The organism is Arthrobacter sp. Y3221087 (genome assembly GCF_059089905.1).
Window position 1 is genome coordinate 1922724 of sequence record NZ_JBNHFE010000001.1, and the last position, 57671, is coordinate 1980394.

A 57671-nucleotide genomic window follows, 5' to 3' on the forward strand; every position below is an offset into this window, starting at 1 on the left:
CTCCGGCAGCCCTTCTACCTCATGCTCGATGGTCACGAGCTTGCGAACGACGGCGGCAGTGGCGTCAGAGAGAAAGCCAGGCCCGCCGACGTCGATCGAGCGCGGCTCGACAACAAGCCTCCCGGCCTCCACTTCAACAGTGCCGGTGGCTGTGACGCGCAGTTCCCGGCCGAACGCCTCGACCCTGCGGACCACCCTGGCCTCGCCGCCACCGGCTGCCCCGACCACTGCCCCGTTTCCGAGTTCGCCGGCGACGACGTCGAACGGCACGGTGGCATCAACGGCAAGGCGTGCAGCAGCCAGCCCGTCCGGGCCCGAGACAACGTCCTGTCCACTGGCCCGGACGTCGCGGAGCAGTGAGCCTCCCGCAGCAACCGACCCCGCATCAAGCACCACGTCGGAAAGCCACACCTCACCGTCAGGCAGCTCTTCGGGAGGGGCCGTGCCTACCGGGCTTTCAGCGCCAGGGACCGGTGACGGCCCCTGCCCAGGCCTTCCGGCCGGGTCACTGACAGCCCACCAGAAAACCGCGGCTGCGATACCCAGGACAACCAGCATCCCGGCCGCACCGATCAGCCACTCCCTTATCCGCGTCCACCCCATGAAGCCATTGTGGCAGTTGGACAAGTCCCTCAGCCTCCGCTCCCCCGTTTAGTAGGGCACCTACAAAATGGCCCCGGTTCCGTCCCGGTAGCGTCGGCAGTACATTAGATTCCGCTTGTACAACCCCGACAGGACCCCCAATGAGCAACACCAAAACCACCGCCACAAACACCCAACGGGCAGGCCGCCGCCGCTGGAACGCCACGGACCTCGGCCTGATCGCCGTCTTCGCCGCCCTGGTGGCCGCCTCGGCGCTGGTCCCCGGCCTTGCCGTCAACGGCTTCGGCGTCCCCATCACCTTCCAGACGCTCGCCGTCATGCTGACCGGCCTGGTGCTCGGACCCGGACGGGGCTTCGCCGCCGTCGGACTCTATGTCCTCCTGGGCCTCGCCGGCCTGCCGATCTTCAGCCAGGGCCGCAGCGGCCTGGGCATCCTCGCCGGGCCGTCCGCCGGCTACATCATCGCCTTTCCCATCGCCGCGGGCGTCGTGGGATGGCTGGCCACGGTGGTCATCCGCCGGACCATCAAGGCCCGGGCACTGTGGCTGTTCCTCTCCGCAACGGTCACCAGCGTGGTGGTTGTGCACTCGCTGGGCATCGCCGGCATCGTGCTGAACACCAAGGCAACCTGGGGCCAGGCCTTCCTGGGCGACGTCGTGTTCTACCCCGGCGACATCATCAAAAACGTCCTGGCTGCGCTCATCGCCGTCGCCCTGCACCGTGCCTTCCCGGACATCCTGCTGCGCCGGGTCAAGCGGACCGTGCCGCAGCCCGCCCAAGCTTAGGACCCTGCTTTATGCCCAACGTGACCTTTGACCAGGCGGCCGTAACCGTTCCGGTGGACCACCTCCCGGAACCCAAGGTCCTCCTGGAGGGCGTGAGCCTGCAGGTGACGGAGCGGCGGGTGGGCGTCATCGGGGCCAACGGTTCCGGGAAGTCCACCCTCCTGCGCCTGGTCAACGGGCTCGTCCAGCCCAGTTCCGGCCACGTGCTGGTGGACGGCGCGGACACGGTCCGGTCCGTCCGAGCCGTGCGCCGCACCGTCGGGTTCGTCTTCACCGATCCCCTCTCCCAGCTGGTCATGCCCACCGGCAGGGAGGACGTGGAGCTGTCCCTGCGCCGGTCCGTGAAGAACGGCGCTGAACGGCGCAGGCTGGCGGAAAACGCCCTGGACCGGCTGGGCCTGCTGCACCTGGCGGACCAGAGCATCTACGAACTGTCCGGCGGCGAGCGGCAGCTGATGGCCCTCGCCGCCGTCCTCGCCGTCGAGCCCGCCGTGCTGGTCCTGGACGAACCGTCCACGCTGCTGGACCTTCGGAACCGCGAACTGCTCCGCCGGACCCTGGCCGGCCTGGACCAGCAGGTCATCATGTCCACCCATGACCTGGACATGGCCCTGGACATGGACCGCGTCCTGGTCATCGACCAGGGCAAGGTAGTGTTCGACGGCGCCGCCGCCCCCGCCGTGGCCGCCTACCGGGCGCTCTGCCTGGCAAGCCTGGACGCGCGGGAAGCGCAGCCGTGAGGGGGCACGGCTTCCTGCTCGCCAATTATGTCCCGGGGCACTCCCTGGTTCACCGGGCGCCGCTGGTCTTGAAGTTCCTCCTGGTGTTCGCCTGCGGCCTGGCATCGTTCGTGACAGTGGACTGGCGGATGTCGCTGGCGATGCTCGGCGCACTCTCCGGCCTCTTCCTGCTGACCGGTGCGGGCCTGAAGCGGCTGTGGGCTGCCATCCGCCCGCTCGCTGCCGTACTGCTGGTCATCGGCCTGTTCCAGTGGTGGCAGCTGGGCGCCCCGACCGCAGGCAGGATCGTCCTGAACATCCTTGTGTGCGTGGTGGCCGCATCCCTGCTCACCGCCACCACCCCCGTCCACAAACTCCTGGACGGCGTGGTCAAGGCGGCAGGCCCCTTCAAAAGGTTCGGAGCCGATCCGGAACGCTTCGCCCTGACCATCGGGATCATGCTGCGGAGCATCCCCTACATTGCCGGGACCTTCGCCGACGTCCGGGATTCCGCCCGGGCCCGGGGCCTGGAACGGAACCCGCGCGCCCTGGTCCTGCCCGTGTTCATCACCTCGGTGGCCTTCGCGCGCCAGACGGGCGAGGCTCTCGCCGCCCGCGGACTGGGCGAAGCCGACGACGAGACCGACGACTGAGGCGTCCGCCCAGGTCTCCGGGGGTTAGCCGTCCTGGAACTGGCGGTACTCCAACAGGGCAGCCGTGCCCATCCCGCCGGCACTGCTGATCATTGCCAAGGCCAGGCTGGCCGGAGCGTCCGCCCGGCGTGCCTGCGCCAGGAGGCGTGTCACCAGCACGGCGCCGGACGCCCCGTAGGCATGGCCCAACGCCAGCGCGCCGCCGTCGATGTTAGCCCGTTCCGATGCGATGCCCAGCTGGTCCAGGCAGGCGAGGGTCTGGGAAGCAAAGGCCTCGTTGAATTCCACGAAGTCCAGCTCATCGGCGGCACAGCCGGCCCCGGCCAGGGCATCGCGGGCCGCCGTGGCCGCCCCCACGCCCAGGATTTCGGGATGCACGCCGGCGGTGCCGGTGCCGAGCACCACAAGGCCGTCGGCGGCCCCCATTGCCCGTGCCCGTTCAAGGGACGTGATCACGACGGCGGACGCGGCGTCGGCGTCGAAGCAGGAGTTTCCGGCGGTGACGGTTCCGCCGTCGACAAAGACGGCCGGGAACCGCGCCATGACAGCGGGAGTCAGGCCGCGGCGGGGGCCATCGTCTGCCGACACAGTCCCGGAGCCGGTCTCCAGGGCAACCAGTTCGCCGTCGAAATGCCCTGCATCCGCGGCTAAAAGGGCCCGGCGGTGGCTTGCCAGCGCGAAGGTGTCCTGGCGCTCCCGGCTGATCCCGAACCGTTGGGCCACTGTCTCGGCGGCGGGGCCCATGTCCGGATCGCCGAAGTCGGCCGGCACAAACTGGGCGCGCCGGTAGAAGTCCGCGCCGCCGTCGTCCGTCCGGTGGGCACGCAGGGGCGCCGTACTCGTGCTTTCCGCTCCCCCGGCAAGGAAAAGGGGGCTGCCGCCGGCTGCCACCAGCCGGGCAGCAAGGACGATGGCGTCCAGGCCCGAACCGCATTGGCGGTCAACGGTGATGCCCGGAACACTGACCGGGAGTCCCGCCTCCAGCAGTGCCAGGCGTGCCACGTTCCCGCCGCCGCCCACCGCGTTTCCGATGACCACATCGTCAACGGCTGCCGGTTCCGCACGGGTTTCGGCCAGCAGTTCCCGGAGCACGGGTGCCAGCAGTTGGTGTGCCCGCAGCCTGCCCAGCGCCCCGTTGGTGCGGCATACCGGGGTCCGCCTGGCGGCGATGATTACCGGCTGCCGGTCCGCCGGCAACAGCTCAGCCGCCAAGGTTCCGCACCCGCCGGTCGTTCGTGTGGATCCAGTCCAGCAGCATGTTGCGGCTGATCTTACCGGCGCCGGTCACGGGAAGTTCCGAGAGGACGAAGTACTGCAGCGGCCGCTTGTCCCGGGGCAGGATCCCCTCCAGGCCCGCGCGCAGCTGCGCCGCCGTGATCCCGCCGGCGGACGGAACGATGCCCGCCACCACGCGCTGGCCGCGGAGATCGTCCGGCATGCCAGCAGCCACCGCCGCGGCCACCCCGGGCACGGCCGCGAGTGCCAGCTCCACCTCGTGCGGATAGACGTTCTTGCCGGAGGTGAGGATCATGTCCGCGCGGCGGCCCAGGATGTGCAGTTCCCCTGCCTCCAGGTAGCCCTGGTCCCCCACGGTGAACCAGTTGCCGAAGGACCGCAGGGCCTGCCCGTCGTCCCCCCACAGGTAGCCGTTGCTCACCATCCCGCTCCGCACGCAGATGTTGCCGGATGCGCCGCCGGGCACAGGCTTCCCGGCGTCGTCGAGGATGGCAACCTCCACGCCCGGGAACGGCTGGCCGATGCCGGTTCCGCCGACGGCCGCAGGCTCGCCGGCAAGCAGCCCGGCACCGGAGACGAAGCTCAATTCCGAGGCGCCGTAGTACTCAAAGATGGTGGCATGCGGCGCCCAACGCCGGGCAGCCTCAAGGGTCCGTGCGTCCAGCTTTGAACCGGCGCAGATGATGGTGCGCACCCCGGAGGCGTCCACGCAGCCGGTAAGGCCGCGTTCGCTGAGCATCCGCAGCATAGTGGGCACCAGGACCAGCCGGGTGACGCGGTCGTGGGTGATCGCTGAGTGGACGTCCCCGACGTCGAAATGCTCGAGCGTCTGGAATTCCGACCCGGCGTAGAGGCACTCGCTCAACGCGTACAGGTTCAGGCTTGCGGCCAGCGGACCGGGGGCCAGCGTGACGTCATCCTGCCGCAGGCCGAAAAACTCGATGGAGGCGTCAAAGGACTGCTGCCAGGAGCGCCGGGACCTGGTGAACGCCTTGGGTACGGACGTGGTGCCGGACGTCAGCCCAATCAGGAAGGTGCTCTCCGCCGGCCCGTCGCGAAGTTCGTCGTCCGGCGAGACCGCCGCAGGTAAGGCCGAGGCCTCGATGCGGCGGATGATGTCTTCCTGCAGGTGCGGGTGCCATGCGGGATCCAGGACGGCGCACTGGCGCAGGCCCGCCACGGCGGCCGTGAAGTTGACGGCGAAACCGACGGAATTGGCCTCGCACAGAGCGGTGACCGCCTTCGTTTCCGCAACCTGGGCGGCCGCGGCGTCCCGGAGTTCGGCCCAGGAAAGGCGGCGGCCCGCGACCACGACGGCGGTGTCGTGGGGCCGTTCGCCGGCCCATCGCTGGATTCTGTTGAGGAAAGGCATCGGATCAACTTTACCGGCCTGCACGGATTGACCTCCGGGCCCGAGGGTAATGTGACTTCATGAGTTTCAACGACAATGTGCAGCTGGACCCCTCGCAGGTCCAGGACCGGCGCGGCATGGGCCGCGGAGCGAAAGTGGGCGGCGGCATCGGCGGCGGTCTGCTGCTGCTGATCGCCGCTCTCCTGGGTGTCAACCCCCAGCTCCTGGAGGGCCTGGCGGGCGGCGCTGCTCCCGCCCCGCAAAGCCAGGGCACCGCCCCGGCCTGCGAAACCGGTGCCGACGCCGACGCGCGCGTGGACTGCCGCATCACCGGCACCGTCAACAGCCTCAACGCGTTCTGGCCCGCCTACCTGGAGCAGTACAGCGTCCAGTACCCCCAGCCCGAGACCGTGATCTTCGACGAAGCCGTGAGCACCGGCTGCGGAACGGCCTCCAGCGCCGTGGGCCCGTTCTACTGCCCCACGGACACCACCGCCTACTTTGATCCCGGATTCTTCACGGAACTCGTAAACCGGTTCGGTTCCTCCGGTGGGCCGCTGGCCCAGGAGTACGTGGTGGCGCACGAGTTCGGCCACCACATCCAGAATGTCCTGGGCTATCTGGACCGCGCGCAGCAGGATCCGCAGGGCCCTGAGTCCGGCGCCGTCCGGGTTGAACTTCAGGCCGACTGCTACGCCGGGCTGTGGGCCAAGCACGCCTCCACCCAGCCCGGCCCGGACGGCCAGCCGTTCCTGGAAGCCCTCACCCAGCAGGACCTGAATGACGCGCTGTCCGCGGCTTCCGCGGTGGGCGATGACCGCATCCAGGAAGCGGCCACCGGACGGGTCACGCCCGAGGCCTGGACGCACGGCTCCAGCGAGCAGCGCCAGCGCTGGTTCTACCGGGGCTACGAAACCGGCGACATCAACCAGTGCGACACGTTCTCCGCCCCGAGCCTGTAGGGGCCTCCCGCCCTTAAACCCCGACGGCCCGGCCACCTTCGCACAGAAGGTGGCCGGGCCGTCGTCGTACTTTATTTAGATGTTGAAGCCGAGGGCCCGCATCTGGTCCTTGCCGTCGTCGGTGATCCGTTCCGGACCCCATGGCGGCATCCACACCCAGTTCAGGCGCCAGTCGTCAACAACACCGTCCAGTGCCTTGCCCACCTGCTCCTCGAGCACGTCGGTGAGGGGGCAGGCGGCGGTGGTGAGCGTCATGTCGATCAGCAGCGCGCCGTCGTCATCGGAGTACTTCAGCCCGTAGAGCAGGCCAAGGTCCACCACGTTGACCCCGAGCTCGGGGTCAATGACGTCCTTCAGCGCCTCTTCGACATCCTCCAGGGCCGTGCGGCCCGGCGTGATTTCGGTCATGGCAGAGTCCTAACTAGGCCTGTACTGCTGCGGGAGCGGCGACGGCGGGGCCGGCGCCCTTGGCGTAGCGGTCGTAGCCTTCTTCTTCCAGGCGGTCGGCCAGCTCGGGGCCGCCCTCCTCGACAACCTGGCCGTCCACGAACACGTGCACGAAGTCCGGCTTGATGTAGCGCAGGATGCGGGTGTAGTGCGTGATGAGCAGGGTGCCCATGTTGCCGTGTGCGTGGGCGCGGTTGACGCCCTCGGAAACAACCTTGAGCGCGTCAACGTCCAGGCCGGAGTCGGTCTCGTCCAGGACGGCGAACTTCGGCTTGAAGAGTTCCAGCTGCAGGATCTCGACGCGCTTCTTCTCACCGCCGGAGAAGCCTTCATTGACGTTGCGCTGGGCAAAGTCGGCGTCGATGCGGAGCTGTTCCATGGCCGCCTTGACGTCCTTGGTCCAGGTGCGCAGGGCCGGAGCCTGGCCGTCGATGGCCGTCTTGGCGGTGCGCAGGAAGTTGGTCATGGTGACGCCGGGAACCTCCACCGGGTACTGCATGGCCAGGAACACGCCGGCACGGGCACGCTCATCAACGCTCATCTCCAGGACGTCTTCGCCGTCGAGGGTGATGGAGCCGCTGGTGACGTTGTAGCGGGGGTGGCCTGCGATGGTGGAGGCCAGCGTGGACTTGCCGGAGCCGTTGGGGCCCATGATGGCGTGGGTTTCGCCGGTCCGGATGGTCAGGCTGACGCCCTTCAGGATCTCCTTGGTGCCCTGCTCCGTGTCAATGCTGACGTGCAGGTCCTTGATCTCAAGAGTTGACATGCTCTTCTTTCTTGTTCGTTCGTAAGTCTTGTGCTGCAGGGCGCTCAGTAGTTGTCTACTGCCGCGCCGTTCAAAACGTTGGTGACATCCACGTAGACGTCGTCGCCGTCGAGCTCAACGGCGAACACGGGAACGGGATCGTAGGCGGGGAGCTGGAGGGGCTGGCCGCTGCGCAGGTCGAACTGCGAGCCGTGCCCCCAGCACTCGATGGCGCAGCCTTCCACATCCCCTTCCGAGAGCGAGATGTCGGCGTGCGAGCAGGTGTCCCCGATGGCGTGGATATCACCCATGGAATCCCGCACCACGGCTACCGGGTAGTCGTCGATCAGGATGCGCAGCGCCTGCTTGACCTGGATGTCGTTGGCGCTGCAAACCAGCTCGCCCTTGGGCTTCCCACTCATGCGTCCCTGCCTGTCCCTCGTCAGTTTTCTGTTGCCGTGAGTTCGCGTTCCACAGCCTCGGTCAGGCGCTCTTCGAGGGCCGGGACCTTGATCTGCTGGATGATCTCATTGAGGAACCCGCGGACCACCAGGCGGCGGGCAACGTCTTCCGGAATGCCGCGGGCCATGAGGTAGAACAGGTGCTCGTCATCAAAGCGGCCGGTGGCGCTGGCGTGGCCCGCGCCTTCGATCAGGCCGGTCTCGATCTCGAGGTTCGGCACGGAGTCCGCGCGGCAGCCGTCGGTCAGGACCAGGTTCTGGTTCTTCTCGTAGGAGTCGGTGCCTTCGGCCTGCTTCTGGATGAGGACGTCGCCAACCCAGACGGTGTGCGCACCCTTGCCCTGCAGCGCGCCCTTGTACAGGACGTTGGACTTGCAGTTGGGCATGTTGTGGTCCACGAACGAACGGTGCTCCAGGTGCTGCCCGGCGTCGGCAAAGTACAGGCCGAGGAGTTCCGCCTCGGCCCCTTCGCCGGAGAACCGGACGTTGGAGTTCAGGCGGACGATCTTGCCGCCAAGGGTGACGGCGATGTGCTTGTAGACGGCGTCCTTGGCCACCTCGGCGTCGTGCTGGGCCAGGTGCTTCGCGTCGTCTTCCCACAGCTGGACGGAAACCACCGTCAGCTGGGCGCCGCCGCGGACGAAGACCTCAACGTTACCGTTGTGGTCGGCTGCGCCGTCGTGCTCCAGGATGACCACGGCGCGGCTGTTTTCGCCGGCCTCGATCACGTGGTGGGAGTTGGAGCGGCGGCCTGCACCGTTGCCTGTCAGGACGACGCGGACGGGCTCGTCCAGTTCGGCGTTTGCCGGGATCTGGATGTGCAGCGCGTCGTCAGTGTTGGCGGAAGCCACGACGGCGGCGCGGTCGGCCGGGACAAGGGTGGTGCCGCGGGGGGCCTCGCCTGCGTGAAGCGTGCGCTGGACGACGGCGGCGGGCGCCTCGAACGCGACGTTCAGGACGCCGGCGTCGCTGGGTGCGTCGGAGAGGAGGTTGGCCAGTTCACGCACGGGGGTGAAGCGCCATTCCTCTTCCCGGCCGTTGGGTAGGGCGAAGTCGGCGACGTCGTGGCTGGTCAGGCGCTCCGCGCGGGAGGCCATGACCTGCACGCCGTGGCTGTGGTGGCGGTCAACCTCGGAGGGAACGAGCTGTTCGCCTTCCTCGGTGAAACCTGCGATCGACGGTGCGCCGATGCGCGCCTTTTCGGTTGTAGCTTCGGCAGTCATTAACCGACGGATCCTTCCATCTGGAGTTCGATGAGGCGGTTCAGCTCGAGGGCGTATTCCATGGGGAGCTCACGGGCGATCGGCTCGATGAAGCCGCGCACGATCATGGCCATGGCCTCGTCCTCGGGCATGCCGCGGGACATGAGGTAAAACAGCTGCTCCTCGCTGACGCGGGAGACCGTTGCCTCGTGTCCCAGCTGCACATCGTCCTCGCGGATGTCGATGTACGGGTAGGTGTCAGAGCGTGAAATGGTGTCCACGAGCAGGGCGTCGCAGCGCACGGTGTTGGCCGAGTGCTTGGCACCTTCACGGACCTGCACCAGGCCGCGGTAGGCTGCACGGCCGCCGCCGCGGGCCACCGACTTGGAGATGATGGAGCTCTTGGTGTTCGGCGCGATGTGGACCATCTTGGAGCCGGTGTCCTGGTGCTGGCCCTCACCGGCAAACGCGATGGAGAGGGTCTCGCCCTTGGCGTGCTCGCCCACAAGGTAGACGGCCGGGTACTTCATGGTGACCTTGGAGCCGATGTTGCCGTCGACCCACTCCATGGTGGCGGCCTCTTCGCAGATGGCACGCTTGGTCACCAGGTTGTACACGTTGTTGGACCAGTTCTGGATGGTGGTGTACCGGACGCGGGCGCCCTTCTTGACGATGATTTCCACCACGGCGGAGTGCAGGGAGTCCGAGGTGTAGATCGGTGCCGTGCAGCCTTCGATGTAGTGGACGTAGGAGTCCTCGTCGGCAATGATCAGGGTCCGCTCGAACTGGCCCATGTTCTCAGTGTTGATGCGGAAGTATGCCTGCAGCGGGATGTCGACGTGGACGCCCTTGGGGACGTAGACGAAGGACCCGCCCGACCACACGGCGGTGTTCAGCGAGGCGAACTTGTTGTCGCCCACCGGGATCACGGTGCCGAAGTATTCCTGGAAGATCTCCGGGTGCTCCTTCAGCGCGGTGTCGGTGTCCAGGAAGATGACGCCCTGGGCCTCGAGGTCCTCGCGGATCTGGTGGTAGACAACCTCGGACTCGTACTGCGCGGCAACACCGGAAACGAGGCGGCTGCGCTCGGCTTCCGGGATACCCAGCTTTTCGTACGTGTTCCGGATGTCCTCGGGCAGGTCTTCCCAGGTGGCTGCCTGCTTCTCCGTGGAACGGACAAAGTACTTAATGTTGTCGAAGTCGATGCCCGACAGGTCCGCACCCCAGGTGGGCATGGGCTTGCGGTCGAAGTACTTCAGGCCCTTGAGGCGCAGGTCGAGCATCCAGTCCGGTTCGCTCTTCTTGGCCGAAATGTCGCGGACTACCTCTTCGTCAAGCCCACGGCGTGCATTGGCGCCGACGTCGTTCTTGTCAGCCCAGCCGTACTCGTAGTTGCCGATGCCATGGAGCTCGGGATTCTTTTCCAGAATTTCCGAGATCACAGTGTTTTCGGCTACCGCTTTCTCTGATAGTTGGTCCGTCATCACGGCCTTTCTTGCTGATGGTTGATTTCTTCGTTCAGGCGGGCGGGGGCTGCCGGAGGCCTTGTGGGCTCCTGGACAGACGGCCTGCCTGTAGGAATGTGGGTGGTGCAGACGTGCCCGCCGCGGGACAGCGTGGAGAGCCGGCGCACGTCAACGCCCACCAGCCGCGAAAACACTTCCGTTTCCACGTCGCAGAACACGGGGAAGCGTGCGGCAAGCTGCTGAATCGGGCAGTGGCCCTGGCACAGCTGGACGCTGGACAGCGCGGCCGGCAGGGGTGCCTTGGCCTCGATGGTGGCGGTGGACGAGACGAAGTTGTCGCGGGTCAGGGCATCGGAAAGGGCCCGGGCGCGGTCGCTGATGTCCGGACCGGCCTTTTCGATCTCCGGCGCATACCGCCGTTCCATATCCGAGAATCGCTCGACGGCGAATGCGCGGACGGCGTCGGGCCCGGCAACCTTCTGCAACTGTTGGAGGGCCAGGGCGGCGATGTCCAGGTAGTCATTGCCGAGGCTGGACTGGCCCTGGGAGCTGAGGACGTACCGCCTGGCGGGCCGGCCCGCGCCGGCACCGGACTTGGCTACCCTCTTGACTTCAATGACGCCGTCACGGGATAAATGGTCCAGGTGGCGGCGCACCGCCGCCGGGGTGAATCCGAGCAGGTCGCCGAGTTCGGCGGCACTGACAGGTCCGTGTTCCAAGACAGCCGCGAGGACGCGGTCGCGGGTACGCTCATCGGCATCAGCCACCGGACCGGTAGCCATCCGGCCCCGGTCTGCGGGAGCCTGGGAGGCTCCGTGCCCGGCAAAAGGCACAGCAGTAGCATTGCTCATGGAATACACAACACAATCATGGCGTAATTTAGTCCCCCGCTCCAGTAAGGACAGGCTGACCTCAGCCCGGGCTCCGGCAGGACAGCAGCTAGTACTACTTCCCGTAGAATACTGGGGTGCGTTCCCCCCAATCCCCTGTTCTGTCCATCAGCGGGCTCATTAAGGATGTTGGTCCGCTGCCCAGCCTGGACGGAAAGATGCTCCGGGTGGTCGGCGGCGTTTCACTGACCGCCGAACGGGGACAGGTCACCTCACTGCTCGGGGCCAACGGGGCAGGAAAAACCACCACCCTTGAATGCGCCCAGGGCCTGCAGAAACGCACCGGCGGCAGTATCTCGCTGCTCGGGCAGGATCCCGCCACGGCAGGGGCCGGATTGCGGTCCCGCGTTGGTGTCATGCTCCAGGATGGCGGGCTCCCGCCGTCGGCACGCCCTATTCCGCTGCTGCGCCACCTTGCCGGACTGTATGCCCGGCCCTGGCCGGTGGATGAGCTGGTTCAGCGCCTGGGGATTGATACTTTCAACCGGACGACGGTCCGCAGGCTTTCCGGCGGGCAAAAGCAGCGCCTGGCCCTTGCGGCTGCCCTGATCGGCAGGCCCGAAGTCCTCTTCCTCGACGAGCCCAGCGCGGGCCTGGACCCCCAGTCCAGGCAGCTGGTGTTCGACCTCATTGCGGAGCTCCGCGACGCCGGGATGGGAATCATCCTCACTACCCACCTCATGGATGACGCCCAGCGCCTTGCGGACTACGTCTACATCATTGACGGCGGCCGGAACGTTGCCGAGGGAACAGTGCAGGAACTGCTACAGCGCGCCCCGGAGGTAGAGGCAGGTGCCGAACACGTCCGGACACTGTTTTTTGAAGCACCCCCGGGGCTTGACCTTTCCACGGTCCTGCCGGCCGGCATCGATGTGACCGAGGACCGGGCCGGCAGCTACTGCGTCACGGGTGCATTGACACCCCACCATCTCGCCGCCCTTGCCGCATGGTGGGAAGCGCATGACATCATGCCGGGTTCGATGAGCCTGCAGGCGCGTAGCCTTGAAGACGTCTTTCTGGATATTTCGGGAAAGGACATCCGATGACCCGGAACCCCGCCGACGCAGTCCTGACCGGACCTGCCGGCCAGCAGGAGCCTGCCACCCTGCTGCGGCGCGTGCTGCTGCAGGGCAAGTACGAGTCGCTGGCGATGCTGCGGAACGGGGAACAGCTGATCCTGGCCGTTGTGCTGCCGCTGCTTGCCCTGGTCGGCCTGACCGTGACGCCATTCCTGGACGGAATGGGCGCGAGCCGGATCGATGTGGCCGTTCCAGGCATCCTGGCCCTGTGCGCCATGTCCACGGCCTTCACCGGGCAGGGCATCGCGACCGGTTTCGACCGCCGCTACGGCGTGCTCCGCCTTCTGTCCACCACTCCCCTGGGCCGCGGCGGACTCATTGCCGGGAAGGCGCTCTCGGTCCTGGCGGTACTGTGCCTGCAGGTTGCAGTGGTCACTGCCGTGGCGCTGGCGCTGGGCTGGCAGCCGCCGGCGGTGGGCTGGCTTCCCGGGCTGGCGCTGCTGGCACTGGGCGCGGCCGCCTTCACTGCGCTGGGCCTGCTGGTGGCGGGGACCGTCCGGCCGGAGGCCACCCTCGCGATCACCAACCTGCTGTGGATCCTCCTGGGTGCCCTGGGCGGCATTGTTCTGCCCGCCGAAAAGCTCCCGGCAGCTGCCCAGTCTCTGGTCGGCTTCCTGCCGTCGGGCGCTTTGGGCGAATCCCTGCGCGAGGCATTCCTTGGCGGCGGCCTGAACGCCGGCGCCGCCCTCATACTGTTGCTCTGGACCCTGGTCGCCGGGGCAGCAGCCATCCGTTGGTTCAAGTGGAATTGAGATAATCGTGAGCACGGCTTCACGCCTACCCCAACTGGCCGGGCGCCTGGTATCAAGGCTGCCCCGCACCGTGGACGCCCGGGTGCGCCGCCTCGCCGTCGCCTCCCTGATCGGCCAGACACTTCTCGTGGTCACAGGCGGTGCCGTCCGGCTGACCTCTTCCGGCCTTGGCTGCCCCACCTGGCCGCGCTGCACGGAAACGTCGCTGGTCAACACCCCTGAGATGGGCATCCACGGCTTCATCGAATTCGGCAACCGGCTCCTCACTTTTGCGCTGGCCGCCGTCGCCGCCCTCATGCTGGTCTATCTGTGGAACCTTCGCAAGGAACGCAGGGACCTCTTCCTCCTCGCCCTCGGCCTGCTCGCCAGCATCCCCGCCCAGGCAGTGATCGGCGGGATCACCGTCCTGACCAACCTCAACCCCTGGGTGGTGGGCCTGCACTTCCTGGTGTCGATGGCCCTGGTGGTGTTTGCCACCCTGCTGGTGAACCGGGCTTTTGGCAGGACCGGCAGGTTCATGGCCTACCGGCACCGCGCCCTGCCGGGAATCATGCGCCCGGTGACGTCCGCCGTCGCGCTTTTTTCCGCCCTTGCCGTGATGCTCGGCGTGGTGGTGACGGGAGCCGGTCCCCACGCCGGCGACGCGGACGCGCCGCGGAACGGCCTTGACTGGGACCTGTTCTCCCACATCCACGCCGTTCCGGCGTACCTCATTACCGCTGGTACGGCCGTGGCCCTGGCGCTGGTGTTCATGCGCGGCATCACCGGCCCGTTCCGGACTGCCGTGCTGGGACTCCTGGGCGTGACGGTCCTGCAGGCAGTCATCGGCTTCACCCAGTACTACAACGGCATTCCGGTGCTGCTCGTGGCCGCCCACATGCTGGGGGCGGCGCTGCTCATGTCCGCAGCCACGAACGCCTGGGACATCGCCCGCTCCAGCCCGGTGGAGTAGGACTCCACGACAAGTCAGCAAAGTGCGAAGCGCCCCGGTTCCAAGGAACCGGGGCGCTTCGCGTCAGGGGCCGCTACTTTCACCCGGGGTCAACGCACCGGCCCGGCGTTCGCCAATTCCGCAGCAGGGGCCGCATCCAGGAACTCAATCCCGGATGCGTTGACCAGCAGCACGCGCGCCGTCGCGATATCGTAGAACAGGCCCGTTGCCTGCACGGCACCCCTTGCCAGCGCGGGACCGATCACCGGGTGGGTTTCCAGCTTCGCAAGCTGCACCGCCACGTTGACCATCCCCAGCTGGTCCGCTTCGCCGTAGCCGGCCCCGGCTGCAGCCAACGCCACCGGGTGCCCCGCCTGCAGCTCCTCGTAGCTTGGCCGCGCGTGTTCCAGCCAGGCGTCAAACCCTGCACCGAGGGATGTGGCAGTGTTGCCGCCGGCGTCCGCGATGACAGCCTTCATGGCCCCGCAGTTCGAATGCCCGCAAACCACGATTGATTTCACGCCCAGGCCTCTAACGGCAAAGGACAGGGCGGAATCGATGGAGGCATCCTGCCCGTCATGGCACACCACGTTCCCGATGTTCCGCAGCGTCAGCAGGTCGCCCGGGCCGCTGCTGGTGATCAGGTTGGGGTTCACGCGCGAATCCACGCAGGCGATGAACAGCGCGTCCGGGTTCTGGCCTTCCGCCAGGTCCTGCACCATGGGCCGGACCTTGTCCGCGAAGCGGCGGTGGTATTTGCTGATCCCCATCAGGAGCGAACGCCGCGGGTCCTGCCCGGCCTCCTCCGGCAGTCCCCCCGCCTGCCACGAGCCTCTGGGTGGCAGCGGGAGTTCGCTGGCTTCCTGCCGCTTGGGGGCCTGGTCCGCCGCATCGCGGAAGAGGCTGTTGCCGTGTTCCTCAACATGGACGGTGCCCCCGGCGGCCTCGTACTGGCGGCGCCAGGCGAGCACCGCCTCACGGAAGGCATGGTCCAGGTAGTCGGCGTTCAGTTCCACCACAATGTCCTTACGCTCCGGGACTGAATGCAGCACCCGGTTCAGCCGCGGCAGGGCGAAAAAGCTGCAGGAGCCGGTGATGGTGATCCGCCACAGGACCGACGGTGCCACGGGCTGGTGCGCCTGGACGGACGAGCGCAGCACCCGCCACAGCACGCTGGCCGCGGCCAGCGCCAGTCCGATCAGGACGCCTTCCAGCAGGTTGAGGAAGACGACGCAGAGCAGCGTGACGGCGTAAATCAGGAAGTCTCCGGTGCGGAGGCTGGTGCGGATGTCCGCCACCTTGATCAGCCGGGCACCGATCACCACGAGCAGGCCGGCCAGGACAGCCATCGGAATCAGCTGGATAAGGCCGGCGAAGAGGGCCGAGAAGGTCAGGACCCATACACCGTGCAGGACGGCCGATGCCCGTGTGGCGGCACCCGCTTCCACATTGGTGGCGCTGCGCACGATGACCCCCGTGACGGGAAGCCCGCCCAGGGAACCGGAGACAATGTTGGCTGCTCCCTGGCCCATCAGTTCCCGGTTCAGGTTGGTGCGTGGTCCGGTCTGCATCTTGTCGACGGCGACGGCGGACAGAAGCGATTCGATGCTGGCGATCAGCGCCATGGAGAGGACGGCAAATGCTGCGGCACGCCAGTTGCCGTCCGGCAGCTGGGGCAGGGCAACGGCGTCGAAAATCGAACCGGAAAAGGAGATACGCTCAACGGCGGGCGCGAAGGCAACGGACAGGGCAGTTCCGGCGGCGACGGCGGCCAGCGGCCCCGGAATCCGCCGCACTGCCGGCGGCAGGTGCTTCCACACCAGAAGAATGGCCACGACGGCGAGGCCGAGCAGTGCGGGGTGGAGCTCGAGATTGGTGACCGCCGCCGGAAGGGCAGTCAGGTTCTCCATGGCCGAACCAGCCGGCCGGGAGCCGAGCAGGACGTGGATCTGCTGCAGGATGATCGTGATGCCGATGCCGGCGAGCATCGCCTTCACAACCACAGGCGAGACAGCCAGTGCCGCCCTGCCGACCCGGCTGATACCTAATAGCAGCTGGACGACGCCGGCGGCGGCCGTGATGGCACACGTCACCTGCCAGCCGAATTCCTGGACCAGGCTGGCCACGATGACCGTCAATCCGGCGGCGGGCCCGCTCACCTGGAGGGGTGAACCTCCCAGGCTGCCGGCCACAATGCCGCCCACGGCGGCAGCAATAAGGCCGGCCATGATTGGTGCGCCAGAGGCCGCGGCGATGCCCAGGCTCAGCGGCAGGGCGACGAGGAACACCACCAGCGACGCCGGAACGTCCGCGCGGAGGTGTTTGAGGAAGTGCGGGGTCCGGGATCTGTTCGTGCCTCCGGAGGGTTTAGCTGCTGGCGGACTGTGACTCGGAGCGGTTGTGGGATCGAATGCCTGTGCCATGGATTTCCTTTTGCTTGCGGGCAGGATCCATTCCAGAGTAGGCAGACAGTCATGAACAGTGACATAAAACGTGATCGATATGACAATTGCTGTCATGCCGTGTCCGTCCAGCGCCGGCGCATGATGCTTGCCTGATTCTGCCCAAGAATTGCACTTGCACTATCAAGAACCAGGGGAAGTCTTGATGCGGCGGGGGCATGCTGATTCCAGCAGCACACCCGACGGGACCAACCGCTCCGCCGGCGCCTTAGGCAACAAGCGATATTCGTGGGGCAGGAAGAGCTATGAAGCAAACAGCAGCGCTGGAAGTAATATCCGTCGTCCGCGGCAGCACCACTGACCGCCCAGCGGCCTGACATGAAACGCATAGCAGAGCGCCAGGCCCTCGGCAGGCCAGCATGCACGGGCACGGACGTCAAAGCGCCGGGCGGGCCCGGTTACCCCAGCGGAAGATGGACTCCAAACGTTGCTCCACAGGCATGGAACTCCGGTAACTGCATTCAAGACGGCGAGCAGCTCTGGCCCGACTGCCGCGACTGAAAGCCGGAGCGCCGCGCCCGGTCTTGGCGGAAACTGTATAACCTTCAGCCTGCGGTGGATGGAACGTTCGCCGCGAAGCTGCGCAATGGCGGACAGTCCTGCATTGGAGCCAACCGCATCAACCGGCTGCGACTCGGCAGGCCACTTCTTCGCCCCGACCGGCCGGCTAATCGTGGGCATCAACCAAGGCGTCCCGTCCAACGCTCCTGCGCTCGTCGGCGGCATCACGCAGTCAGGCCTTGGACGCGGAAGCGCCGAAGGTTCGAAGAATTCGAAACAATCCGCTTCTACAACGTGGCTCCACGCCCGACTGACTAACACACGCTCCCGGAACTCGTCAGCCTGACCCGGCGGGGACAGCTGACAACTGGCAGGAGCGACCACTGAGACCGGCGCCAGGGCGCCGGTCTCCCGCATATGTAGTGACGGAGACGCCGCCGGTGTACTATTGTTGACAATCTACGATCTGCGAGAAAGGTCAAGAGAGATGCGACAAAGTCGTCGTTCATCTGCATGCAGAGCCCGCCGGCGCCACTTTACCGCTTTAAAGCCGGGACCCACCAAAGGTGCAAAGGGGCTTCTTAACCCCGCCAGTGGAGGAGACGAGCGCCTTTCCGGATACTGGGGGGCGTGGGCGTAGTGCTCATCCTGATAGTAGTCACCGCAGCCGGCATAGTGACCAGCTCCAGTGCTGTCCTGCAGGTTCAACGGCGCCCCGCAAGCACAGGCAGCAACGAAAAATCCTGCCTGCCGCTGTTGCAGGTCATTGCCGGGATCCTTGCCCTGGGCTCGATCGTTCTCGCTACTCATTTTCAACTGGGTGCGTTGCGATGACTGAAGCCACATCCATTGCGCCCACGGATCCGAGTTCAACGGCTCCAAAACCATCCCCTGCCGGAGCCCCAACCCCTCGAGGGCCTGAGATGGTGTTCCATGATCCCCTCTCCCATTACCTGCCCGGGACGCCTGCAGGTATCTCTCTTCACGGGTCATCCATCCATCACGCACGACCGAGCTGAAAACGTGCAGCTAAGAGAAAAACTGCTAGCCGGGCCGCCGCGATAGAAGCTGTTTCGCGCGACCTGAAACTTCTTGCACTAAGCAAAGGAAGCACCGCGGGCTAGCTCCCCGCCCCGGCTCGCGGCGGGAAGCCGTCCCCGGGGAACCGCGCCGAAAACGCGAACGGGCCGCACCCTCGATGAGGGAGCGGCCCGCACGTCAGGATCGTGTCAGGCGGGTCGGCGCTCAGTCGAAGCCGTGGCAGTAAACCTTGCGAATGGTTTCGGTCACCACCCAGCGGCCCGACCAATCCTTGGGCTGCACGATCACGTCACCACCGGAGATCTCGTAGCTGGTGCCGGTGGCGCCGTCGGTAACGGTTGCGCGGCCGCTCACGATGTAGCACACCTCGGTGTCTTCCCGAGGAGTCACATCCCAGCCTCCGGGCTGGCACTCCCAGACACCCGTCTTGATGGCGGTGTCGAACTTCAGGATCGACGTCTTCGGGTCGCCCGAGTCGTAGCCAGGACGGTGACCATTGGGCTCGAGCTCCCCGAGGATTTTGGCCGCAGGCACGTACACGTACGGACGCATAAAGTTCTCCTTTTGTCGCGTTGTCAATTGTTGACAATCGTAGATGGATCGCGGAGCCAATGTCTACACATGAAGATTCATCAAAACTCACGGAGGTACCCGCAGGAGTGCGTCATCGACAAGTGACGAGATCGTGAACTGGGGAAGCAATTCTCGGGGAACGCAGCCCTGCACCCTATGGAACGGCCTGGAGAGCAGACTGCGTCTCTATTTCTCGGTCGACCATTGAACTTGCAGCGACCTCCATAAAATCGCCGTTGAGCACGAGAAGTTGGCTGCGTTCGCTTTGGAAGGTGACATCGACGGTTTCCGCCAGGAGATGCCAATCAGTTCCACAATGCGCTTCGCGCCGAAGATGCAGACCAGACGCAGGTTTAGTCCCGCTGCGACGGGGGAAAGCGGGTCCGTGCCGACAGGCGCCGGACTTAGCCTCCCATAACGGCCGGACCGATGAACGGGTCAACAGCCAGCGCAATGAACAGCAGGGTCAGATAGCTGATGGAACCGTGGAAGACCTTCATGGCACGCTTGCCGGAGATCTCTTCACGCTGGGCCTGGTTGTACAGGGAATGTGATTCGTACAGGAACCATGCACCGGCGAGGACCGCGGTTGCCGTGTAGACCCATCCCGCACCGCCGGCCGGAACCAGGAGGAGCGAGCAGGCCACCATGGCCCAGGCGTAGAGGACCACCTGGACAGAGACCACCTTGGCGCCAGCGATGGCTCCCAGCATGGGCACCTTTGCGTTGCGGTAGTCCTCGCCGTACCGCATGGACAGCGGCCAGTAGTGCGGCGGCGTCCAGAGGAAGATCACCATGAAGAGGATGATGGCGGGCCATTCCACGGTATTGGTTACTGCCGCCCAGGCAATCAGCACGGGGAAGCAGCCTGCGGCGCCGCCCCAGACAATGTTCTGTGCGGTGCGGCGCTTGAGGATGATCGTGTAGATCACCACGTAGAAGAAGATGGCGCCCAGGCCCAGCCAGGCGGACAACGGGTTGGCCCCGAACCATAGGATGGCGATGGCCGCTGCCCCCAGGACCCACGAGAACACGAGTGCCTCGCGCGGGGTGACCTCGCCGGTCACGAGCGGACGGTTTTCGGTGCGGTGCATCAGTTTGTCGATGTCGCGGTCGATGTAGCAGTTGAAGGCACCGGCACTGCCTGCCGCGAAGGCACCGCCCACCAGAGTGGCCAGAATCAGTCCGATGGAGGGGAAGCCGCGCTCCGCGTAGATCATGGTGGGCAGCGTGCTGACCAGCAGCAGTTCGATAACGCGGGGTTTGGTGAGGGCGAGATACGCCTTGGCCTTACGGGCAAACCCGGCACCTGACGACCGGGATGCGTTCAGCGGCGTATCTGTTGTGCTCACGGTGGCAGTCACCCGTTCTGTGTGGCAGTTGTGTCTGGCGGTGCAGCTACGGACGGCTGGAAAGGTCCGCTGCCCGGCATTGGCCTCCGAATATCATACCGTGCCGCCACCCTCCCACCTGCCCGCTGATATGCGCACTTGATCGCTCGGGTGCCAATTCGAGCAGATTAACTCAGGCTCACTTCAGGCTGATTCATATAAGGGGAAATTGCGTCCAAATCCTGAGATTTGCGCTGCCCGGACTTTGGAATGGAGCTAAGCTGTCACCAGATCAGCACGCAGCAGGGAAGCGGTGGAAAACGCATTCCCAGATTGCAAGTGGCTGAGTGAGAGATCAACGTTTCGATGGTGAACGGCTGGTACACACCGCAGCGGGCGCCACACAGCGTGCCTTTACTCGGACCCGGTGTGCCGCCTGCCATCAGCACAGAGAGGGGCCCGGTTTTCGTGCCACATTTGGAAGAGCAAGAACTGTCTTGGACCGACCTGGACCAGCGCGCCGTGGACACCGTCCGCGTGCTGGCCGCCGATGCCGTGGAGAAGGTTGGCAATGGCCACCCCGGCACTGCGATGAGCCTGGCTCCGGCCGCTTACCTGCTGTTCCAGAAGCTGATGCGCCACGATCCGCGGGATCCGGACTGGATCGGCCGTGACCGCTTCATCCTCTCCCCCGGCCACACGTCGCTGACGATCTACATCCAGCTGTTCCTCTCCGGCTACGGCCTGGAGTTGAAGGACTTGCAGGCGCTGCGGACCTGGGGTTCTCTGACCCCCGGCCACCCGGAATACAAGCACACCGCCGGCGTGGAAATCACCACCGGCCCGCTGGGCCAGGGCCTGGCCTCCTCGGTGGGCTTTGCCTACTCCCAGCGCCGCCAGCGCGGCCTGTTCGACGCCGACGCCGCCCCGGGCACCAGCCCCTTCGACCACACCATCTGGGTCATCGCGTCCGACGGCGACCTGCAGGAAGGCGTTACGGCCGAGGCTTCCTCTCTGGCTGGCCACCAGGAACTGGGCAACCTCGTTGTGCTGTACGACGAGAACCACATCTCCATTGAGGACGATACCGACATCGCTTTCACCGAGGACGTCCTGAAGCGGTATGAGGCCTACGGCTGGCACGTCCAGCGTGTGGACTGGACCAAGACCGGCGAGTACAAGGAAGACGTCCAGGAGCTTTACGCCGCGCTGCTCGCCGCGAAGGCCGAGACCTCCAAGCCGTCCATCGTCTCGCTGCGCACCATCATCGGCTACCCGGCCCCGAAGAAGCAGAACACCGGCAAGATCCACGGTTCCGCACTGGGTGCCGAGGAAGTCGCAGCGCTCAAGACGGTTCTGGGCTTCGACCCCGCCAAGACCTTCGAGGTTGACGAGGAAGTCCTGGCCCACGCCCGCTCCGTGGTGGACCGCGGCGCCGCAGCCCGCAAGGAATGGGAAGAGTCCTTCAACGCCTGGCAGGCCGCCAACACCGAGGCCGCCGCGCTGCTGCAGCGCATCGAGGCCAAGGAACTGCCCAACGATGTGGACGCGGCCCTGCCGGTCTTCCCGGCCGGCAAGGACGTTTCCACCCGCGCCGCGTCCGGCAAGGTCCTGAACGCCCTCGGCCCGGTCCTTCCCGAACTCTGGGGCGGCTCCGCCGACCTCGCCGAGTCCAACAACACCACCATCGAAGGTTCGCCCTCGTTCGTCCCGGCGTCCAAGCAGACCGATGCATGGTCCGGCAACCCCTACGGCCGGGTCCTGCACTTCGGCATCCGCGAACACGCCGCCGCGTCGATCGTGAACGGCATCAGCCTGCACGGCCGCACTCGTGCGTTCTCCGGCACCTTCCTGATCTTCAGCGACTACCAGCGCCCGGCGATCCGCCTGGGCGCGCTGATGGGAGTCCCGTCCCTGTATGTGTGGACGCACGACTCCATCGGCCTGGGCGAGGACGGACCCACCCACCAGCCGGTGGAACAGCTCGCCTCCCTGCGCGCCATCGTGGGCCTGGACGTCGTCCGCCCCGGTGACGCCAACGAAGTGGCAGTTGCCTGGAAGACCATGCTGGAAAACCACGACAACCCGGCCGGCATCGTCCTGACCCGCCAGAACATCCCCACCTGGGAACGCGGCGAGGGCGTAGCCTCCGGTGACACCTTCGGCTCCACCGCCGGTGTTGCCAAGGGCGGTTACGTCCTGGCCGAGGCGTCCAAGGACGGTGCCACCGTCCCGGCCGAGGTCATCCTGATCGCCACCGGCTCCGAGGTCCAGCTCGCCGTCAAGGCCCGCGAAACCCTGCAGGCCGAAGGCATTGCCGCCCGCGTCGTGTCCATGCCGTGCGTTGAATGGTTCAACAAGCAGGACGCCGCCTACCGCGAATCCGTCCTGCCCGCCGCCGTCAAGGCCCGCGTGTCCGTCGAAGCAGGACTTGCCCTGGGCTGGAAGGAATTCGTCGGCGACGCCGGCCGTTCCATCAGCCTCGAGCACTACGGCGCTTCCGCCGACTACAAGCGCCTCTTCCAGGAGTTCGGCATCACCGCGGAGGCAGTCGCCGCCGCCGCCAAGGACTCCCTCGCCGGCCTCCAGGCCTAAACCCAGAACACTTGAGGAGATAAACCATCATGACTACTCCCACCCAGCAGCTCTCCGACGCCGGAGTTTCCATCTGGCTTGACGACCTGTCCCGCGGACGCCTGGAAACGGGCACCCTGGCCAAGCTCATCGAAGAGAAGAACGTGGTTGGCGTGACCACCAACCCCTCCATCTTCCACGCCGCCATCACCGCCGGCACCGACTACGACGCGACCATCGCCAAGCAGGCCGCCGCCGGTGCCAGCATCGAAGACACCATCTTCGAAATCACCACCACCGACGTCGCCGACGCCTGCGACCTCTTCGCCCCCGTGGCAGCAGCCACCAACGGCGTGGACGGCCGCGTCTCCATCGAGGTGGACCCCCGCCTGGCCTGGGACACCGCCGGCACCATCGCCGAGGCTAAGCACCTGTTCAAGAAGGTCAACAAGGACAACGTCCTGATCAAGATCCCCGCCACCCCGGAAGGCCTTGAGGCGATCACCGCCACCCTGGCCGAGGGCATCAGCGTCAACGTGACCCTGATCTTCTCCCTGGAGCGCTACCGCGCCGTCATCAACGCCTTCCAGTCAGGCCTGGAACAGGCCAAGGAAAACGGCCACGACCTCTCCAAGATCCACTCCGTGGCCTCCTTCTTCGTGTCCCGCGTGGACACAGAGATCGACAAGCGCCTGACCGTCATCGGCACCGATGAAGCCCTCGCCCTCAAGGGCAAGGCCGGCGTCGCCAACGCCCGCCTGGCCTACCAGGTCTACGAAGAGCTCTTCGCCACCGAACGCTGGAACCTGCTGGCCCAGTCCGGCGCCCGCCCGCAGCGGCCGCTCTGGGCCTCCACCGGCGTGAAGGACCCGGCCTACCCGGACACCCTCTACGTCACCGAGCTCGTCGCCCCCGGCGTGGTGAACACCATGCCCGAGAAGACCCTGGATGCCACCTTCGACCACGGCGTGGTCACCGGGAACACCATCAGCGGCACCTACGCCGAGGCCAATGCCACCCTCGACGCCCTGGAGAACCTCGGCGTCTCCTACAACGACGTCGTCGCGATCCTGGAATCCGAAGGCCTGGACAAGTTCGTGGCCAGCTGGAAGGAACTCCTGGCCGACGTCGAAGGTGCCCTCGCCTCCGCACGGAAGGCTTCCTAGTCCCAGATGAGCACTCTCAGCTACGACGCCACCGGCGCAGCACAGCAGGCACTCGAGCAGCACATTCCCACCCTGGTGGCGGATCGGATTGCCACCCGGATCTTCGCCAAGGACCACACCCTGTGGGGTACGGACGCCGAGTCCGAGTCAGCGATCCGGCTTGGCTGGGTGGAGGCAGCCACCGTCTCCCAGCCCCTGGTGCAGGACATCCTGGAACTCCGTGACGCCCTTCGGGCCGAGGGTGTGACCCGCATCGTGCTTTGCGGCATGGGCGGATCCTCGCTGGCACCCGAGGTCATTGCCGGTACCGCCGGCGTCGAGCTGACAGTGCTGGACAGCACGGACCCGGACCAGGTCCGTGCTGCCCTGGCGGACCGGCTGGCCGAGACCGCGATTGTGGTCTCGTCCAAGTCGGGCTCCACCGTGGAAACGGATTCCCAGCGCCGCGTGTTCGAGAAGGCGTTTAACGACGCCGGCATCGACGCCGCAAGCCGGATCATCATTGTCACCGATCCGGGTTCCCCGCTGGACAAGGCTTCCCGTGAGGCCGGCTACCGTGCGGTGTTCAACGCCGACCCCAACGTGGGCGGTCGTTTCTCGGCGCTGACCGCCTTCGGCCTGGTGCCGTCGGGCCTGGCCGGCGTGGACATCCAGGCCTTCCTGGATGAAGCCGAAGAAGCTGCGGAAATCCTCAATGAGGACGCACCGGAGAACATCGGCCTGGCCCTCGGTGCTGCGCTGGGCGGCACCACGCCGCTGCGCAACAAGATCGTGATTGCCGAGGACGGATCCGGCATTGTCGGTTTTGCCGACTGGGCCGAGCAGCTCATCGCGGAATCGACGGGCAAGCTGGGCACGGGTGTCCTGCCGGTTGTTGCAGGCCCCGCCTCCCCCGAGGTCAGCTACGGCGCCCCGGACGTGCTGGTGGTGCGCCTTGTGAACGCGGACGCCGACGTCGAACTCGGCGAAAACCAGGTAGCCATCGCCGGCGGCCTGGCAACGCAGATGATGGTGTGGGAGTTCGCAACGGCCGTCGCCGGCCGCCTGCTGGGCATCAACCCGTTCGACCAGCCGGACGTGGAGGCAGCCAAGGTCGCTGCCCGCGGCCTGCTGGACGCACAGCCCGAACCCACGGCTGCGGCGTTTGTCGACGGCGCCATCGAGGTCCGCGGCGGCGACTGGCTCGGTGACGCAGCCACCGCCGAAGGTGCCGTGAAGGCCCTGCTGGGCACGCTGTCCCCGGACAGCTACCTCAGCGTCCAGGCTTACTTCGACCGCCTGGCCTTCGCGGAACTGGAAGGCATCCGCGACGAGCTCGCGGCCGCCACCGGCCGGCCCGTGACCTTCGGCTGGGGACCGCGCTTCCTGCACTCCACCGGCCAGTTCCACAAGGGCGGTCCCGCCATCGGTGTGTTCCTCCAGGTGACGGCATCCGCGGCGGAAGACCTGGCCATCCCGGACCGGCCCTTCACGTTCGGTGAGCTGATTTCCGCGCAGGCTGCGGGTGATGCCCAGGTCCTGGAAGGACACGGCCGCCCCGTCCTCCGCCTGCACCTGACCAACCGTGCCGCCGGCGTGGCGCAGCTGCAAGACATCATCGCAGCGCTCTCCGCCCGCGCATCCGCAACCGAAAGCTAAAGGCGCACAAGCACTATGCCAGAAACTGAATACGGCAGGAAGGCCGCGGGCCGGGGGCGGAATCCGCTCCGGGATCCGCGGGACCGCCGTTTGAACCGGATTGCGGGTCCGTCGTCCTTGGTGCTCTTTGGGGTCACTGGCGACTTGGCGCGGAAGAAGTTGATGCCGGCGGTGTATGACCTCGCCAACCGCGGGTTGCTGCCGCCGAGTTTCGCGCTGGTGGGCTTCGGGCGCCGGGAGTGGAGTGATGAGGACTTCGCCGCCCAGGTGAAGTCCTCGGTCCAGGCCTATGCACGCACACCCTTCGACGAGGCGGTGTGGAACCAGCTCGCCGAGGGCATCCGGTTCGTGCAGGGCGAGTTCGACGACGATGGAGCGTTCCAGCGGCTCGGTGACACGGTCAAGGAACTCGATGAAGTCCGCGGCACCCGCGGGAACCACGCGTTCTACCTGTCGATCCCGCCGAAGGCGTTTGAGCAGGTATGCCGGCAGTTGTCCAAGCACGGGCTCGCGCAGGCCGACGGGGACAAGTGGCGCCGCGTGGTGATCGAGAAGCCGTTCGGGCACGACCTTGAGTCGGCCCGGAAGCTCAACGATATCGTGGAGTCCGTGTTCCCGCCGGATGCGGTGTTCCGGATCGATCATTACCTGGGTAAGGAAACGGTCCAGAACATCCTGGCGCTGCGGTTCGCGAACCAGCTGTTTGAGCCGTTGTGGAACGCGAACTATGTGGACCATGTCCAGATCACGATGGCGGAGGACATCGGCACCGGCGGCCGGGCGGGGTATTACGACGGCGTGGGCGCTGCCCGCGACGTTATCCAGAACCACTTGCTGCAGCTGCTGGCCCTGACCGCGATGGAGGAGCCCATCTCGTTCAATGCCGATGACCTGCGCGCGGAGAAGGAAAAAGTCCTCGCCGCGGTCAAGCTCCCCGAGGATCTGTCCACGCACTCGGCCCGCGGCCAGTTCACCGGCGGCTGGCAGGGCGGTGAGCAGGTCCAGGGCTACCTGGAGGAAGAGGGCATCCCTGCGGACTCGACCACGGAAACCTACGCCGCGATCCGGGTGGACATCCACACCCGCCGGTGGGCCGGGGTGCCGTTCTACCTGCGTGCCGGGAAGCGGCTGGGGCGGCGGGTGACGGAGATCGCGGTGGTGTTCAAACGCGCCCCCAACCTGTTGTTCCGGGACCACACGGATGATGACTTCGGGCAGAACGCCGTGGTGATCCGGGTCCAGCCCGACGAGGGCGCCACGATCCGGTTCGGGTCCAAGGTCCCGGGCACCCAGATGGAGGTCCGGGACGTGACCATGGACTTCGGGTACGGGCACTCGTTCACCGAATCCTCCCCCGAGGCCTACGAGCGGCTGATCCTGGATGTGCTGCTCGGTGAGCCGCCGCTGTTCCCGCGGCACGAGGAAGTGGAGCTGTCCTGGAAGATCCTTGACCCGTTCGAGGACTACTGGGCGTCCTTGAGAGAGCAGCCCGAGCCCTACGCCCCCGGCAGCTGGGGCCCCGCCTCAGCGGACGAGTTGCTGGCCCGTGACGGACGAACCTGGAGAAGGCCATGATCGTAGACCTGCCCGATACCACCACCTCGAACGTCTCCAAGAAGATCATGGCCCTGCGCGAGCAGGGCGGCGTGATCGCCCTGGGCCGGGTCCTGACCCTCGTGGTCGTGACGAAGTCCGGGCTCGAGGAAGAAGCGATCGAGGCCGCGAACGAGGCCAGCCGGGAACACCCCTGCCGGATCATCGTGCTCGCCGACGCCGGGAAGGAACACGCGGACCGGCTGGACGCGCAGATCCGGGTCGGCGGGGACGCCGGCGCCTCCGAAGTGATCGTGCTGCGCGGCTACGGCCAGCTCGCGCACGAGTCCGAGTCGCTGGTCGCGGCGCTGCTGCTCCCTGACGCCCCGATCGTGGCCTGGTGGCCGCACGGCGCCCCGGAAAACGCGTGCGAAACCTCCATCGGCCGCATCGCGCACCGACGGATCACCGACTCCGCCAACGAACCCGACCCCCAGGCCGCGCTGGAAAACATCCGCGCCACCTACAAGGCCGGCGACACCGACCTCGCCTGGACCCGCCTCACCAACTGGCGCATCCAACTCGCCGCAGCCCTGGACGAGGTGGACACCTCCCCGGTTACAGCGGTCGCCGTCGAAGGTGCCTCGGATTCACCCAGCACTATCCTGCTCGCCGCCTGGCTCACCCTCACCCTGGATGCGCCGGTCACCATCGTGGCCGACCCAGCGGGGACCGGGATCCGCCGGGTCCGCCTCAGCCGCCCCGGCGGCGATGTGCAGCTGTTCCGCCCGGGGCTTTCCGTCGCCGAGCTCACCCAGCCCGGCCAGCCGGCCCAACGGATCTCCCTGCCACGGCGCAGCCTCCGCGACTGCCTCGCCGAAGAACTCCGCCGGCTCGACCCCGACGAAGTGTTTGGCGAAGTGATTACTATTGGACTGCCACGAACCAATCTAAGGAGCGTCCGTCCCAGTGAGCGTTGAGCCCAGAGTAAGCGTCCATCCTGATTCGTCCGTCCTGATGGCGGCCATTGCGGCCCGGCTCATCACCAAGCTCGTGGATGTGCAGGACAAACACGGCGAGGCCACCGTGGTGCTCACCGGAGGCACGGTGGGCATCGGCACGCTGAAGGCTGTAGCTGACTCTCCGGCGGCGCCCGCCGTCGACTGGTCCAGGGTGAACTTCTGGTGGGGCGACGAACGTTTCGTCGGTTCCGCGGATCCCGACCGGAACACGAAGCAGGCGTTTGACGCCCTGCTCTCGCGTATCCCGGTGGACCCGGAGCGCGTCCACCAGCCCGGTTCCTCCGACGACTTCGAGACACCCGAGGAGGCCGCCGAGGACTATGCACGGCGGCTGCGGGAGGCTGCGGCGGCCGAACATGCGGCCGACATGTCCGATGATCGGCCCGAACATCCCGCGGCGCTTCCCCGTCTCGATGTGGTGCTGCTCGGCGTGGGGCCTGACGCCCATGTTGCTTCGCTCTTCCCCGAGCAGGCAGGGATCCGGGAAAAGGAACGGACGGTGGTGGGAGTCCGCAACTCCCCCAAGCCCCCGCCCCTGCGCGTGTCACTCACCCTGCCGGCCATCAACACGGCCGCGGAGGTGTGGATGGTGGTCGCAGGCGAGGACAAGGCGGGTGCGGTTGGCCTGGCCCTTGCCGGGGCCAACCCCGTGCAGGTGCCCGCGGCCGGGCCGCGGGGAACGTCCCGCACCCTCTGGCTTATCGACGAGAACGCCGCGTCACGTGTCCCGCAGCAGCTCGTCCGAAAGGATCCCGCGGGCGCGTAGCTTTTCCAGCGCTCCGGCCAGGACGTCTTCGGCGTCCTGGCCGGAGCGCCTTTCTTTAACGTACTCAAGATGGCTCTTGTAGCCATCGTCCAGCGCGTCGGCCGCTGCCGCGGCATGGCCGTCCCTGGTGGCGGGAGCCCCGCACCTCCGGCAGTCCCACACCACCGGGATCTGGTCTTCCGGCAGCTTGAGGAACACGGGCTGCGTTTCGTGGCCCTTGGCGCACCAGTAGGACACCTTGATCCGCGGCAGGAGGGAGCCGTGGTCCTCGCCGGACTGGAGGCTGGAACCTGATCCCGCTGTTACTCCTGCACGGGTACCGCGGAAGCCTGATGCTGGATGGACCACCGGAACTCCTGCCTCGAAATTGCCTGGCTTAAACAAAAACTGTGGCTGTCGGGAACCGACAGCCACAGTTTAGTAGGCAGATCCGCCGGGCGGGAGTGCCCGCCGGCGCGCCTCAGCCGAGGAGAATCAGGAGTCGCCGCCGCTGAACCGCATGATCAGGCCCAGGGCGATGATGACGATGCCCCAGGTGACGCCCAGGATCACGGTGAACCTGTTCAGGTTCCGCTCGGCCACGCCGGAGGAGCTCAGGCCCGAACTCATTCCGCCGCCGAACATGTCCGACAGACCGCCGCCCCGTCCCTTATGGAGAAGGATGAGCAGCGTCAGCAGGAGGCTGGTGATGCCCAGGAGGATCTGCAGGATGACATGAAGAACGTCCACGACGGCCTTTCAGGAAGTTGGGATTGCGGGAGTGTGCGCTGCGGGACGGACTAGTCCGCCACCAGGTGACTCTCGAACCTGACAATATTAGCAAACTCGGCCGGATCGAGGCTTGCGCCACCCACCAGCAGGCCGTCGACGTCGCGCTCCTTCAGGATGGCGGCGGCGTTGTTGGCCTTGACCGATCCACCGTAGAGCAGGCGGGTCCTGGCAGCGACGTCGGCATCGAACAGCGAGGCGAGCTCGGCGCGGATGGCGGCGCACATCTCCTGTGCGTCCTCCGGTCCGGCAACTTCACCGGTGCCGATGGCCCAGACGGGCTCATAGGCAACTACGAGTTCTGCAGCCTGCTCGCTGGTCAGGCCCGCGACGCCGGCGCGAAGCTGTTCCAGCGTGTGGTTCACGTGCGTGCCCGACTGGCGGACCTCCAGGCCCTCCCCGACGCACAGGACGGGCGTGAGGCCATGTTTGAAGGCAGCCTTGACCTTGGCGTTGAGGACGTCGTCGGATTCGTTGTGGATGGTGCGCCGTTCGCTGTGGCCCACCAGCACGTACTTGCATCCGAGCTTGTTCAGGAACTGGCCGGAGATGTCGCCGGTGTAGGCGCCGGAATCAAACTGGGAAAGGTCCTGGCCACCGTAGGCGATGTCCAGGTCGTCGCCCTGGACGAGCGTCTGCACACCGCGGAGGTCAGTGAACGGCGGGAAGACAGCTACCTCGACGCGGCTGTAGTCGTGCTTGGCATCCGAAAGGGTCCAGGCCAGCTTCTGCAGGAGGGTGATGCCCTGCACGTGGTCCATGTTCATTTTCCAGTTGCCCGCGATGAAGGGCTTGCGGTCGAAAGCGCCGTTCGTTGACGAAGTCACGTAATCTCCAAAAAGTCTTGATAAGTGATTGGCCGGCAGGCTGCCGCGCGGGCAACCTGCCGGCCTGAGGACTGGAAGGTGGGGTGCTGTCTAGCGGTCCAGGACGCTGAGGCCGGGAAGTTCCTTGCCTTCGAGGTACTCCAGGCTGGCGCCGCCGCCGGTTGAGATGTGGCCGAACTGGTCATCTGCGAAACCAAGGGTGCGGACGGCAGCCGCGGAGTCGCCGCCGCCCACCACCGTGAACGCTTCGGTTTCGGTGAGGGCCTGCGCAATGGCGCGGGTTCCGGCGGAGAATGCTTCGAATTCGAAGACCCCCATCGGGCCGTTCCAGAAGACCGTCCTGGCTCCCTTGATCCGACCTGCGAACGCAGCGGCCGAGTCCGGGCCGATGTCCAGGCCGATACCCTGGGCACCGAAGCTACTGTCCTCGATGGCGTCGGCGGAAACGGTCTCGTGCGCAGCGTCAGCCGCGAACTTCTCCGCCACCACGACGTCGGTGGGCACCACGAATTCGGTGCCGGCGTCCGAGGCGCGCTTCAGGTACTCCTTGACCACCGGGATCTGGTCCTCCTCGAGCAGGCTGGAAGCCACCTTGTGGCCTGCTGCGGCGAGGAAGGTGAACAGCATGCCGCCGCCCACCAGGATGGTGTCAGCCTTGCCGATCAGGTTATCGATGACCGCCAGCTTGTCCGAAACCTTGGATCCGCCGAGCACCACCACGTAGGGACGCTGGGTATCGGCCGTGAGCTTGCGCAGGACCTCCACCTCGGTGTGCACCAGGTCGCCCAGGTAGGACGGAAGCCGGGTGGCGACGTCGTAAACACTGGCATGCTTGCGGTGCACAGCGCCGAAAGCGTCATCCACGTACGCGCCGTTGTCACCGGTCAGCGCCACCAGCTCGTCAGCGAAGGCGCCGCGCTCGGCGTCATCCTTGCTGGTTTCGCGGGCGTCGAACCGGACGTTCTCCAGGACCAGGGCTTCGCCGTCCTGCAGCGACGCCGCGGCTTCCTTGGCGGAACTGCCGACGGTGTCCCCCGCCAGGGTGGCCTTGAAGCCGGCAAGTTCCGCCAGGCGGTCAACTGCGGGGCGGAGGGAGTACTTATCCTCGGGGGCGCCCTTGGGGCGTCCAAGGTGGGCTGTTACCAGCACGCGGGCACCGGCGTCCGTGAGCTTTGACAGCACTGGAAGTGAGGCCTTGATACGGCCGTCGTCAGTGACTGTAGAGCCGTCGAGCGGCACATTCAGGTCACTACGAACCAGAATGTACCGCCCGCGGACACCTTCAGCGAGAAGTTCGTTGAGGGTGTGTGATGTCATGTGTCTAACCCTAGCCCAGCTTGGACGCGACAAGCTCCGTAAGGTCGACGAGGCGGTTCGAGTAGCCCCATTCGTTGTCATACCAGGAAACAACCTTGACCTGGTTGCCGATGACCTTGGTCAGTCCGGCGTCGAAGATGGACGAGGCGGGGTCGCCGACGATGTCGGAGGACACGATGGGCTCCTCCGTGTAGGTCAGGAAGCCCTGCAGTTCCTCGGACTCGGCAGCACGCTTGAGGGCGGCGTTGACTTCCTCAACGGTGGTCTCGCGGGAGACGGTGACGGTGAGGTCGGTGGCGGAACCGGTGGGCACGGGAACGCGGATGGCGTAGCCGTCCAGCTTGCCCTTCAGCTCGGGCAGGACCAGGCCAATGGCCTTGGCGGCACCGGTGGAGGTGGGCACCATGTTGACGGCGGCGGCGCGGGCACGGCGGAGGTCCTTGTGCGGGCCGTCCTGCAGGTTCTGGTCGGCGGTGTAGGCGTGGACGGTGGTCATGAGGCCGCGCTCAATGCCGAACTCGTCGTTGACCACCTTGGCCAGCGGGCCCAGGCAGTTGGTGGTGCAGGACGCGTTGGAAATGATGTTGTGGGTGGCGTTGTCGTACAGGTTGTGGTTGACACCCATGACGATAGTGATGTCCTCGTCCGAGGCCGGAGCGGAGATCAGGACCTTCTTGGCGCCGGCGTCGATGTGCTTCTGCGCATCGGCGGCCTTGGTGAAGAAACCGGTGGACTCGATGACGATGTCCACGCCCAGCTCGCCCCAGGGGAGTTTGGCGGGATCGCGCTCTGCAAGGACCTTGACGACGTTGCCGTTGACGACGATGTTGCCGTCTTTGACCTCGATGGTTTCCTTCAGGCGGCCGCCCACGGAATCGTACTTGAACAGGTGTGCCAGGGCCTCGGGGCTGGTGAGGTCGTTGACGGCTACGATCTCGAGGTCCGCGCCCTGTGCAAGTGCTGCGCGGAAGTAGTTGCGGCCGATGCGGCCAAAGCCGTTAATACCAATACGGGTCGTCACTTTTTCAGTCTCCTTGGTGCTTTTAGAAGCACTACTAGTTGAGCGGGCGTTCAAGCCAACTAACAGATCCCGCACGCCATTGGGCAGAGATGATTTACATACGGAGGGCGACCAGCCTCATTGCTGAAGGCTAACCGCCTTCCGTGACCTATCTTACGTTTAACTGGGTCCGCCCCCGCAAGTGCGGGGGCGGACGGTCCACATCGCGGCCCATTTAAGTCCGAATGTGAAGTTTGTAACAAGCGCTTGTAGCGCGGGTCACTACGGGAGGGTGATCAGGCCCGTGGCGTTGGTGCGTGCTGCCTCGAAGCGCTTGGCGACGTCGGCCCAGTTCACGATGTTCCAGAACGCCTTGACGTAGTCGGCCTTGACGTTGACGTAGTCCAGGTAGAAGGCGTGCTCCCACATATCGAGCATCAGCAGCGGGGTGGTGCCCAGCGCAGTGTTGCCCTGCTGGTCGTAGAGCTGCTCGATGACCAGGTTGCCACCGATGGGCTCGTAGGCCAGGAAGCCCCAGCCCGATCCCTGCAGGCCGAGTGCGGCTGCCGAAAACTGCGCGCGGAAGGCGTCGAAGGAGCCGAAGGCGTCGTCGATGGCGGCAGCCAGCTCACCCTCGGGCTTGTCGCCGCCGTCCGGGGACAGGTTGTTCCAGAACACGGAGTGGTTGACGTGCCCGCCGGTGTGGAATGCGAGGTCCTTTGAGAGCCTGTTGATGTTGGCGAAGTCGCCCTTCTCGCGGGCATCGGCCAGCTGTGCCAGGGCGTTGTTGGCGCCAGCAACGTAGGCGGCATGGTGCTTGCTGTGGTGCAGCTCCATGATCCGCGCGGAGATGTGCGGTTCAAGGGCGGCATAGTCGTAGCTGAGTTCCGGCAATACGTACTCGGTCACAAAATCCTCCAATATCGTGGACGCTCGGTCCGGTTGGTAACTCTCGGATTGTGCATCCGGGCGGCGGGCGCCCGGAATCTTTTTGATTCTATGGGTCGGTTACTCGTCCAGCATTTCGGGCGTCACATTGGCGTCCGTACCGGGAATGCCCAGGTCAGCGGCGCGTTTGTCCGCCATGGCCAGGAGGCGGCGGATGCGTCCGGCGATCGCGTCCTTGGTCATGACGGGGTCGGCCAGGCGCCCCAGTTCGTCCAGGCTGGCCTGCTTGTGGGCCACGCGCAGCTCGCCGGCGTACTTCAGGTGCTCGGGAACGTCGTCGCCCAGGATCTCGAGGGCACGCTCTACACGGGCACCGGCTGCCACTGCAGCCTGGGCCGAGCGGCGCAGGTTGGCGTCGTCGAAGTTGGCCAAGCGGTTGGCGGTGGCGCGGACTTCCTTGCGCATGCGCCGCTCCTCCCAGACCATCAGCGCATCGTGGGCGCCCATGCGGGTGAGGAGGGCGGCGATGGTATCGCCGTCGCGGATGACCACGCGGTCCACGCCGCGGACTTCCCGCGCTTTGGCCTGGATGTCCAGCCGGCGCGCGGCCCCCACCAGCGCCAGTGCGGATTCCGGGCCGGGGCAGGTGACCTCCAGCGAGGAGGACCGGCCGGGCTCGGTGAGCGAGCCGTGGGCAAGGAACGCGCCCCGCCACACGGCTTCCGCGTCCGCGGCGGAACCGTTGACGACGGCGGACGGCAGCCCGCGCACGGGACGGCCGCGACCGTCAAGGAGGCCGGTCTGCCGGGCCAGCGCCTCGCCGTCGCGCACCACCCGCACCACGTAGCGGCTGGCCCGGCGGAGTCCCCCGGCGGACACCACGATGATCTCGCTCTGGTGCCCGTAGACCTCGGCGATCGCTGCGCGGAGGCGCCGCGCCGTGGAGGCCAGGTCCACTTCGGCTTCGATGACGATCCGGCCGGAAATGATGTGCAGCCCGCCGGCGAAGCGGAGCATTGCGGAGACTTCGGCCTTGCGCACCGATGACTTTTTGATGTCCAGACGGGACAGTTCTTCCTTGACCGATGCTGTCAGTGCCATGGCACCTTCCTAACTGTTCCCAAAAATGTCCTGGTACGCCGTCGCCAGACGCAGGGGATCATGGACGGGCCGGCGTCCCGACGCCCCTACTTTACCCAAGACAACCTCGGCCCCGATCATCGCGGCGGCCCGCACGAACTCCTGCCGGTCCGGCACCGAGGCAGGATCGGCCAGGACAACGTCCACCGTGAACTCCGGGGCGTAGCGCCGCAGCACGTCGAGATGGTCCGCCGCCGTCATCCCGGAAGTCTCCTTGGTGTCCGTGGCGAGGTTCATGGTGAGGCAGCGTTTGGCCGGGGTGTTGCAAAGCGCCTGGCGCATCTCCGGCAGCAGCAGGTGCGGCAGCACGGAGGTGTACCAGGAGCCCGGGCCCAGGATGACCCAGTCAGCCAGTTCGATGGCTGTGAGCGCCTCCGTGCAGGCCCGGGCCGCCTCGGGCATGAGCCGGACGTGTTCCAGCGAGCCCGCCACGGCACAGCGCGCCTGCCCGCGGATGGTCTGCAGGGCGGAGGCGCCATCCGGCGCGGTGACGCGGACGTCGCCTTCGATGGTCAGCGGCTCCGTGGACATGGGAAGGACCTGGCCGCGGGCGCCCAGCAGCGCACCGGCCCACTTCAATCCGGCCACGGTGTCCCCCAGCAGCTCCCAAAGGGTGACGATCAGCAGGTTCCCCATGGCGTGCTCGTCCAGCGAACCGCCCGGGCCCTTGCCGGGACGGAAGCGGTGCTGCATGACGTCGCGCCAGGTCCTGCCCCAGTCCGTGTCGTCGCAGAGCGCGGACAAGGCCATCCGCAGGTCCCCCGGCGGGAGGACGCCGTACTCTTCGCGCAGGCGCCCGGAAGAGCCGCCGTCGTCCGCCACCGTAACGACGGCGGTCAGTTCGGACGTGAGCAGGCGCAGCGCCGAGAGGGAGGCGGAGAGGCCGTGGCCGCCGCCGAGCGCCACAACGTTGGGACCTTTGTCCTGCTGGCTGGCTCCGGTTCCGGACGCAGGCGGAACCAGCGGCAGCGCGCCGGTGAACAGCGCCATTATTCGCGGCCCAGATCCCGGTGCGTGGTGGTCACGGTGACCCGGGGGAACTGCGCCAGTTTCTTGGAGAGCTCGACGGCGACGGCGACGGAGCGGTGTTTGCCGCCGGTGCAGCCCACGGCGATGGTGGCGTAGTGCTTGTTTTCGCGGCGGTATCCGTCCAGGACGGGCTCCAGGGCCATGACATACCGGTCCACGAAGTTCTTGACGCCTTCCGCCTCCAGCACGTAGTCGCTGACGTCCTTGTCCAGCCCGGTGTGCGGGCGCAGCTGCGGAACCCAGTGCGGGTTGGGGATGAACCGGACGTCGGCCACGTAGTTGGAGTCGACGGGCAGGCCGTACTTGAAGCCGAAGCTCATGATGTTAAGCCGGAGGGCCACGGGGCCCGTTTCGCTGAAGAGTTCCGTGATGGCCGTGGCCAGCCCGTGGACGTTGTAGCCGGAGGTGTCCAGGACGACGTCGGAGCTGTCGCGCAGTTCCTGCAGCAGCTCGCGTTCAGCGGCGATGCCGTCCAGGATGCGGCCGCCGCCCTGCAGCGGATGCGGCCGTCGTCCCTGCTCGAAGCGGCGGACCAGGACGTTGTCGCTGGCGTCGAGGAACAGGACCCGGAAGGTAACGCCGCTGGCCGCGAGGGCACCGAGGGCGGCGCGGATATCCGCGAAGAGCCCCTTGCTGCGGACGTCGATCACCACGGCGAGCCGCGGGATGGACTGCGGGGCGTGGGAGACGAGTTCGGCCAGCGTGCCAAGCATCTGCGGCGGCAGGTTCTCCACCACGTACCAGCCATGGTCCTCCAGCGCGTCGGCGGCGGTGCTCCGGCCGGCTCCGGACATTCCGGTGACCACCAGCAGCTCCGCTTCGAGCGGCTTGACGGGCTGCATCCCGTCCTGCCCGGCTCCGGATTCCGCCGTCGTGTCTGCCATTAGGTCCGCCCCGTTTCTGTTGTTGCCATGCCGGGGCGCGCACCGCGCAAACCCCGCCCCTTACCCTAGCTAAGTTTCAATGATTTCGCCGGTGGACATGTTGATGGCGGGCACCGTTGCCGCAGCCGGTTCGCCCGTGGAGAAGTGGCTGACGATGGCGCTGGCCAGCGCAGGGCCAATGCCCTTCGCCTGCGAGAGCTCTTCGGCGGAGGCGGCCTTGACCCCCTTGACGGACCCGAAGTGGGCCAGCAGTGCCTTGCGTTTGGATGCGCCCAGCCCGGGAACTCCGTCCAGCGCGGATACCGTCATCGCCTTGCCGCGCTTCTGCCGGTGGAACGTGATGGCGAAGCGGTGGGCTTCGTCACGGATGCGCTGCAGCAGGTACAGCCCCTGTGAGGTCCGGGGAAGGATTACGGGGAAGTCGCTGTCCGGCAGCCAGACCTCTTCGAGGCGCTTGGCGAGGCCCACCACGTAGACATCGTCGATGCCCAGGTCCGCGAGGGCCCGGGCAGCGGCGTTGACCTGAGGCTTGCCGCCGTCGACCACCACCAGATTGGGCGGATAGGCGAACTTGGCCCGCGGGGCGGGCGTCGTGGTGTCCGCCACGGTGCTGTCCTTCGGGCTGCTGTCCATGGGCGTCTCCTGCTGCCCGGGTTCCGGTTGTTCCGCATCTTCCGGGGCAGGGCCCAGCACCGAGTCATCCACCTGGGCGGACTTGTCCTGCAGGTAGTGGCGGAACCGCCGGGTGAGGACGTCGTGCATGGCGGCGGTGTCGTCGGCTGCTGCGGGCCCGGTGACGGAAAACTTCCGGTAGTCGGACTTTTTCGGCAGGCCGTCCTCCACCACCACCATGGAGGCCACCACGTTGGTTCCCTGGACATGGGAGACGTCGAAGCATTCGATCCGCAACAGGGGCACCGGCAGGTCCAGCGCTTCCTGGAGTTCCTGGAGAGCCTGGGAGCGGACGGTGAGGTCTCCGGCCCTTCGCGTCTTGTGCAGCTTCAGCGCATGCTCGGCGTTTTCACGGACGGTGGTCATGAGGGCGGCCTTGTCGCCGCGCTGCGGAACCCGGATGTCCACCTTTGCGCCCCGGATTCCGCCGAGCCACTGCGCCAGCTCCCCGGCGTTGCTGGGCTCCACGGGAACCAGCACCTCGCGGGGCAGTCTGCCGTGGCTGTCGCCGTCGTTGCCGTAGACCTGCTGCAGGAGGTGCTCCACGAGGTCGGGCGTGGTGAAGTCCTCCACCTTCTCAACCACCCAGCCGCGCTGGCCGCGGATCCTGCCGCCGCGGACGTGGAACACCTGGACCGCGGCTTCGAGTTCGTCCTCGTGGAGCGCGAAGATGTCCGCGTCCGTGTCCTCCGCGAGCACCACTGCATTGCGCTCGAAGACTTTCCGAAGGGCGGCGATGTCATCCCGGATCCTGGCGGCGTGCTCGTAGTCAAGCTCGGCCACGGCATCCGCCATCTGCTTTTCCAGTTTGGCGATGAAGCGCTTGGCCTCGCCGCCCATGAAGGCGCAAAAGTCCTCGGCCAGGGAGCGGTGGTCCTCGGCAGAGATGCGGCCCACGCACGGGGCCGAGCATTTGTCGATGTAGCCCAGGAGGCAGGGCCGGCCGGTGGCTTCGGCACGCTTGAACACCCCTGCGCTGCAGCTGCGGACCGGAAACACCCGGAGCAGGGTGTCCATGGTTTCCCTGATGGCGCCCGCGGTGTAGGGACCGAAGTAGCGGGTCCCCTTCTTCTTGTCGCCCCGCATGACCTGGACGCGCGGGTACTTCTCTCCCATGGTTACGGCAAGGTACGGGTAGGTCTTGTCATCCCGGAACACCACATTGAAGCGCGGCTTGAATTCCTTGATCCAGGTGTATTCCAGCTGCAGCGACTCCAGCTCGCTGCCCACCACCGTCCACTCCACGCTGCTCGCTGCGTGGACCATGGCGTAGGTCTTGGGCAGCAGCCCTGCCGGGTTGGCGAAGTAGGAGTTCAGCCGGGAGCGGAGGCTTTTGGCCTTGCCGACGTAGATGACCCGGCCGTGGGGGTCGCGGAACCGGTAGACCCCCGGGTTGGTGGGGATTTCACCCGTCCTGGGCCGGTAACTTGCTGGATTTGCCACTTATCCATTCTACTGAGCCGTGCCCGCCGGCTGCGCCAGCCGGACCCCCTGCCGCTGGCGGCCTAGTCGAGCGCTTTGCTCTGGTTGTAGCTGGTGGACCGTTCCTGGCCGCTGAGTTCCGCGATGGCATCCATGATCCGGTCAGTGACTTCGCGCCGGGCCGGCAGCGAATGGTCCGGGCCGGTCTTGTCGAAATACAGCGGCTCCCCCACCTTCATGGTGAAGTGCTGGGGCCGTACGCCCTTCTCGCCCGCACGCTGCAGGTTCTCCGTGCCGACCAGGCCCACCGGGATTACCGGCGCGCCGGTGGTCAGCGCAAGCCAGCCCACGCCGGTGCGTCCGCGGTAGAGGATGCCGTCCCGGGAGCGCGTGCCCTCAGGGTAGATGCCGATCCCGCGGCCGGACTCGAGGATGTCCAGGAGGGTCTTGAGCGCCTGGACACTCGCCGCCTGCTCGCCCCTCTCCACGGGAATGGAGCCCACGGACTCGAAAAAGGCCTTCATGACTTTGCCTTTGATCCCGCCGGTGGTGAAGTACTCGGCTTTGGCGAAGAACGCCACCGGACGGGGCATCAGCGCCTGGACGATAACACTGTCGAAGAAGGACAGGTGGTTGGGTGCCACGATGAAGGGCCCGTCCGTGGGGACGTTTTCAACGCCGACGACGGTGGGCCGGCAGGTGCCCGCGATCAGGCTCCGCGTGGTCCAGCGGACGGCTTCAAACATTTCCATCGTTGGTCACCTCGCTCATGGCGGCACTGTGGATGGCCTGCAGCCGGTCGATGACCTTCACCAGCTCTTCCGCCGTGTCCACGACGGCCACGGACCCGGCGTTCTCCAGTTCGCCGTCGGGAGCGAAACCCCAGGCAACACCGATGCAGTCGAGCCCGTTGGCAATGGCTCCCGAGACATCCTGGGCGCGGTCCCCCACCATGAGGGCGTGCCGGGTTTCCAGGTCCTCAAGGGCGGCGGCGATGATTTCCGTCTTTCCCAGTGGCACCCCTTCGACGGCCGTCTCGTCGTCGGCCGAGCCGCGGATGCTCAGGAACAGCCCGTCGATGCCGTGGTGCGCCAGGACCTTCCGGGCCAGGTTCTGCGGTTTCTGGGTGGCCACGGCCACCGGCGTCCCGGCGGCCGTGAAGGATTCCAGCACTTCGCGGATGCCCGGGTACAGCCGGCTCTGGGCGATGCCGGTAGCCACGTAGTGCTCACGGTAGCGGCGGATGACCTCGTCCAGGAGGTGGGCGGGCACTTGTGCCACATTGAGCAGGGAATCGCTGAGCTTGGGGCCGATCATGGCTTCGAGCAGCTCCTGGCCGGGAACGGGAAGCCCCACGGCTGTCAGGGCCGCCGCAATTCCTTCTGTTATTCCACCGGCCGGATCGACAAGAGTGCCGTCCAGGTCAAAGATCACGGGCACTGTTGTTGGAGTCACCGGGTTAGTTTCTCACGTCAGCAGCAGTGCCTGAAACTCGCATTCCTGCGGCGGAATATTTCTCTTGTCCTACCCCAGGATTTCGGCGAGGAAGCTGGCCGTGTGGCTTGTGGTGGACGTTGCAACCTGCTCCGGCGTGCCGGTGGCGACAATCTGTCCGCCGCCGGAGCCACCGTCCGGTCCCAGGTCCACGATCCAGTCGGCGCTCTTGATGACGTCCAGGTTGTGCTCGATGGTAATGACGGTGTTGCCTTTGTCCACCAGGCCCTGCAGGACCAGAAGCAGCTTGCGGATGTCTTCGAAGTGCAGGCCGGTGGTGGGCTCATCCAGCACATACACGCTCCGGCCGTTGGAGCGCTTTTGCAGCTCTGCCGCCAGCTTGACGCGCTGCGCCTCACCACCGGAGAGGGTGGTGGCCGGCTGGCCGAGCCTGACGTAGCCCAGGCCGACGTCCACCAGGGTGTTCAGGTGCCGCGCGATGGGTGAGAACGCGGCGAAGAACTCCGCCGCCTCCTCGATGGGCATATTAAGGACCTCGGCGATGGTCTTGCCCTTGTAGTGCACCTCCAGGGTTTCCCGGTTGTACCGTGCGCCATGGCAAACCTCGCAGGGGACGTAGACGTCCGGCAGGAAGTTCATCTCGATCTTCAGCGTGCCGTCGCCTGAGCAGGCCTCGCAGCGCCCGCCCTTGACGTTGAAGGAGAACCGGCCGGGAAGGTAGCCGCGAACCTTGGCTTCAGTGGTTTCGGCGAAGAGCTTGCGGATGTTGTCGAAGACGCCCGTGTAGGTGGCCGGGTTGGAGCGCGGCGTGCGCCCGATGGGGCTCTGGTCCACGTGGACCACCTTGTCCAGGTGCTCAAGGCCCTGGACGGTCTTGTGGCGCCCTGCCACCTGCTTGGCGCCGTTGAGCTTGTTGGCCAGCACCTTGTACAGGATCTCGTTCACCAGGGTGGACTTGCCGGAACCGCTCACCCCGGTCACCGCGGTAAAGAGGCCGAGCGGGAATGCGGCGTCAACGTTGTTGAGGTTGTTTTCGCGTGCACCCACCACCTTGAGCTCGCGCTTCTTGTCGTACTTGCGCCGCTTCTTGGGCACGTCGATGCTCTTGCGCCCGGACAGGTAGTCGCCGGTCAGGGATGCGGTGTTCTCCAGGAGCTCCTTGTACGAGCCGGAGTGCACTACCTGGCCGCCGTGCTCGCCGGCGCCGGGTCCGATGTCCACGATCCAGTCGGCGACGTGGATGGTGTCCTCGTCGTGCTCCACCACAATCAGGGTGTTGCCCATGTCGCGGAGCCGGGTGAGGGTATCGATGAGCCGCCGGTTGTCGCGCTGGTGCAGGCCGATGGACGGCTCGTCCAGGACATAGAGCACGCCCACCAGGCCGGAGCCGATCTGGGTGGCCAGCCGGATGCGCTGCGCCTCGCCGCCGGACAGCGTGGCGGACGGGCGTTCGAGGTTCAGGTACTCCAGCCCGACGTCCAGGAGGAACGTCAGGCGCGCCTGGATTTCCTTGAGGACCTGGTGCGCGATCTGGGCTTCACGGCCGGTGAGGACGAGGTTCTCCAGGAACGCGGCGCAGTCACGCATGGGAAGGGCCGCCACTTCGGCAATGGACTTGCCGTTGATGAGCACGGACAGGGACGCCGGATTGAGGCGCGCGCCGTTGCAGGCAGGGCAGGGGATCTGCCGCATGTACTCCTCATACCGGTCGCGTGCCCAGTCGGAGTCGGTTTCGCCGTGCTTGCGGTGCACGTACTGGATGGCGCCTTCGAACCCGGTGCTGTACTTGCGTTCCCGTCCGAAGCGGTTCCGGTACTGCACCACCACCTTGTGGTCCTTGCCGTGCAGGACAGTCTGGCGGACGTCCTTGCCCAGCTTCTCCCAGGGGGTGTCCATCGAGAATCCGAGTTCCTTTGCCAGGCCCTCGAGGAGCCGGTTCCAGTACTCGGTGGTGGCAGTTCCCATCGACCAGGGGGCGATGGCGCCCTCGGACAGGGAGAGCTCCGGGTTCGGGACGATGAGTTCCTCGTCCACTTCCAGCTTGGTGCCGATGCCGCTGCAGGCTGCGCAGGCGCCGAAGGGGTTATTAAAGGAGAAGGATCGGGGTTCGATCTCGTCGATGGCGAGGGGATGCTCATTGGGGCAGGCGAGGTTCTCGGAGAACGCCCGGATGCGTGCGGGGTCATCCGCCTCGAGGTCCACGAACTCAGCCAGGACGCGGCCCTCAGCCAGCCCGAGGGCGGTTTCGATGGAGTCCGTGAGCCGCTGGCTGATGCCTTCCTTGACCACCAGCCGGTCCACCACCACCTCGATAGTGTGCTTGAACTGCTTGCCCAGCTTGGGCGGATCGCTCAGCTGGACGAGGTCGCCGTCCACCCGTGCCCGGGAGTAGCCCTTGGCGCTGAGCTCCTTGAAGAGGTCCACGAACTCGCCCTTCCGCCCGCGCACCACCGGGGCGAGGACCTGGAAGCGGGTGCCTTCGTCGAGCTCGAGCAGCTGGTCGACGATCTGCTGCGGCGTCTGCTTGGCAACGGGCTTGCCGCAGACGGGGCAGTGCGGCCGGCCCACGCGCGCCCAGAGCAGGCGCATGTAGTCGTAGATCTCGGTGATGGTGCCCACCGTGGAGCGCGGGTTCTTGCTGGTGGACTTCTGGTCGATGGAAACTGCCGGCGACAGGCCTTCAATGAAATCGACATCCGGCTTGTCCACCTGCCCGAGGAACTGGCGGGCGTAGGCGGACAGTGATTCGACATAGCGGCGCTGGCCCTCGGCGAAGATCGTGTCGAACGCCAGTGAGGATTTGCCCGAGCCTGACAGACCGGTGAAGACGATCATCGCGTCGCGCGGCAGGTCCAGGTCAACATTCCGGAGATTGTGTTCGCGGGCGCCCTTCACCACGAGCCGGGACAGGTCATGGCGCTGCACAATGCCAGTGGAGGGCTCGGTGACGGAAGTGGGTTCGATGGCGGTTTCTTCAGCTAAGGCTTTAGGCACCCAATAATGCTAATCGAAAACTTCTTCGAAACCGTCACCGCCCAGGGCCCTCAGCGGGCGTCGTAGGCGGCCGCCAGCAGCTTCACGGCTTCGGCAAACGTTGCCCCCTGCGACTTGGCGGCTTCGGCGTAGGCCGCCGCCGCTTCGGAGAGCCCGATGAGACGTTCGTCACGTGCACTGACCACCGTCCCGTTCCGGCCCCGGGTGGCCACGATGCCCGCCGCCTCCAGCTCTTTATAGGCCCGGGCCACTGTGTGCGGGGCCACGTCAAGGCTGTCAGCCAGGGAGCGGACAGCGGGAAGCCGGCTGCCGGGCGGAAGCGCACCGCTGTCAGCCAAGTGGATGATGCGGAGCCTCAGCTGCTCGTACAGCGCCACCGTGCTGGCGGTGTTGGGCTTCCAGGCCCCGGGGAAGTCGGGGACGGCCTTCACCGGCCCGCCTCGAGGACGCCGGCATTGCCGGCGCGGGCAGCGAACTGGGCGTAGTAGAGCCGGGCGTAGTAGCTTTTGGCCGCCAGGAGGTTTTGGTGGTTGCCCTGTTCGACGATGCGTCCGTGGTCCATGACCAAGATTAGATCAGCGTTGCGTACCGTGGACAAACGGTGGGCAATCACGAAACTGGTCCGGCCGTGCCTCAGCTGCTGGGTGGCCTGCCGGATCAGCAGTTCGGTCCTGGAGTCCACGGAGCTCGTTGCCTCGTCCAGGATCAGGACGGCGCGGCCGGAGAGCTGCGCCCGGGCAATGGTGATGAGCTGGCGCTGGCCCCGGCTGAGGGGTTCTCCCCCGTCTTCCAGCACGGTGTCGTATCCGTCCGGCAGTGCCCGGACAATATGGTCAACGTGGCTGGCCTCTGCGGCGGCCAGGATGCTGGCCTCGGTGGCGTCCGGCAAACCGTAGGCAATGTTCTCGCGGATGGAGCCCGCAAACAGCCAGGCGTCCTGGAGCACCACGCCGAACTGTGCACGCAGCCGGTCCCGGGGCACGGCGGAGGTATCGGTTCCGCCGATGGTGATTCGGCCCGAGGTCGGCTCATAGAACCGCATCAGCAGGTTTATCACGGTGGTTTTTCCTGCACCGGTGTGTCCCACGACGGCCACCGTCTGCCCGGGCTCCACCCTGAACGAAAGGTTGCGGACGGCCGGGGACGAGCCCGGGTAGCCGAACGTCACGTCGTCGAACACGATTGCTCCGCCGGCCGCAGGCTGCCCGTCCGCGGCATCAGGGTCGGCAGCCTCCTCTTCCGCGTCCAGCAGGGCGAAAACGCGGGCGGCGGACGCGGCGCAGGACTGCATGACATTGAGCAGGCCGCCGATCTGTCCCACCGGCTGGGTGAAGAGCCGGCTGAACTGGATGAAAGCCTGGATCCCGCCGATGGTCATGGCTCCCGCTATGACCTGGAGGGCTCCGATGACGGCCACCGCAACATAGGTCAGGTTGGCCATCAGCACCATGAGGGGCTGGACGACACCGGCTGAAAACTGGGCTTTCGTGGATGCACGGGCCAGCCGCGAGTTGCTGGCCGCAAACACGCCGGCCGCCCGGGACTGGTATCCGAAGGCTTTGATGACCTCATGGCCCGTGATGAATTCCTCTGCATGCGCATTGAGCTCACCGGTTTCCATCCATTGCCGCGCGTAATGCACCTGCGACCTGCGGGCCACGAAAAAGGTGATGCAGGTGGACAGCGGAACGGTGGCGAGTGCGATGGCCGCCAGCAGCGGCGAGATCCACAGCATCATGGCGAGCGACCCGGACAGCATCAGGACGGACATGATCAGCTGTGTCAGGAGCTGGTTCAACGCCTGGGAGATGTTGTCGATATCGTTGGTGGCCCTGCTCAGGACGTCGCCGCGGGAGCTGTCGCGGTAGTAGGAGGCGGGCAGCCGGTGCAGTTTGTCCTCCACGGCAGCCCTCATGTTGTACATCAGTCCCTGGACGGAACGCGCCGTCAGTGCGCCCTGGATCCAGTTGAACAGCGACGCGAGGACGTACATCACCGCCACTGCCGCAAGCAGCAGGACGAGTCGTTCCTGGTCTGTGCTGCCGCCGTAGGCGCCATCAACCACCACGTCCGTGGCATCGCCCAGGTACTTGGGGGCGGCCACGTTCAGGCCGGCGAAGGCACAGGTGGCTGCGACGGCTCCGAGCATCAGCCGCCGGAACGGCCGCAGCAGCCCGAGGAGCCGCCACGATGTGGCGCGGAAAGCCGGGTCTGCCGCCGTAGTGCCGGCCGGCGCCGTCACTGCGGGCCGTCCAGGGCCAGCTGTGATTCCGCGATTTCCCGGTAGGTGGACGACGTCTCCAGCAACTCCCGGTGCGTACCCTGCGCAACCACCTGGCCGCCGTCGAGCACCAGGATCAATTCGGCGTCCTCGACAGTGGAGACGCGTTCGGCCACAACAAGGATGGTGGCGGCCGCGAGTTCGGCGTCCAGCACCTGCCGCAGCCGCGTGTCGGTGTGGTAGTCAAGTGCAGAGAAGCTGTCGTCGAAGAGATACAGGGATGACTTGCGGAGCAGTGCGCGGGCTATGCAGAGCCGTTGGCGCTGTCCCCCGGACAGTTTGGTTCCGCCCTGCCCCACCGGCGTCTCAAGGCCCAGGGGCAATGCGCCCATGAAGCGCATGGTCTGCGCCTTTTCGAGGGCATCCCACAGTTCCATGTCCGATGCTCCGGGTGCCGCCATCCGCAGGTTCTCCGCGATGGTTCCGGAAAACAGATGCGAGTGCTGGGGCACCACGGACATGGAGCCGCGCAGCACATCCAGGGGCAGGTCCTTAATGTTGACGCCGTCGAGTGTGATGGCGCCTTCGGTGGTGTCGAGGAAACGCGGGACCAGGTTCAGCAGGGTGGACTTTCCGCTGCCCGTGGATCCCACGATGGCCGTGGTGGTGCCGGGCAGCGCGGTGAAGCTGACGCCGGCAAGGACAGGCGCCTCGGCCCCGGGATAGGAGAAGCCGACACCCGTGAACTCCACGGAGCTGCCCTGCGGGACGGACCCGCTGGGTCCGTCCTGGGGCTGGGCCGGCAGCATGGGTGCCGCGGGCTCCCCGGGATCCGCCACCGAGGGCTCGGTGTCCAGGACAGCGCCGATCCGTTCCGCACACACGGCTGCCCGCGGTGCCGTCATCAGGACGTACATGGACATCATGATGGCCAGCAGAATCTGCATGATGTAGGCAATGAACGCCGTGAGCGCACCGATGTTCATCTGTCCGGCCTGGATGCGCTGGCCACCGAACCACACGATTGCCACCGAGGACAGGTTCACCACCAGCATGATCATCGGCAGCATGGCGGCCACGAGCAAGGCTGACTGGAGGTTGTTGGCGGTGAGGCTGCCGTTGGCGCGGGCGAAACGGTCCGTCTCATGCTCCTGGCGCACAAATGCCCGGATGGTGGCCACGCCGATGATCTGCTCCCGCAGGATGCCCCCGGAATTGTCCAGCAGGTCCTGCCCCTCGCGGTAGAGCGGTATGAGGCGCCGCACGATGGCGGACATGATCAGCACGAGCAGCGGCACGATGACGATGATGACTGCGGACAGCCCCACGTCCTGCTGGAGGGCAAGGATGACTCCGCCCAGGCCCATGGCGGGCCCGGCGATGAGCATGGTGAGCACCAGGAGCGCGAAGGCCTGGATTTGCTGGGTGTCGTTCGTCACCCGGGTGGTGAGGCTCTGGGTTCCAAACCGGGCCACCTCGCGCGAGGACAGGGACTGGATCTTCAGGAAGATCTCCGCCCGGAGCTGTTGGCCGAGCTTCATGGCGATGGCTGCGCCAAAGTAGCCTGCCCCAATGGCCGCAGCCGCCTGCACCACGGCAATTCCGGCCATGAGGAGGCCCAATCGGTGGATGGACGAGGTGTTGCCTGCCACGATGCCGTCATCGATGATGGCCGCGTTGATGGTGGGGAGCAGAAGGTTGGCGGCGGCCTGCACCAGTTGCAGGAGCACGACGGCGGCAACGGGAGCTTTGTGCGCCATAAGCAGCCGCCCCATGAGTCGGATCAGCAACGCACCTCCAGAAGGTCGGGAAGCCTGCGGGGCGGCGGCAACCGTTCCCCACCAGCCACAACGCTCATTGTAAGGCAGATCACTTACTATTTTTGTCAAACATGTGACAGTGCGGTAGAGCTTGTCCAGCGAATGGATTTCGTTAGTTCTTGCGCCCCACAGCGAATATCCGGCGGAATGGGAAGACGGTGCCGTGCCGTCCCGGCGGATAGGCGGTGCGGAGCGCCGCTGCGTATTCTGCTTCGAACTCCCTGCCGTCGTCCGGTGAGAGGACGGCCAGCACGGGGCGCAGGGCCGCGCCGCGCACCCACTCAAGGACCGGGTCCGGGCCCGGCAGGACCTGCTGGTACGTGGTTTCCCAAGCATCTGCGGTGCAACCGGCGTCGAGCAGGATAGTGAGGTAGTCCGCCGGCTCACCTACCGATTCCCCGCCGCGAAGCACGCCGTCGAGTTTCGGTGCCCACCGGGCTGACGCTGCGAGTTCCCGCATCAACGTGTGGGAGGGCGCCCCGAAGTTCCCCGGCACCTGCATGGCGAACCAGCCACCGGGACGCAGGGCGGCCAGCCAATCCCGCATGAGGTCCTGGTGCCCGGGCACCCATTGGAGGGCGGCGTTACTGACCACCACATCCGTTTCCGCTGGCGGCATCCAGCCGGCAATGTCGGCCTGTTCGAACCGCAGGAGCGGATGCCGGGCGGCTACAGTCCCCGCCTTGTCCAGCATCTCGGCCGACGAGTCGACGCCCACCACCTCGGCTTCCGGCCACCGCCCGGCCAGCGTGGCGGTGAGGTTCCCCGGTCCGCAGCCCAAGTCCACCACCCTTACCGGCCAGTCCGCGTCGATCCTGCCGGTGAGATCGAAGAACGGCCGGTTCCGGTAATCACCGAACTGGACGTATTTGGCCGGATTCCATTTCATAAGCTTCCCCGTTGCCTGGTCGTGTCACAGATACCGCGAAGCCTAGCCGGTACGCGGCGGATTTCCGGGAGCACCCTGGCACTAAGCTGGAAACCAATGAAACTCGTTGACCAGCTGACCGATCTGCCCCGGAACTCCTCCGCCGCCGTCGATCCCGATGACCTTTACACCCGCTTTGTCGAATGGACGGAAAGCCGCGGCCTGGCGCTGTATCCGGCGCAGGACGAGGCCGTCATGGAACTGGCCACCGGTGCCAACGTCATCCTGGCCACCCCCACCGGGTCCGGAAAATCACTGGTTGCCATCGCCGCGCATTTCCAGGCGATGGCCCAAGGCCGGCGCAGCTACTACACGGCGCCCATCAAGGCACTGGTGTCAGAGAAGTTCTTTGCCCTCTGCGACATCTTCGGCGCCGAGAACGTAGGGATGATCACCGGCGATTCCGGGGTCAACCAGGACGCACCCATCATTTGCTGCACCGCCGAGATCCTGGCGAACACGGCACTGCGGGAGGGTGCGGCAGCCGAACTCGGCGCCGTCATCATGGACGAGTTCCACTTCTACTCGGATCCGCAGCGCGGCTGGGCCTGGCAGGTGCCGCTGCTGGAACTTCCGCAGGCCCAGTTCCTGCTAATGTCCGCCACCCTGGGCGACGTCACCAGGTTCGAGAAGGGCCTGACCGACCTCACCGGCCGCCCCACCACCACGGTGAGTTCCGCCGAACGGCCCATCCCGCTGCACTTCTACTACCATGAGACCCCGGTGCACGAGACGCTCGAAGAGCTGCTCACCACCAAACAGGTCCCCGTCTACGTGGTCCATTTCAGCCAGATCGAGGCAATCGACCGCGCCCAGACACTGATGAGCATCAACGTCTGCACCCGCGAGGAAAAAGACAGGATCGCAGAGCTCATCGCGAACTTCCGCTTCGCCGCCGGCTTCGGCAAGACCCTCAACCGGCTGGTCCGGCACGGCATCGGCGTGCACCACGCGGGCATGCTGCCCAAGTACCGCCGCCTGGTGGAACAGCTCGCGCAGGCCGGCCTGCTCAAGGTCATCTGCGGCACAGATACCCTGGGCGTGGGGATCAACGTCCCCATCCGCACCGTCCTGCTCACCGCCCTGAGCAAGTACGACGGCGTCCGCACCCGGCTGCTCAACTCACGCGAGTTCCACCAGATCGCGGGCCGTGCCGGCCGCGCGGGCTACGACACTGCCGGAACCGTGGTGGTCCAGGCCCCCGAGCACGTGACGGAGAACGTCAAGGCGATGGCGAAAGCCGTGGCAAAGTTCGGCGACGACCAGAAGAAGCTGCGCCAGGTGGTCAAGAAGAAGCCCCCCGAAGGCTTCGTGTCCTGGGGCGAGCCCACCTATAAGCGCCTGGTCGAGTCCGTACCGGACCCTCTCACGTCCAGTTTCGCCGTCACCCACGCCATGCTCATGAACCTCATGGAGCGGCCCGGCGATCCCTTCGCTGCGGCACGGCGGCTCCTGACCGAAAACCATGAGCCCCGCTCCTCGCAGCTGCAGCTGATGAAGAAGGCACTGGGCATCTACCGCGAGCTGCTGGCGGCGGAGGTGGTGGAGCGGATCCCGGCGGACCAGCAGGAAGCTGACGGACGCAGCGTCCGCCTGACCGTCCACCTGCAGCCGAACTTCGCACTCAACCAGCCGCTCTCCCCCTTCGCACTTGCTGCGCTGGAGCTCCTTGACCCGGAGTCGCCGTCGTACGCCCTGGACGTGGTGTCCGTGATCGAGGCGACGCTGGAAAAGCCCCGCCAGATCCTCTCCGCGCAGCAGAAGAAGGCGCGGGGCGAAGCCGTGGCGGCCATGAAGGCGGACGGCATCGACTACGACCAGCGGATGGCGATGCTGGAGGAGGTCACCTACCCGCAGCCGCTCGCGGACATCCTTGGGGAGGCCTTCGAGGTCTACCGGAAGGCGGCCCCCTGGGTGGGCGACTTCGAACTGGCGCCCAAGTCCGTGGTGCGGGACATGTACGAACGTGCCATGAACTTCGGCGAGTTCGTGCAGTTCTACGGGCTGGCCCGCTCGGAAGGCATCGTGCTGCGATATCTGGCGGATTCCTTCAAGGCCTTGCGGCAGACGGTGCCGCAGGACATGCTGCGGGAGGACCTTGAAGACCTCACCGCGTGGCTGGGTGAAATGGTGCGCCAGGTGGACTCCAGCCTCCTGGATGAATGGGAAGAACTGGCGTCCGGGGCCATGCCCACCCCGCACGACGCGCCGCCGCCTCCCCCGCCGTCGCTCACCCCGAACATCCGGGCCTTCCGCGTGATGGTCCGCAACGAGATGTTCCGCCGCGTTGAACTGTTCGCTGACGAGGACGCGGCGGCCCTTGGTGAACTGGACGCCGGCTCGGGCTGGGACCGGGACCGGTGGGAAGACGTTCTGGACGACTACTTCGACGAGCACGACGACATTGGGACCGGTCCGGATGCCCGTGGCCCGGGGCTGCTCATCATCACCGAGGATGTTGGGCTGTGGAAGGTGCGGCAGATCTTCGACGATCCTGCCCGGAACCACGACTGGGGCATCTCGGCCGAGGTGGACCTGGCGGCGTCGGACGACACCGGAACCGCCGTGGTGCGGGTAACGGACGTCAACCGGCTCTGACGCGGGGCTTACCTGCAGCAGGGGGAACGGGCCCGGCGGTAAGCTCGGACAATGAGTGTTATCCGCCCCGCCACCGAACACGACGTGCCCGCGATCCTTCGCATGATCCACGAGCTGGCCCACTACGAGAAGGAACCGGACGCCGTCCGCAACACTCCCGAGATGCTGCGGCAGGTCCTCTTCGGCGAGAACCCGCGCGTCTTTGCCGCCATGGCCGAGAACGAGGCCGGAGGCGTCCAGGGCTTCGCACTCTGGTTCCTCAACTACTCCACCTGGGAAGGCGTGCACGGCATCTACCTGGAAGACCTGTACGTCAGCCCGGAGGCGCGCGGCGAGGGCCACGGCAAGGCCCTCCTGCAGCACCTTGCCTCCATAGCGGTGGCAAACGGCTACGCCCGGGTGGAGTGGAGCGTCCTGGACTGGAACGAGCCATCCATCAACTTCTACCGCCGCCTGGGCGCCCGCCCGATGGACGGGTGGTCAACCTTCAGGCTCACCGGCGACGCCCTCGGAAAGTTCGGCAGCGCCTCATCCGCCCCCGTCCCCGCAGCGGCCCATGGCTGAAGCAGGCCATAAGGTCCGTGCCCGGCACGAATTCCGGGGCATGCGCACGGTGGAGCACTACTTCACCGTGCCGCTTGAGCACTCCGCGCCGGACGGCGAGACCATCACCGTCTTCGCCCGCGAGTATGTCTCGGCCTCCCACAGCGGGGACGAGGCGCAGAACCTGCCCTGGCTGCTGTTCCTGCAGGGCGGCCCGGGCGGCCGCGGGAACAGGTTCGGCTCCCTCGGCGGCTGGGGCAAGGCCGCCGCCAAAGAGTTCCGGATACTGATGATGGACCAGCGCGGCACCGGACTGTCCACCCCCGTGGACCGCAACACCCTGCCGCTCCGCGGGTCTGCGGCTGACCAGGCCGCGTACCTGGAGCACTTCCGGGCCGATGCCATCGTTGCTGACGCAGAACTGATCAGGAAAGCGCTGGGCTCGGAGCCCTGGACCGTGTTCGGGCAGAGCTACGGCGGTTTCTGTGCCCTGACCTACCTGTCCTCTGCCCCCGGCGGCCTGAAGGAGGTCCTCATCACCGGCGGCCTCGCTCCCCTGACCGGTCCTGCCGACGACGTCTACCGCGCCACCTTCCAGCGGGTGGCGGCACGCAACGCCGAGTACTTCAGCTGGTACCCGGAAGACCGCACCATCGTGGAACGGATTGCCCGCCACCTGCGGACCACGCCGGAGTTCCTGCCCGACGGCGGTCCCCTCACCGTGGAGCGCCTCCAGATGCTGGGCGCGTTCCTTGGCGGCAACACCAGGGTGGACAGCCTGCACTACCTGCTGGAGGATGCCTTCACCGGGACCCCCGCCGGGCCGAGGCTCTCCGATCCGTTCCTTGACCAGATGCAGGGCATCATCTCGCGCCGGTCCAACCCGCTCTATGCCCTGATGCATGAATCCATTTACGGGCAGGGCCAGGCAACGGACTGGTCGGCGTGGCGCGTACTGGCGGAGTATCCCGAATTCCGGCCTGAAGCGGAGCCCCTGCTGCTGACCGGCGAAATGGTCTACCCCTGGTATTTCGAGCAGGATCCTGCCCTGCAGCCCCTCCGCGAGGTGGCCGGGCTGCTCGCCGCGAAACAGGACTGGCGGCCGCTCTACGACGTCCGGCAGCTTGCCGCCAACCGGGTGCCGGTGGCGGCAGCCGTGTATTCCGAGGACATCTATGTGGACCGGAAACTGTCCTTGGAAACTGCCGCCGCGGTCCGTGGGCTGGAGGTCTGGGAGACCGGGGATTTCCACCATGACGGCATCGCCGATGACGGCGAGGGGATCTTCAACCGGCTGCTTGGGATGGTGAGGTCAGGCCGCCGCTGACGCCCGGCGACCCGCCACCCGGGTCAGGAAGGCTGCGGCCAGGACGAGGGCACCCACCACGCCGCCCAGCATGTTCAGCCCCAGGTAGCCCGTCCAGCTGAGCACAAGGCCGGAGACAGCGCCGCCCACCGCCCCCGCTGCGCCCATCAGCATGTCCGAGACACCCTGCACCACCACCCGGGACTCCTGTCCGACGCTCTCGGCCAGCAGGGTGGACCCGGAGACAGTCGCTGCGGACCAGCCCATGCCCAGCAGCACCAGGCCGACGGCGACGGCTGCGGTGGAGCCCTGACCGAACCCCGCCACGAGGACGGCGGTGATCAGCAGCATGCAGCCGATCATGACGGTCTCGGTCCGGCCAGCTTTGTCCGTCAACCACCCCATCACCGGTGACAGCGCGAACATGCCCGCGATGTGCAGGGAAATGGTGAAGCCGATGATGACCAGCACATCACCAGGTGCCGTGTGGCCGGCATGGGATGCCGCGGGTCCTTCCACGAGGTGCTGCAGGTGGAGCGGCGTCATGGACATGACGCCCACCATGACGGCGTGGGCCCCGACGACGGCGGCGACGGCCAGCAGCGCAGTGCGGGAACCCCGGATTGCGCGCATCCCGCGTGCCAATGAGCCTCCCGGCCGGGGCCCGCCCGGGGCGGCAGCCGCCGCAGCGCCGGCGGCCGACCCACGTTCCGCAACCTGGCGGGCCGCAACTTCACGGGCGAGGTACAGCGGGTCAGGCCGGAGTCCGATGAGGACAAGCAGGGTAGCCACCAGAAGCCCGGCGCCGGAAATCACAAACGGTCCTGCCACCGCTGGCAGCCCCAGCGCCGCACCCACCACAGTGCCGGGCTGGATCAGGTTGGGTCCTGCCACGGCGCCAACCGTCACGGCCCACACCACGGTGGACAGCGCCCTGCCCCGGTGTTCCGCTTCGGCGAGGTCCACGGCGGCGAACCTGGCCTGCAGGTTCGCTGCGGTGCCCACCCCGATGCCTGCCGCGCCCAGCACAAGCAGGACAAATAAACCCGTGACCACGGCCAGGACCATGAGCACCGTGCCGGCCAGGGCAGCCGACAGGCCGGCCACCTGGCCCATCCGGCGGCCCCTTCGGTCCGCCAACGAGGCGAGGGGCAGCGCGGCAAGCGCTGCCCCCAGGGTCATGACGGTCGCCACGGCACCCGCCCAGGCGCTGGAGCCGGAGAGTTCAACAGCGAGGATCGAACCGATCGACACCGTTGCCCCCGTGCCGATTCCGCCGAAGACCTGGGCGGCGGCCAGCAGGGCGACGGTACGCCGCTGCACCCGCCGCACATCGTTGTCGGTTATCACCGTGGGGGCCATGGACAGAGCATAGTCCCCGCCGGTGGCCTCCTAAAGGGGTCAATTTAAAGGCAGTAGTCCCGGCCGCTCGCGTGGCCGGGACTGCTGCTAATAGAAGGCTGGAAGTCTTTAGTCGACGTCGCTGTGGCTCTTGCGGACGTCTTCTTCCAGGCGCGGATCCAGGTGCGCTTCCTTGGCCTTGGAGCTGACCAGGCTGGCGATCACCGCGATGACGATGGTGCCGACAATGACGGCCAGGGACACGAACGTGGGGATCTCGGGAGCCCATTCGATGTGCTGGCCGCCGTTGATGAACGGCAGCTCGTTCACGTGCATGGCATGCAGCACCAGCTTGACGCCGATGAATGCCAGGATGAAGGACAGTGCGTGCTTCAGGTAGATCAGGCGGTTCATGAGGCCGCCCAGCAGGAAGTACAGCTGGCGCAGGCCCATCAGGGCGAACAGGTTGGCCGTGAACACAATGAAGGGGCTCTGGGTCAGTCCGAAGATGGCCGGGATGGAGTCGACGGCGAACAGCAGGTCCGTGAGGCCGATGGTGATGAAAACGATCAGCATGGGGGTGAAGACCTTCTTGCCGTTCACCGTGGTGCGCAGCTTGTTGCCGTCGAACTTCTCCGACATCGGGATCACCTTGCGGATCTTGGCGATCAGCGGGTTCTCACGGTCTTCTTCGTCTTCGCCCTCGTCCTGGGCCTGCTTCCAGGCGGTCCACAGCAGGAAGGCGCCGAAGATGTAGAACACCCAGCTGAACTGCTCGATCACCATGGCGCCCAGCAGGATGAAAATGCCGCGCAGGATCAGGGCGATGATGATGCCCACCATCAGCACTTCCTGCTGGTACTTCCGGGGCACCGAGAACCGGGCCATGATGATGATGAAGACGAACAGGTTGTCGATGCTGAGGCTGTATTCCGTTACCCAGCCGGCCACGAACTGGCCGCCGTATTCCGGGCCGGTGAAAGCGAACATGGTTCCGGCGAACACCAGCGCAAGGCTGACGTAGAACGCTACCCATAGGCCGGCTTCCTTCATGGATGGTTCGTGGGGACGGCGGACCACCAGGAGAAGGTCGATGAGGAGGATAAGGCCGAGGACGACAAAAGAGCCGACCTCGAACCACACGGGCAATTCGAGCACAGGGTAGCCTTTCGCAGGGTACAGAGATGCGGTGTAAGTCTCTCCGGCCTGCCTGTGCACTTGGTGCTGATGCGGCGGCCCGCTACGCCCGGCCGGGCATCCATGCCCTGCGTGTTGACGATCGTAGCGCTTGGGATACTCCCCTACGTGACGTTAACTGTACATGAGCCGGGAGCGTTGCCGCTCCCGGGCTTACGTTGGGTGTCGCCCTGGCGCCGGGTCAGGCGTGGCCTGCCGCCTGCATCTGCCGCAGTTCCTTCTTCAGTTCGCTGACCTCGTCGCGGATCCGGGCAGCCACCTCGAACTGCAGTTCGGCAGCAGCGCCGTGCATCTGCTCGGTGAGCTGCTCGATGAGCCCCACCAGGTCCTCTGCCGGGGCCGCCGCGAGGCCGTCCGAACGGACCTTCGCAGCACCCTTCTTGGCCCCGGCCTTGGTTGCCCCGGTGATCCCGCGCTTGCCCTTGCCGTAGTCGAAGCTGCCCAACAGCGCATTGGTGTCGGCGTCTTCCCGGGCCAGCTGGTCCGTGATGTCCGCAATCTTCTTCCGCAGGGGCTGGGGGTCCACGCCGTGCTCGGTGTTGTAGGCCACCTGGATGGCGCGGCGCCGGTTGGTTTCATCGATGGCACTGGCCATGGAGTCCGTGATCCGGTCCGCGTACATGTGGACCTGGCCGGACACGTTACGGGCCGCGCGGCCGATGGTCTGGATCAGGGACGTGGAGGACCGCAGGAAGCCTTCCTTGTCCGCGTCCAGGATGCTCACCAGGGACACCTCCGGAAGGTCCAGGCCTTCCCGGAGCAGGTTGATGCCCACCAGGACGTCGAAGCTGCCCAGCCGGAGCTCGCGCAGCAACTCGACGCGCCGCAGCGTATCGACGTCGGAGTGCAGGTACTCCACCTTCACACCGTGGCTCAGGAGGTAGTCCGTGAGGTCTTCCGCCATGCGCTTTGTCAGCGTGGTGACCAGGACGCGCTCGTCCTTTTCCACGCGCGTCCTGATCTCGCCCAGGAGGTCGTCGATCTGGCCCTTGGTGGGCTTGACGATGACCTCGGGGTCCACCAGGCCGGTGGGCCGGATAATCTGCTGGACGAAGCCGTCCGCCTTGCCGAGCTCGTACTTGCCGGGCGTGGCGGACAGGTAGACCGTCTGGCCGATCCGTTCCAGGAACTCGTCCCATTTCAGCGGCCGGTTGTCCATGGCGGACGGGAGCCGGAAGCCGTGGTCCACGAGGGTCCGCTTGCGGGACATGTCGCCTTCGTACATTGCACCGATCTGCGGGATGGTCACGTGGGATTCGTCCACCACCAGCAGGAAGTCGTCCGGGAAGTAGTCCAGGAGGCAATGCGGGGCGGATCCCCCGGGGCGGCCGTCAATGTGGCGTGAGTAGTTCTCGATGCCGTTGCAGAAGCCCATCTGCTGCATCATCTCGAGGTCGTAGGCCGTGCGCATCCGCAGGCGCTGCGCCTCCACCAGCTTGTTCTGCCCTTCCAGGACGGCCAGCCGTTCGGCAAGTTCGTCCTCGATGGACTTGATGGCGCGGCTCATGCGTTCCGGGCCGGCGACGTAGTGCGACGCCGGGAAGACGTACATCTCCGTTTCCTCGCGGATGACCTCCCCGGTGACGGGGTGCAGGGTGTAGATGTTCTCCACTTCGTCCCCGAAGAACTCGATCCGGAGCGCGAGTTCCTCGTACATCGGGATGATCTCAACCGTATCGCCGCGGACCCGGAACGTGCCGCGGTGGAAGTCCATGTCATTGCGCGCGTACTGCATGGAGACGAACTTGCGCAGCAACGCATCGCGGTTCATTTCCTGTCCCCTGCGGAGCGTGACCATGCCGGCGATGTACTCTTCCGGCGTGCCCAGGCCGTAGATGCAGGAGACCGTGGCCACCACCACAACGTCCCGGCGGGTCAGCAGCGCGTTGGTGGCGGAGTGCCGGAGCCGCTCCACTTCCTCGTTGATGGACGAGTCCTTCTCGATGAAGGTGTCCGTCTGGGGAACGTACGCTTCAGGCTGGTAGTAGTCGTAGTAGGAGACGAAGTACTCCACCGCATTGTTGGGCAGCAGCTCCCGGAACTCGTTGGCCAGCTGCGCAGCGAGGGTCTTGTTCTGGACCATCACCAGGGTGGGGCGCTGCACCTGCTCGATGAGCCAGGCGGTGGTGGCGCTCTTGCCCGTGCCGGTGGCGCCGAGCAGCACCACGTCCTTCTCGCCGTTGTTGATGCGCTCCGTCAGCTCCGCGATGGCGGCCGGCTGGTCACCCGCAGGCTTGAACTCGCTGATGACCTCAAACGGCGCTACAACACGGTTTATATCCTGCGCAAGGCTCATGGATCTAATCTACAACCGGGCACCGACAGAACGGGCCGAGTCCGTTACGGGCGAACAGCGCAGCGGGTGGCGCAGGTGTCAGGACGCGCACGACGGCGGCTGCCACCCTGCGCTTTCGGCCCACCGTTCCATGGGT

Annotated in this window: 50 protein-coding genes (2 of these 50 cut by a window edge); 17 read left to right on the plus strand and 33 right to left on the minus strand. The window is 66.3% G+C overall.

What is annotated here, in order from left to right; genetic code table 11:
- Positions 1-603 carry the 5' portion of an LmeA family phospholipid-binding protein gene (locus AC5RUO_RS09195; RefSeq protein ID WP_494103312.1) on the minus strand. 84 nt of this gene lie to the left of the window's left edge, so the window shows 603 of its 687 coding nt (coding positions 1-603); its start codon is at positions 601-603; its stop codon lies beyond the left edge, outside the window.
- Positions 604-743: 140 nt separating this feature from the next.
- On the opposite strand from AC5RUO_RS09195, the gene AC5RUO_RS09200 reads away from it, so the two are divergent.
- The 3 genes from AC5RUO_RS09200 to AC5RUO_RS09210 are packed head-to-tail and all read left to right on the plus strand — an operon-like array spanning position 744 to position 2760.
- Complete coding sequence (locus tag AC5RUO_RS09200; protein ID WP_494103313.1) at positions 744-1388, plus strand: biotin transporter BioY; 645 nt, start codon at positions 744-746, stop codon at positions 1386-1388.
- An 11-nt stretch (positions 1389-1399) separates the two neighbouring features.
- Entirely contained in the window at positions 1400-2128 is a 729-nt protein-coding gene (locus tag AC5RUO_RS09205; protein ID WP_494009098.1) for an energy-coupling factor ABC transporter ATP-binding protein, read from the plus strand.
- Positions 2125-2760, plus strand: a complete 636-nt coding sequence (locus AC5RUO_RS09210; RefSeq protein WP_494009097.1) for an energy-coupling factor transporter transmembrane component T family protein — start codon at positions 2125-2127, stop codon at positions 2758-2760. Before AC5RUO_RS09205 ends, AC5RUO_RS09210 begins: the two co-directional genes overlap by 4 nt.
- 24 nt (positions 2761-2784) lie before the next feature.
- Here AC5RUO_RS09210 and AC5RUO_RS09215 read toward each other — a convergent pair whose 3' ends face one another.
- Together AC5RUO_RS09215 and AC5RUO_RS09220 are read right to left on the minus strand one after the other, a co-directional pair.
- Positions 2785-3972, minus strand: a complete 1188-nt coding sequence (locus tag AC5RUO_RS09215) for a thiolase family protein (protein WP_494103314.1) — start codon at positions 3970-3972, stop codon at positions 2785-2787.
- The gene (locus tag AC5RUO_RS09220) at positions 3962-5368 is read right to left on the minus strand and encodes a class I adenylate-forming enzyme family protein (RefSeq protein ID WP_494103315.1); all 1407 of its coding nucleotides are present in this window, start codon (positions 5366-5368) and stop codon (positions 3962-3964) included. Before AC5RUO_RS09220 ends, AC5RUO_RS09215 begins: the two co-directional genes overlap by 11 nt.
- Positions 5369-5427: 59 nt before the next feature.
- On the opposite strand from AC5RUO_RS09220, the gene ypfJ reads away from it, so the two are divergent.
- The gene (gene ypfJ, locus AC5RUO_RS09225) at positions 5428-6309 is read left to right on the plus strand and encodes a KPN_02809 family neutral zinc metallopeptidase (RefSeq protein WP_494009094.1); all 882 of its coding nucleotides are present in this window, start codon (positions 5428-5430) and stop codon (positions 6307-6309) included.
- Between the two features lie 75 nt (positions 6310-6384).
- Here ypfJ and AC5RUO_RS09230 read toward each other — a convergent pair whose 3' ends face one another.
- From AC5RUO_RS09230 to AC5RUO_RS09255, 6 genes are read right to left on the minus strand one after another with little or no spacing between them, the layout of a single operon-like run.
- On the minus strand, positions 6385-6717 hold the full coding sequence (locus tag AC5RUO_RS09230; RefSeq protein WP_009357674.1) for a metal-sulfur cluster assembly factor: 333 nt from the start codon (positions 6715-6717) through the stop codon (positions 6385-6387).
- 13 nt (positions 6718-6730) lie between these two features.
- Positions 6731-7522, minus strand: a complete 792-nt coding sequence (sufC, locus tag AC5RUO_RS09235; protein WP_494103316.1) for a Fe-S cluster assembly ATPase SufC — start codon at positions 7520-7522, stop codon at positions 6731-6733.
- A gap of 44 nt (positions 7523-7566) precedes the next feature.
- Complete coding sequence (locus AC5RUO_RS09240; protein ID WP_494009092.1) at positions 7567-7923, minus strand: non-heme iron oxygenase ferredoxin subunit; 357 nt, start codon at positions 7921-7923, stop codon at positions 7567-7569.
- A 20-nt stretch (positions 7924-7943) separates the two neighbouring features.
- The gene (gene sufD / locus AC5RUO_RS09245) at positions 7944-9185 is read right to left on the minus strand and encodes a Fe-S cluster assembly protein SufD (RefSeq protein WP_494103317.1); all 1242 of its coding nucleotides are present in this window, start codon (positions 9183-9185) and stop codon (positions 7944-7946) included.
- Positions 9185-10648: a Fe-S cluster assembly protein SufB gene (gene sufB, locus AC5RUO_RS09250; protein ID WP_494009090.1), complete on the minus strand. Its 1464-nt coding sequence runs from the start codon at positions 10646-10648 to the stop codon at positions 9185-9187. The genes sufD and sufB overlap by 1 nt, the downstream gene beginning before the upstream one ends.
- Positions 10648-11481: a helix-turn-helix transcriptional regulator gene (locus AC5RUO_RS09255; RefSeq protein ID WP_494052281.1), complete on the minus strand. Its 834-nt coding sequence runs from the start codon at positions 11479-11481 to the stop codon at positions 10648-10650. Before AC5RUO_RS09255 ends, sufB begins: the two co-directional genes overlap by 1 nt.
- Before the next feature lie 116 nt (positions 11482-11597).
- On the opposite strand from AC5RUO_RS09255, the gene AC5RUO_RS09260 reads away from it, so the two are divergent.
- The 3 genes from AC5RUO_RS09260 to AC5RUO_RS09270 are packed head-to-tail and all read left to right on the plus strand — an operon-like array spanning position 11598 to position 14303.
- Positions 11598-12566, plus strand: coding sequence for an ABC transporter ATP-binding protein (locus AC5RUO_RS09260; protein ID WP_494103318.1), 969 nt, complete (start codon positions 11598-11600; stop codon positions 12564-12566).
- Positions 12563-13351 carry an ABC transporter permease gene (locus AC5RUO_RS09265; RefSeq protein ID WP_494103319.1) on the plus strand — a complete coding sequence of 263 codons (789 nt, stop codon included), beginning with the start codon at positions 12563-12565 and terminating at the stop codon, positions 13349-13351. Before AC5RUO_RS09260 ends, AC5RUO_RS09265 begins: the two co-directional genes overlap by 4 nt.
- A gap of 7 nt (positions 13352-13358) precedes the next feature.
- Positions 13359-14303 (plus strand): COX15/CtaA family protein, encoded by a 945-nt coding sequence (locus AC5RUO_RS09270; protein WP_494103320.1) that lies wholly within the window; start codon positions 13359-13361, stop codon positions 14301-14303.
- An 89-nt stretch (positions 14304-14392) separates the two neighbouring features.
- Here the strand turns inward: AC5RUO_RS09270 and AC5RUO_RS09275 are convergent, their stop codons facing one another.
- Positions 14393-16705 carry a SulP family inorganic anion transporter gene (locus AC5RUO_RS09275; RefSeq protein ID WP_494103321.1) on the minus strand — a complete coding sequence of 771 codons (2313 nt, stop codon included), beginning with the start codon at positions 16703-16705 and terminating at the stop codon, positions 14393-14395.
- Positions 16706-17875: 1170 nt separating this feature from the next.
- Between AC5RUO_RS09275 and AC5RUO_RS09280 the strand changes: the two genes are divergently transcribed.
- Positions 17876-18079 (plus strand): hypothetical protein, encoded by a 204-nt coding sequence (locus AC5RUO_RS09280; protein WP_494103322.1) that lies wholly within the window; start codon positions 17876-17878, stop codon positions 18077-18079.
- Positions 18080-18490: 411 nt separating this feature from the next.
- Here the strand turns inward: AC5RUO_RS09280 and AC5RUO_RS09285 are convergent, their stop codons facing one another.
- On the minus strand, positions 18491-18838 hold the full coding sequence (locus tag AC5RUO_RS09285; RefSeq protein ID WP_494009084.1) for a cupin domain-containing protein: 348 nt from the start codon (positions 18836-18838) through the stop codon (positions 18491-18493).
- A 425-nt stretch (positions 18839-19263) separates the two neighbouring features.
- Entirely contained in the window at positions 19264-20223 is a 960-nt protein-coding gene (locus AC5RUO_RS09290; protein WP_494009083.1) for a heme o synthase, read from the minus strand.
- Between the two features lie 444 nt (positions 20224-20667).
- Between AC5RUO_RS09290 and tkt the strand changes: the two genes are divergently transcribed.
- From tkt to pgl, 6 genes are read left to right on the plus strand one after another with little or no spacing between them, the layout of a single operon-like run.
- On the plus strand, positions 20668-22785 hold the full coding sequence (gene tkt / locus AC5RUO_RS09295) for a transketolase (protein ID WP_494103323.1): 2118 nt from the start codon (positions 20668-20670) through the stop codon (positions 22783-22785).
- Positions 22786-22814: 29 nt separating this feature from the next.
- Positions 22815-23930, plus strand: coding sequence for a transaldolase (gene tal, locus AC5RUO_RS09300; RefSeq protein WP_494103324.1), 1116 nt, complete (start codon positions 22815-22817; stop codon positions 23928-23930).
- Positions 23931-23936: 6 nt separating this feature from the next.
- Positions 23937-25568, plus strand: coding sequence for a phosphoglucose isomerase-related protein (locus AC5RUO_RS09305; protein ID WP_494009080.1), 1632 nt, complete (start codon positions 23937-23939; stop codon positions 25566-25568).
- Between the two features lie 15 nt (positions 25569-25583).
- Positions 25584-27143, plus strand: coding sequence for a glucose-6-phosphate dehydrogenase (gene zwf, locus AC5RUO_RS09310; RefSeq protein ID WP_494103325.1), 1560 nt, complete (start codon positions 25584-25586; stop codon positions 27141-27143).
- Complete coding sequence (locus tag AC5RUO_RS09315; protein WP_494052271.1) at positions 27140-28081, plus strand: glucose-6-phosphate dehydrogenase assembly protein OpcA; 942 nt, start codon at positions 27140-27142, stop codon at positions 28079-28081. Before zwf ends, AC5RUO_RS09315 begins: the two co-directional genes overlap by 4 nt.
- Positions 28071-28889, plus strand: coding sequence for a 6-phosphogluconolactonase (gene pgl / locus AC5RUO_RS09320; RefSeq protein ID WP_494052270.1), 819 nt, complete (start codon positions 28071-28073; stop codon positions 28887-28889). Before AC5RUO_RS09315 ends, pgl begins: the two co-directional genes overlap by 11 nt.
- On the opposite strand, the gene AC5RUO_RS09325 is transcribed toward pgl, so the two are convergent.
- The 17 genes from AC5RUO_RS09325 to AC5RUO_RS09405 form a co-directional block, all read right to left on the minus strand.
- Positions 28842-29237, minus strand: a complete 396-nt coding sequence (locus AC5RUO_RS09325; RefSeq protein WP_494103326.1) for an RNA polymerase-binding protein RbpA — start codon at positions 29235-29237, stop codon at positions 28842-28844. The genes pgl and AC5RUO_RS09325 overlap by 48 nt on opposite strands.
- A gap of 126 nt (positions 29238-29363) precedes the next feature.
- Positions 29364-29618, minus strand: a complete 255-nt coding sequence (secG, locus tag AC5RUO_RS09330) for a preprotein translocase subunit SecG (RefSeq protein WP_009357659.1) — start codon at positions 29616-29618, stop codon at positions 29364-29366.
- A 50-nt stretch (positions 29619-29668) separates the two neighbouring features.
- Positions 29669-30484: a triose-phosphate isomerase gene (gene tpiA, locus AC5RUO_RS09335; RefSeq protein ID WP_494009075.1), complete on the minus strand. Its 816-nt coding sequence runs from the start codon at positions 30482-30484 to the stop codon at positions 29669-29671.
- A gap of 90 nt (positions 30485-30574) precedes the next feature.
- Positions 30575-31801, minus strand: a complete 1227-nt coding sequence (locus tag AC5RUO_RS09340) for a phosphoglycerate kinase (RefSeq protein ID WP_494103327.1) — start codon at positions 31799-31801, stop codon at positions 30575-30577.
- Between the two features lie 10 nt (positions 31802-31811).
- Entirely contained in the window at positions 31812-32822 is a 1011-nt protein-coding gene (gene gap, locus AC5RUO_RS09345) for a type I glyceraldehyde-3-phosphate dehydrogenase (RefSeq protein ID WP_459792717.1), read from the minus strand.
- Between the two features lie 261 nt (positions 32823-33083).
- Positions 33084-33710 (minus strand): superoxide dismutase, encoded by a 627-nt coding sequence (locus tag AC5RUO_RS09350; protein ID WP_494009073.1) that lies wholly within the window; start codon positions 33708-33710, stop codon positions 33084-33086.
- Between the two features lie 99 nt (positions 33711-33809).
- Positions 33810-34790 (minus strand): DNA-binding protein WhiA, encoded by a 981-nt coding sequence (whiA, locus tag AC5RUO_RS09355; protein WP_009357654.1) that lies wholly within the window; start codon positions 34788-34790, stop codon positions 33810-33812.
- Positions 34791-34799: 9 nt separating this feature from the next.
- A complete protein-coding gene (locus tag AC5RUO_RS09360) occupies positions 34800-35819 on the minus strand; it encodes a gluconeogenesis factor YvcK family protein (RefSeq protein ID WP_494009072.1) in 1020 nt (339 codons plus the stop codon).
- Positions 35819-36742, minus strand: a complete 924-nt coding sequence (gene rapZ / locus AC5RUO_RS09365; protein ID WP_494009071.1) for an RNase adapter RapZ — start codon at positions 36740-36742, stop codon at positions 35819-35821. Before rapZ ends, AC5RUO_RS09360 begins: the two co-directional genes overlap by 1 nt.
- Before the next feature lie 69 nt (positions 36743-36811).
- Positions 36812-38857 (minus strand): excinuclease ABC subunit UvrC, encoded by a 2046-nt coding sequence (gene uvrC, locus AC5RUO_RS09370; RefSeq protein ID WP_494009070.1) that lies wholly within the window; start codon positions 38855-38857, stop codon positions 36812-36814.
- Positions 38858-38919: 62 nt separating this feature from the next.
- Complete coding sequence (locus tag AC5RUO_RS09375) at positions 38920-39588, minus strand: lysophospholipid acyltransferase family protein (RefSeq protein WP_494009069.1); 669 nt, start codon at positions 39586-39588, stop codon at positions 38920-38922.
- Positions 39575-40291, minus strand: a complete 717-nt coding sequence (locus tag AC5RUO_RS09380; protein ID WP_494009068.1) for an HAD hydrolase-like protein — start codon at positions 40289-40291, stop codon at positions 39575-39577. The genes AC5RUO_RS09375 and AC5RUO_RS09380 overlap by 14 nt, the downstream gene beginning before the upstream one ends.
- Positions 40292-40360: 69 nt before the next feature.
- The gene (gene uvrA, locus AC5RUO_RS09385; protein WP_494009067.1) at positions 40361-43285 is read right to left on the minus strand and encodes an excinuclease ABC subunit UvrA; all 2925 of its coding nucleotides are present in this window, start codon (positions 43283-43285) and stop codon (positions 40361-40363) included.
- A 50-nt stretch (positions 43286-43335) separates the two neighbouring features.
- Positions 43336-43716, minus strand: a complete 381-nt coding sequence (locus tag AC5RUO_RS09390) for a GntR family transcriptional regulator (protein WP_494009066.1) — start codon at positions 43714-43716, stop codon at positions 43336-43338.
- The gene (locus AC5RUO_RS09395) at positions 43713-45434 is read right to left on the minus strand and encodes an ABC transporter ATP-binding protein (RefSeq protein ID WP_494103399.1); all 1722 of its coding nucleotides are present in this window, start codon (positions 45432-45434) and stop codon (positions 43713-43715) included. Before AC5RUO_RS09395 ends, AC5RUO_RS09390 begins: the two co-directional genes overlap by 4 nt.
- 89 nt (positions 45435-45523) lie before the next feature.
- Complete coding sequence (locus AC5RUO_RS09400) at positions 45524-47266, minus strand: ABC transporter ATP-binding protein (protein WP_494009065.1); 1743 nt, start codon at positions 47264-47266, stop codon at positions 45524-45526.
- Positions 47267-47438: 172 nt separating this feature from the next.
- Positions 47439-48215 carry a trans-aconitate 2-methyltransferase gene (locus tag AC5RUO_RS09405; RefSeq protein ID WP_494009064.1) on the minus strand — a complete coding sequence of 259 codons (777 nt, stop codon included), beginning with the start codon at positions 48213-48215 and terminating at the stop codon, positions 47439-47441.
- 96 nt (positions 48216-48311) lie between these two features.
- Between AC5RUO_RS09405 and AC5RUO_RS09410 the strand changes: the two genes are divergently transcribed.
- From AC5RUO_RS09410 to AC5RUO_RS09420, 3 genes are read left to right on the plus strand one after another with little or no spacing between them, the layout of a single operon-like run.
- On the plus strand, positions 48312-50852 hold the full coding sequence (locus AC5RUO_RS09410; RefSeq protein WP_494103328.1) for a DEAD/DEAH box helicase: 2541 nt from the start codon (positions 48312-48314) through the stop codon (positions 50850-50852).
- 51 nt (positions 50853-50903) lie between these two features.
- Positions 50904-51416, plus strand: a complete 513-nt coding sequence (locus AC5RUO_RS09415; protein WP_494103329.1) for a GNAT family N-acetyltransferase — start codon at positions 50904-50906, stop codon at positions 51414-51416.
- Complete coding sequence (locus tag AC5RUO_RS09420; RefSeq protein WP_494103330.1) at positions 51409-52722, plus strand: alpha/beta fold hydrolase; 1314 nt, start codon at positions 51409-51411, stop codon at positions 52720-52722. The genes AC5RUO_RS09415 and AC5RUO_RS09420 overlap by 8 nt, the downstream gene beginning before the upstream one ends.
- Here the strand turns inward: AC5RUO_RS09420 and AC5RUO_RS09425 are convergent.
- From AC5RUO_RS09425 to coaE, 4 genes are all read right to left on the minus strand, one after another.
- Positions 52708-54063 (minus strand): MFS transporter, encoded by a 1356-nt coding sequence (locus AC5RUO_RS09425; protein ID WP_494103331.1) that lies wholly within the window; start codon positions 54061-54063, stop codon positions 52708-52710. The genes AC5RUO_RS09420 and AC5RUO_RS09425 overlap by 15 nt on opposite strands.
- Before the next feature lie 108 nt (positions 54064-54171).
- Positions 54172-55200, minus strand: a complete 1029-nt coding sequence (locus AC5RUO_RS09430; RefSeq protein WP_494009059.1) for a TerC family protein — start codon at positions 55198-55200, stop codon at positions 54172-54174.
- A gap of 220 nt (positions 55201-55420) precedes the next feature.
- Positions 55421-57535: an excinuclease ABC subunit UvrB gene (uvrB, locus tag AC5RUO_RS09435; RefSeq protein ID WP_494009058.1), complete on the minus strand. Its 2115-nt coding sequence runs from the start codon at positions 57533-57535 to the stop codon at positions 55421-55423.
- Between the two features lie 78 nt (positions 57536-57613).
- Positions 57614-57671: the 3' portion of a dephospho-CoA kinase gene (gene coaE, locus AC5RUO_RS09440; RefSeq protein ID WP_494103332.1), read on the minus strand. The gene runs 1172 nt beyond the window's last position; 58 of the gene's 1230 nt are visible here — the last part of the coding sequence; its start codon lies off the right edge, out of view; its stop codon occupies positions 57614-57616.

What these genes read in the sequence shown, in the direction of transcription:
- whiA (WP_009357654.1), bottom strand. Translation starts at nt 34,790, where the DNA reads ATGGCACTGACAGCATCGGTCAAGGAAGAACTGTCCCGTCTGGACATC.
- AC5RUO_RS09410 (WP_494103328.1), top strand. Translation starts at nt 48,312, where the DNA reads ATGAAACTCGTTGACCAGCTGACCGATCTGCCCCGGAACTCCTCCGCC.
- ypfJ (WP_494009094.1), top strand. Translation starts at nt 5,428, where the DNA reads ATGAGTTTCAACGACAATGTGCAGCTGGACCCCTCGCAGGTCCAGGAC.
- AC5RUO_RS09305 (WP_494009080.1), top strand. Translation starts at nt 23,937, where the DNA reads ATGAGCACTCTCAGCTACGACGCCACCGGCGCAGCACAGCAGGCACTC.
- tal (WP_494103324.1), top strand. Translation starts at nt 22,815, where the DNA reads ATGACTACTCCCACCCAGCAGCTCTCCGACGCCGGAGTTTCCATCTGG.
- AC5RUO_RS09200 (WP_494103313.1), top strand. Translation starts at nt 744, where the DNA reads ATGAGCAACACCAAAACCACCGCCACAAACACCCAACGGGCAGGCCGC.
- AC5RUO_RS09255 (WP_494052281.1), bottom strand. Translation starts at nt 11,481, where the DNA reads ATGAGCAATGCTACTGCTGTGCCTTTTGCCGGGCACGGAGCCTCCCAG.
- zwf (WP_494103325.1), top strand. Translation starts at nt 25,584, where the DNA reads ATGCCAGAAACTGAATACGGCAGGAAGGCCGCGGGCCGGGGGCGGAAT.
- AC5RUO_RS09315 (WP_494052271.1), top strand. Translation starts at nt 27,140, where the DNA reads ATGATCGTAGACCTGCCCGATACCACCACCTCGAACGTCTCCAAGAAG.
- AC5RUO_RS09205 (WP_494009098.1), top strand. Translation starts at nt 1,400, where the DNA reads ATGCCCAACGTGACCTTTGACCAGGCGGCCGTAACCGTTCCGGTGGAC.
- sufC (WP_494103316.1), bottom strand. Translation starts at nt 7,522, where the DNA reads ATGTCAACTCTTGAGATCAAGGACCTGCACGTCAGCATTGACACGGAG.
- AC5RUO_RS09400 (WP_494009065.1), bottom strand. Translation starts at nt 47,266, where the DNA reads ATGGCGCACAAAGCTCCCGTTGCCGCCGTCGTGCTCCTGCAACTGGTG.
- AC5RUO_RS09265 (WP_494103319.1), top strand. Translation starts at nt 12,563, where the DNA reads ATGACCCGGAACCCCGCCGACGCAGTCCTGACCGGACCTGCCGGCCAG.
- AC5RUO_RS09240 (WP_494009092.1), bottom strand. Translation starts at nt 7,923, where the DNA reads ATGAGTGGGAAGCCCAAGGGCGAGCTGGTTTGCAGCGCCAACGACATC.
- AC5RUO_RS09220 (WP_494103315.1), bottom strand. Translation starts at nt 5,368, where the DNA reads ATGCCTTTCCTCAACAGAATCCAGCGATGGGCCGGCGAACGGCCCCAC.
- AC5RUO_RS09405 (WP_494009064.1), bottom strand. Translation starts at nt 48,215, where the DNA reads ATGAAATGGAATCCGGCCAAATACGTCCAGTTCGGTGATTACCGGAAC.
- sufB (WP_494009090.1), bottom strand. Translation starts at nt 10,648, where the DNA reads ATGACGGACCAACTATCAGAGAAAGCGGTAGCCGAAAACACTGTGATC.
- AC5RUO_RS09395 (WP_494103399.1), bottom strand. Translation starts at nt 45,434, where the DNA reads ATGCTCGGAGCCGTCGCAGCCACCTGTGCCTTCGCCGGCCTGAACGTG.
- AC5RUO_RS09375 (WP_494009069.1), bottom strand. Translation starts at nt 39,588, where the DNA reads ATGGAAATGTTTGAAGCCGTCCGCTGGACCACGCGGAGCCTGATCGCG.
- AC5RUO_RS09360 (WP_494009072.1), bottom strand. Translation starts at nt 35,819, where the DNA reads ATGGCGCTGTTCACCGGCGCGCTGCCGCTGGTTCCGCCTGCGTCCGGA.
- AC5RUO_RS09230 (WP_009357674.1), bottom strand. Translation starts at nt 6,717, where the DNA reads ATGACCGAAATCACGCCGGGCCGCACGGCCCTGGAGGATGTCGAAGAG.
- rapZ (WP_494009071.1), bottom strand. Translation starts at nt 36,742, where the DNA reads ATGGCAGACACGACGGCGGAATCCGGAGCCGGGCAGGACGGGATGCAG.
- AC5RUO_RS09425 (WP_494103331.1), bottom strand. Translation starts at nt 54,063, where the DNA reads ATGGCCCCCACGGTGATAACCGACAACGATGTGCGGCGGGTGCAGCGG.
- sufD (WP_494103317.1), bottom strand. Translation starts at nt 9,185, where the DNA reads ATGACTGCCGAAGCTACAACCGAAAAGGCGCGCATCGGCGCACCGTCG.
- AC5RUO_RS09275 (WP_494103321.1), bottom strand. Translation starts at nt 16,705, where the DNA reads ATGGCACAGGCATTCGATCCCACAACCGCTCCGAGTCACAGTCCGCCA.
- AC5RUO_RS09420 (WP_494103330.1), top strand. Translation starts at nt 51,409, where the DNA reads ATGGCTGAAGCAGGCCATAAGGTCCGTGCCCGGCACGAATTCCGGGGC.
- uvrB (WP_494009058.1), bottom strand. Translation starts at nt 57,535, where the DNA reads ATGAGCCTTGCGCAGGATATAAACCGTGTTGTAGCGCCGTTTGAGGTC.
- AC5RUO_RS09285 (WP_494009084.1), bottom strand. Translation starts at nt 18,838, where the DNA reads ATGCGTCCGTACGTGTACGTGCCTGCGGCCAAAATCCTCGGGGAGCTC.
- AC5RUO_RS09415 (WP_494103329.1), top strand. Translation starts at nt 50,904, where the DNA reads ATGAGTGTTATCCGCCCCGCCACCGAACACGACGTGCCCGCGATCCTT.
- AC5RUO_RS09340 (WP_494103327.1), bottom strand. Translation starts at nt 31,801, where the DNA reads ATGACATCACACACCCTCAACGAACTTCTCGCTGAAGGTGTCCGCGGG.